Here is a 56,768-nt window from a genome sequence, read left to right on the forward strand (position 1 = left end):
CATGAAACGTTCAATCGTCAGCACACACCTTTGCCCGGGTGCCTGCCGAAACCGGAAATGCCGCGAAAGCATTTCATCTCTTTTCTTGAACATATTTTCGGAAATCTTCGGCACAGGGTTTTACGCAGCGTAACCACGTGCCGAAGACTCCCGAACACATCTCTGCATGTGTACCTTTCCACAGATGACTCCTCCGGGCACAACCACCTGCCGCAGTTTCCGGAAAACTACCACGGAAAAAAGAACTCACTCCTCTTCCCGCGCCTTAATCTCCTCAATATGTCTGCGCACCGCAACCGTATCCGCCGAAAGCGGCAGATCCTCCCACTTCACCAACTCCCCGTCCGTATCACACAACGCCACCGGCGGATCCGACTTCTGCGTCAAAAGCGCAGTCACCAGCATCGCAACACCCCCAAGTGCCCACGGAACAAACGTCTGAATACCAATCCACAAATTATCCTGCGGCTCAATCGCAATCTGACCAAAATAAACCGACTGGGCAATAATACAGAGAATAACCCCCGCAAAACCCACCAGAATCGAAGCAATCGCCGCCGACGCATTACACCGCTTCCAGAACAAACCGCCGACCAGCGCCCAGAACATACAATTGAACAGGATCGTAAACGAAAAGATCATCATCCAGTACAGACTGTCTATCACAAAACTAAAGAACACACAGAAAACGCCTATCACCAGCACAAGCATCCGCGTCATCCGCAGCACCTGCAACGACGTAGTCGCATACTTCGACAACGACCCGTGCAGCATCAGCGTCGAAAGAGCCGCCGACGCCGCAAAAATCGTCGAACTCGACGTAGACATAATCGCCGCAAGCAAAGACCCGATAAAAATCGCCATCAGCGCAACCCCGATAACCCCCATCACACTCGGATCAAACAACCGCTCCGCAAGCACCAGCAGCACATAATTCCCATCCTCCGCCAGAATCTCCCCCATCGGAACACCAGACGGCGTAGTTGCACCCTGCGAAACCATCACAATCGCAATCAGGGCAATCATCATCGAAAAAAATCCCGCAATAGCATACATCCCTGAACCGAGCAACAGACCCTGACGGGCCGCCTTCGTATCACGGGCACACAAAACCCGCTGCGTCAACTCAACCGACGCAAGATACCCGAATCCCATACCCGACAGACCCGCAAGCCACGTAAAGATACCAAGCGGATCCACCGTGAATCCCGTCGCAACAGCCCCCGCCCCATCATTTGGCAGAAGATTCCAGAAATTCTCCGGCGTCGCCGCAGCCAGCGCATCAAACCCGCCGACAAATGCAATACCGGTCGGAATCAGAATGATCAGACCAAGCATAATCATCACCGCCTGAATATTATCCGTATACACCACCGCAAGCATACCTCCGAGATACGTATACAGCACCACAATCAGACCGGCAATAATCGCACAGATCAGCGGATCGAAATCCAGAAACAACTTAAAAATAGTCGTCAGCGCAACAATATTCGCCGCAGTCCACGTAATCATCGACGGAATACACATCAGCGTCGCAACCGTCGCCCCCCGCTTCCCGAACCGGAGCCGGTACATCTCCGAAAGAGACGCAATCTTCAGCTTACGCAAAATCGCACAAAAGAAAACCGCCATCAGCACAAGTGTCAGACACGTAGCCCACGGATCCGCAATCGTGGATACTACGTAGCCGGTATATGCCGTACCGGCAGCTCCGAGCAGCACCCCGCCGCACCAGTTGGTAGAAAAAACCGTACCGCCCACCATAAGAGGTCCTACCCCCTTATTTGCGATCAGGTAATTCTCTGCGCTTTTATCCGCACCCTTACGCTGAACGAAATATCCGATAGCGATCATCATCGCCATATAAATCACAACAATCAACAGAACAAGATTGTTGACAAAGAACTCGCTTATCTGCTCTAAACCCATAGACCACACTCCAATTTTGTACAGGAAAGAAATTTACAGGAATACTCAAATGTCCGACACACTCGTGACACCACACATATTACGTAAAGGTAGTTGCCCCCCCGATTTCTTAAAGCTGTCTCCCCAAAGAAGCAGAAAAGAATCATAATTGGACGGATTTTTAAGGATTAAACAGTAATTCATCCTGCATCAAACCGGCCGGACAGTGTCTCAAATCTTCATCCCCGACCCCACAAAGACTTTATGGAAAAAATAATTCCGCAAAAAAAGAGAACCATTGCAGCAGGACATATCCCCTGCCGCGCATGACTCGTTCCCTACACAATGGTAATCTCAACCGTATCGTAGAGCTCCTGATACGTAAGACCCTCATCAGTCACGGCCAGAATCAGCATCTCATGAATCATCGTCTGCTGATTCGTAAGATTACCCTGATCATACTCACCATCCCCGGTACTCGTCGCATCGCCGATCATCCTCGTATACGTAAGCCGGTCGCCCGCCTTTACCAGACGCTTATCAAGACCCTGTTCCTCACACTGCTCATTCGTCCAGAACCCGGTCTTCTCAGTTCCCTCAGCATAGATAGGAATACGGATCGTATCACCCTTCTCAAGACCCACAATATTTCCGGCAATCACATTGTACTCCCCCTTCAGGAACCAGTACGGACTCTTGTGGGTTTTCGCAGAAATCGTAAGATCATCATTATCCGTAGTAGCCCCCGCCGTAACAACCGGATCCTCAGTCAGAATAAGCGGAACCGGCATCTTCCCGGCCTTCAAAATCTGATCATACTTCGTTTCATTCGACGTCACCATCACCGTATCCCCGATATACATCGTAAACTCAACGGTAACATTGTCTCCCGCCTGTATCGGCCCCGACGGAGTCGTTTCGACACAACCTGCGGCAAACACAAAACCGCCAATCAGGAAAACAGCAAAAACTGCTGCAAGGTATTTCATGCAAGATGTATAGGACACTATACATTAACAACCTTATGGAAAAACAGACTACTCCAAAAATCCCCCACTACAGGAAAAAACATCCGAATAAAAAATCGCATCTCTATTCGGAACTCTTCAGCACATCCGCACTCATCCACTTTCCGGAAAAAGAAATCACACCCGGATTTTTCGAACAACCCCGGAAAAAAAGAAATTATTTGATAGTAGTCGTGAACGCCCACTCCGGCAGATCCATCGTAAACCCGAACGCCCACATCACCAGCGTAAACAGCAGAATCGTAAACACCGCAACGCCCAGCAGATTCAGCGCCCATCCTGCCTTCACCATATCCCTCATCTCAACATACTCCGTACTATAGGCAATAGCATTCGGCGGAGTTGCAACCGGCAGCATAAACGCAAAACTCGAACAAACCGCAGCAGTCATCATCAGAATCCATGGATTAATACCAAGAGACAGCCCCGTCACCGCAAGAATCGGCATCATCACCGACGCAATCGCCGTATTCGACGTAACCTCCGTCAGGAAACAGACCACCAGCGCAATAATAACAACCAGCAGCACAATCGGCACACCGTTCAGCACCGTAAAATAATCAACAATCGACTGTGCCAGACCGCTCTTGATAAACGCAGCAGACAGACACATACCTCCGCCGAACAGAAGCAGAATACCCCATGGAATCCGCACAGCCCACTGCCAGTTCATCGTAAACTCCTGCTTCCTCCAGTTAACCGGAAGCAGAAACAGCAGAAGAGCACCGAAAATTGCAACCGTACAATCATCAATACCTGGAAAGATCATCTCAATACCCGGCAGAGTAAACGTCCCGAAATCCTTGTTCTTCTCAAAAATCCACAAAAATGCCGTCAGAAGAAACACCGCAAGTGTATTCTTCTCACCGCGGGACATCGGACCAAGAGCCGCCACCTCAGTAGCAAGAGCCTCCTTTGCATGATCAAGCGTCTTCGGCATCTTACGATATGCAACCCGGGTCAACCAGGCCCACGTAATCGGAATAAAGATCAGCAGAAGAGGAATACCAAACTTCAGCCAGGTAAAAAAATCAACCGAAGGCGCATCCGGGAAAATCGTCTGCATCTGGGCAACCAGAATACCATTCGCAGGAGTACCGATAAGCGTCGCAATTCCGCCGATACTCGCCGCATACGCAACAGCAAGAACAATACATCCGGCAAATGCCTTATGTTCCGGCGTCATATCCTTATAGACCTTCGTCGGAAGCACCGTCGCAATAATCGCAATCGCAATTGGCACCATCATCATCGCAGTCGCCGTATTCGACATCCACATCGACAAAAACGCCGTTGCAATCATAAACCCGAGAATAAGACGCCGCGGACTGGTCCCCGTAAACTCAATAATCTTCAACGCAATCCGTTTATGCAGGCCCCAGCGCTGCATCGACATCGCAATAATAAACCCGCCGAGGAAGAGGAAAATAACCTTGTCCGCGTACGGCGCACACGCCTCCGCAGGACTCAGAATCCCAAGAAGCGGAAACGCAACAATCGGGATAAGAGCGGTCGCTTCAATGGGGATGGGCTGGGTGATCCAGAAAATAGCCATCAGCACCGTAACAGCCGCAGCATATCGGGCTGCGGTCGGAAGGACCTCAGGATCTATCGGGATTAACAGCAAGGCAATAAATGCCACAATGCCAAGTATTAACCCAATACTCTTGTTCATAACTTACATCTTATGCATGATACAAATTTGAGTGTTCCTTTTTGCATCGAAAGACTGCTACCTCATCATTAATCAGGTTGCCCGACCAATGGTACACCACATTCTATACACGAATAAGAATCTCAGGATTTGCATATACAATGGCAGAGGAAATACCCCAAGCACAAATTGAAAAGGATGAAGCGCGAAAGCGATATGAATTCAAAAAAGCGCTGGAAAAGCTGGAAGAAAAAGAAGGATCCGGTACTGAATTAATCTCACTGTATATCCCACCGGACAAACAGATCTATGACGTAACCGCCCAGCTGCGCGACGAGTACGGACAATGTGCAAACATCAAAAGCAAACAGACGCGGACAAACGTCCAGAGTGCGATCTCCTCAATTCTTGCACGTCTCAAATACTACAAAACACCGCCGGAAAACGGCATGGCAGTCTTCTGCGGTGCGATCAACATCGGCGGAGACAAAACCGACCTTGAATCCATCATTGTCGAACCGCCGGAAACAATCCGCACCTACAGCTACCGATGCAGCTCCAGCTTCGAACTTGAACCACTCAAAGCAATGCTCGACGACAAGTTCGTCTACGGCCTGCTGGTCATCGACCGCCGCGAAGCCTACTGGGGCTTACTGCGCGGAACCCACATCGAACCGATCAACGGTGCAAACTCAACCGTTCCCGGAAAACAGCGGAAAGGTGGCCAGTCGAGTATTCGTTTCGAACGTCTCCGGCTGATTGCAATCCATGAATTCTACAAAAAAGTCGGAGAACGTGCATCCGAAGCGTTCTTAGCAGAGCCGAACTTCTTTGAAAAGTTCAAGGGTCTCCTCATCGGCGGCCCGATGCCGACCAAAGAAGAGTTCGCCGAAGGAGACTTCCTCCATCATGAAGTAAAAAAACGGATCATCGGTCTCTTTGACGCCTCCTACACCAACGAATTCGGCCTCCGTGAACTGGTGGACAACGCACAGGACGCACTCCGCGGCGTCGACATCATGGACGAGAAGAAAGAGATGACGCGATTCTTCAAGGAACTCATCAAAGAAAACGGATGCGCCGCATACGGTGAAGAAAGCGTCCGGGCAAACCTTGAAGCAGGAGCCGTTGACACCCTTCTTCTCTCGGAAAAGCTGCGCAAAGCCCGGTTGACGATCGAATGCGGTAACTGCGGCTATCAGGAAATAAAGACCATGCAGGTTGAAGCAGGAAAGAAATTCAAAGATCTGCCGTTCGGTCACTGCCCGAAATGCCAGTCTCCCCTCTACCTCGCAGACGAGACGGACATTATCGAAGAACTGACCAGCCTTGCGGACATGTCCAACACCCGCGTCGAAATCATCTCCGACGACTTCGAGGAAGGTTCCATGCTCTTCAGTGCATTTGGCGGTATTGCCGCAGTCCTGCGATATCCGACGGGGATGTAACAATCATGTATCGGGAATATATTCAAAAAGTAGAACATCTTCTTCGTGAAATCACGGGAGAAGATGACGTACTGCTCACAGACGGAGGAGACCACGCAGACATAGCATCCACAGTTGCATTTGCACTGGCGAAAAAAGAGCGGAAAAATCCTGCTGTCATTGCATCTGATATCGTTGCAAAGATCACCGCACACCCGGCTGCCGCTGACCTTGAGGTCTCGGCAAAAGGTCCCTACATCAACTTCATCTTCGGCGGAGCATACGTCGCAGACTCCGTTCGTGCCGCCCGGCACCCGGACTACGGCCAGCTTCCGGCCAGAACCGAACGGGTCATTCTGGAACACACCAGCGCCAACCCGAACGGCCCGCTGCACGTAGGTCATATCAGAAACACTGTCATCGGCGACACACTCGTACGGGTATTCCGCAAAGCCGGATACCCGGTTGAAGCACAGTACTACCTCAATGACATGGGGCGCCAGATCGCAATCGTCGCCTGGGGAGTCAAACACCTCCACTACGAACGCCAGCCGGACGAAAAAGGCGACGAGTTCATCGTGCGCCACTATGTTGAAGCAAACAAAATTGCAAAGGACAAACCGGAGATCGAACCCGAGTTCGATGAAATGATGGAAAAGATCGAAGCAGGCGATCCGGAAACGGTCAGACTCTTCCACGACTCTGTGGACATCTGTGCCGAAGGCATCAAAGAAACCCTTGCTGCCATGAACGTCCATCACGACCGGTTCATCCGTGAGACCACCTTCCTCTGGAACGGCGACATGCAGAAAGTTCTCGCACGAGTCGAAGCACTGCCCGAAGCACAGCATGACGGACAGATGATGTACCTCGACCTCTCGGACAAAGGCTTTGGCAACCGCTACGTGCTGCGCAGAAGCAACGGTACCTCCGTCTATGCGGCACGCGACCTCGCATTCCACCTCTGGAAAAACAGTCAGTGTGATCGGAGCATCGACGTCCTTGGTGCTGACCACAAACTGATCGGTGCACAACTCCAGACAACCCTCGCCATGATTGGCGAACGTCCTCCGGAGATCGTACACTTCGAATTCGTTTCCCTGCCGGAAGGATCAATGACCACACGCGGCGGCGTCTTCATCACCGCAGACGAACTGCTGGCTGAAACAAAGAAACGGGCGCTGGAAGAGGTCACCATCCGCCGTCCGGAACTGGGCGAAGCCGAACGCGAGCGGATTGCCTCCGCAGTCGCGGTCGGTGCGGTGCGGTATGACATCGTCAAAGTCTCTGCGGAAAAATCAACAGTCTTTGACTGGAAAGAAGCCCTTGACTTTGAGCGCCAGAGCGCACCCTATATCCAGTATGCACACGCCCGTGCCTGCTCCATCCTTGAAAAAGCAAAAGCCGACGGCGGGTTTGTCGAAAACTACAACTTCTCCGACCCCTATGAAATTGCACTGGCAAAACACATCGCACAGTTCCCGTATCTGATTGAAAAGGTCGTCGTAGAACTGCGGCCTCACCTCCTTGCAACCTATGTCCGTGACCTTGCGGACCTCTTCAACTCCTTCTACCGGTTCGCACCGGTGCTGAAAGCCGAAGGATCAGTCCGCGACGCCCGGATTACACTGGTGGATGCAAGCCGGAACACACTTGCCGCAGCCCTTGACGTACTGGGCATTGAAGCACTGGAATCAATGTAACCGGAATCCCGAACTGGCACTTTTCCAAGTGTCTGACATCCTGCAGTAAAATCACAGAATATCCAAAATACTCCCTTTTTCAATACAAATACTTTCTCCCCGGCATATATTTCCCCGTATATTCCCCATTTCAGACAGAAGATAATCGTTGCGTGTCTGAATTCCTGTTTCCTCACATACCGCGCAGTATTTGGAATCACCCGAAAACCCACACATCATTTTACTAATTGTGAAGGTTAATTAAAACATCATACCTTGCCGGAAAGAGAAGCCTGATAACGTCGAAGAATCACCGGATTCAATAGTCGGGTTATAAATATGCCTCCCTCCAATTTCCAAGTAACACAACTCTGCCCGCTACAGGCGGGAGAGGTGTGAGGTGTGTATTCATGGTAACATTCAGCCCGGCGCAGGTTTGCGTCAAAATTGGAACGGCAGGCAAGTCTAAGTGCTGTCTGCCGGCAGGCAACATGTTCGTCCGTGCCTTCCTTGCGGGTGCCTATATCGCAATGGGTGCGGCGCTCGCAACGGTTGGTTCGACCGGTGTTGCAGACATTCTCGGTGCAGGTATTGCCCAGTTCGTACTCGGAGCCCTGTTCCCGATCGGTTTAATTCTCGTGGTTCTCACGGGTGCAGAGCTGTTCACCGGTGACGCAATGTTCGCCCCGATGGCAATCCTTCAGGGCCATACCGGTCTCAAAGGTCTCATATATCTGTGGGTCGTTGTGTACATCGGTAACCTGGTTGGATCACTCTTCATGGCAGTCCTTGTCAGCTACGGACCTTACACTGTATGGGATGCAGCAGGAGTTGCCACCCTCTCAGCATTCGGAACCCGTGCCATTGCAATTGCAACCGCAAAGGTCTCCTACTTCGGCCCGATGGGCATTCTCTCCGTCTTCTTCAAAGGCATTCTTTGTAACTGGCTCGTGTGCCTTGCTCTGTTCCTCGGCCTTGCGGCCGACGATGTCATCGGCAAGATGGCAGGTGTCTGGTTCCCGATCATGGCTTTCGTTGCCTCCGGATTTGAACACTGTGTTGCAAACATGTACTTCATCCCCGCAGGTATCATCACAAACATGATCGCAGGAGGCCCGGCGAACATCGAGATTCTGAACTGGGGAACCATGTGGACAAACAACATCATCTGGTCCACTCTCGGAAACATTGTAGGTGCAGCAATCTTCATGGCAGTTATCTACTCCTTCTGCTACAAGTCCGAGATCTGCGCACTCTGCGAAGCAAAGTAATACGGCAGATAGAGATTGAAAAGCGGTTAAACCATACGCTTTTCAATCCGCCTCTTTTTGTTTTTTTCTTTTCTCACATCAAAGCATACAAGTATTTATGGGGGCGGAATGCATTTACAGTAAGAATTCCGGCATCCCGGGGGTTTGTATAACTATATGAAAATTCATGGCGTAACAATCGGCATTTCCCCACTGCATATCCTTGTAGTGGTCTTCTTCCTGGTACTGTTTGCCGCATCCTATCTGGCAACATCCGAAATAATGTATCTTCTCTGGGGCATTCCTTTATCACTTGTCCTGCTGATCATCCCGATCTTCAACAGCTACAGCGTAGGATCACAGTACGTCAAGCTCCTTCCCGAATATGAAGAACAGTCCAAACGTGTCCGCATAAAACAGATCAACTTCGCCATGCTCGGAAAACCGGTCCGTGTTGAAGGTGTCGTTCAGGCCGTTAAAGGTGTCTGGCTCTGCCGTCCGGCACTCACCATCTTCGACGGTTCCGCCGCCATTGTCGCAAAAAAATCTGCGCCGCTTGAAGTGGACGTTGCCGTCGGCGACAACGTCGAGATCGTCGGCATGACGGTACGCCGGTTTGCGATCTTCGGTGATGTGATGGTACATGCAATCGGTGTCAAGAAAGTGGAAAATCTCACCCCGCTGGAAGAGGAAGAGTCAGCTCCGGCAGAAGAGATCCGCATCAAAAAATACTGACTCCCTTTTTTCACCTCGACCTGAGGTTATTAATTATCTGCCGTCCAAACGATTTGTACTATGCCCCATGAAGTAATTGTCTACTCCCTGACAGGATGTCCGCACTGCCGGAATCTCAAAGGATTTCTGGATAAGCAGCATGTCTCCTACACCAATTATGATGTAGGTGAGGATGAAGCAGCCGCAAACAAAATGATCGAGTTGACCGGTCAGCGTGGTGTTCCGGTAACAATTATTGATGGTCAGATCGTCATCGGAGACGATCTTATGAAAGTGGCGATGCTGCTGGATGCCCCATCACCTGTCGACGAGACGAAAAATATTCCCGCGGATCATGAACTGATCATCATTGGTTCCGGTGCGGCCGGACTCTCCGCAGCAATGTATGCGGGCCGCAAAGGCCTTGAAACCCTTGTTATTGGGGGTGCAGTCGGCGGCATGGCCACCAAGAGCAGTTCGGTTGAGAACTATCCGGGATTCCCCGATATTCCGGGTGATGACCTGATGCAGAAGTTTGCACAGCATGCCCGTGACGCAGGAGCAGTGCTCATTGAAGATGTCGGAATGGCAATTGCTGTCAAGGATGGCAGATTCAGTATCACGACGCTTTCCGAGAAGGAGTACACCGCAAAGGCGGTCATCGCCGCAACCGGCAGGTCACCGCGCCTTTCCGGAGCACCCGGCGAAGCTGAGTATCTGGGCAAAGGCATTGCCGTCTGTACCACGTGTGACGGGCCGATGTACAAAGGAAAAACGGTTGCAGTTCTCGGCGGCGGTAATACGGCGATGGACATGGCAATTGAGATGGCAGGGATTGCAGCACAGGTGCATGTGATCTCCGCAACCCCGCTGGATGCGGATGCTGTTCTCATCGGACGGCTGACCGAGATGAAGAACGTCACCTTCCACACCGGATTCACCATCACCGAGTTCGGCGGCGGAAAGATGCTTGAATATGTCAGGATGATGCCGGTTGACGCAGAACCGGAACAGAAAAAAGGATTCCTTGGCAACATCCTCAAATCGTCCCCTGAAAAGAAGCTGAAGGTGGACGGTGCATTCCTCGGTGTCGGTCTCGACCCGAACACAGCAATGTTTGAAGGTTTTGTCCCGATGAATGCGGAGAAGGAAATTCTGGTGGATATTGACTGTAAGACTGCTGTTCCCGGATTTTTTGCGGCAGGCGACTCTACGTCGGTTGCCGCAAAACAGATTGCATCCTCCGTTGGCGAAGGCGTAAAGGCACTGCTGTCGGCGTATGACTATCTGAGGAAGTAATCCCCAGAACATTTTTTCTTTTCAATGTTTCTTCGGTTCGAGTGCGGGCCTATGACCTCTGGATTGCACCGGTCCACCGTATGTACAGCTCCTGTAGGAGGTAACGCTCTGTAGCTGGTCCAAGAGAAAACAGACCGTCGAAGAATGCGCCATACGCATCAACAGTGTTTTTGGAGAGGGTGTAGGTGTTACCATTCCGGGATTCCGGCTGGAAACTCACGATTCTCGTACCGGCTTTGAAGGAAAACATATGTTCTGCCTGATTGCCGCCACGATTAAAGGTCCCGTCCCATGTACTGATCTCACCACCGGGACGGTTATACACTACCGACACATCAGGAACCTCGTTTGTCCACGAGAGTCCTGCCGAAGATGAACTGAGGAACCATGTCACCGACTGCCCGCTGCTGGTACCGGTCGGAGTTTCACCAGCGGTAAATACACCGGGAAGATGCGGTGAATTTCCACTGAGACTAGAGTATCCGGGATCGATCGTAAGAGTAAACCGGTGATTTCTGTACGTATTCCCATGTGTTACTTTCCCTGGCATCATTACGATTTTCGACGTTGTGTAGAACTGGTCCTGATCACGATTCTGTTCTACGGAGTCCCAGTTGCACCGTAGAAATCCATCCCAGTTCTGATAATGATGAAAGTCCTGCGGCACGGGAAACAATGGAAGCGCCCGCAACATTCGTCTTTTCGTTTATGGTGTTCATCCATTTGTTCAGTCCTTTCCCGACTGCTGTATAACCCGCATCGTCTGCGTCCGTGGAAACAATATATGCATACATCATGGTTTGCCCGGTGGGCAGGATGCAGAAACCATAGGCCGCGAGTTTTTCCGTATCTGTTGCGAAAACCGGTGAGATGCCGACATAACCTGCGGGTGCCGGGGATGCAGATACCATACTCCCGGATGGTGTCTCCCGCAGGGTCAGAGATTTTTCCGGCAGGCTTGCGTTGGACAAGGCAATGGGTGCCACGGTTTTTCCAAAGAATGAGGTATAGTTGTTCAGGGTGGTATTCGCTGCTTTGGACAGGTCTTCCGGTGAGAAACTGGGTCCGCTTGCTGCAATGGTAAAATCAGCGGGGTTGTACGTGGAGACTTTCTGCAGAGCCAGCGTTGAAAAGTCCGGGATGGTCCATTCTCCGGAGTAGTGAATATCCGTGCCCTCTGCATTCTGTATCCCTGCATCACCGTAGCCGGACTCCTCACGGATGTCGGTGATAGCGGGTGCAGTACACCCTGCCGCTGCGGCCAGTACCAGCAGGATACCTAAGATTACTTTCTTCTTCGTAGGACTGAGTATATTCGCGGCATCCTACTTATGGATATCTCCTGTATTGGCGTGAACCTGCATCCGTTTGCTGACGGTGATGGTTTTCGAAAAAAATCATCGTCAGAAAATATCTCCTGAATCAGAATTTTCAAAAAAAAGAAATTCCGGAAATCTATCCGGGATCTTTACTCGTAGAGCTGGGTCTCGTCGATCTTCTCGTACGAAACAAGTTCTGTTGTGGTAAAGTGAATGCCGATCCCACGTGCTGCTGGACGTGTTGTCTCCTGCTAATGAGAAAAAAGATATTCCAAAAGATTATGAGCTGATCATTATCGGTGCCGATGCCGTTCTCTTTGAGTATCTGAGGGAGTAATTTCTCGTTTCTTCATTTACTGGAACAAGCGTCTGATATACTGTTCCCATTCGCCTGGCTGCATCAACAGATCAACAAAGCGAATTCGAACTTCTACCTTTGTCATGACATCCCCGTATCTCTCTTCGCAACAGTAAGAAGGCAGGCAGATTTCTTGCGAAAACTCATCTGTTGCGGGGTAGAGAAGGGTGACATACTTTGGATGGTATTTTTGGTGATAAACATACATCTGATACATATCCATGGTTGATATTCCATAATTTTGCGTGTATTCCTTACGCAAAAGTTTCCATTTGGTATCCAGTACAAAGGTGTTTTCTCCTGTAGTAACTACGATGTCAGGTCTTAGGGAAAATTGTTTTTGCGGCTGGGTAAACAGGTGATAGGTGGAATCCTGTAGTTTAACCATATCTCCCAGAGCCTGCCGCATCCAGTATGCCACATAGTTTTCGAAAAGGGCATTCATATCAAACAGGAGAGCATAGGCTACTTGAGTACCTGAGACCGATGTGAAACTTTCATTTTTCAAAAACACCCGACACCACTGGACCAGCGAGGTAAACTCCACCATGTTTCTATCCAGAACAATCCGGGAAAAATCAGCATCGTAATTTCGTGAACTTGTTATGGTATCCAGGCATCCAAGCAGAAAACGAATATCTTTTTTATTTTTCCAGTCGTGTGTTCTCAGAAGCAGAAGTTCCAATGTGGCTTTTATCAGCCGGTTTATTGGGCGATTGATACTAAAAAGATCATACTGTATAAAAAATCGTTCATTGTGAGAGAGGTTTTGTTTCAGGTGTTCGGTGATAAGGAGTTTTCCTTTGAAAAAGTATTCATTACTCTGTTGTTCACTATATGCGGATCGGAATCCCTGTTTTTGGAGGCGAAGTACTTCTTCAATGAACATCCGAATAAAAATATCAAAGAGTGTACATTTTCTCACGTCAAGATTTGCGATGCCTGATACTTTGAACGGGGTATCTTTCAGATGGCCAAGCATTTTGATCAAAAGCTTTCGGGTATCTGTTTCTGATGCTGCTGCAAGTTTAGGGAGAATTTCGATTTGTACACCGTTTTTCAGCAGGAGAACTCCCACATAATTTTTTGCCGTGAGAATCTCTCCAACATCGCGCTTCGCCGAGATACCCAGATATTCTACCGGTTCTGAAGTTGTCTCATTTTTTGTTGCAAGAATAAATTGACGGAGAGAATCAAATGTTTCCGGTGGAAGCGCCACACACCCATTTGCCGGGACGCCACGAGTACATGCCTGATACTCGGTGATCGTTATCGTTTTCATTTTTCTGAATTCACAATTTTCTGATATGCCTCAGGAAGAAGGAATGCCGGTTTATTAATGACGTATCGGTATTCAGCCATATCCTCAACAAATTTCCCAAACAATGTTTGGGAGTCTACACGGATACGGTGGATGAATGCAGTTGGATCGGTATCATTGACCTGATTATCCCCTAGGACGAGACGTATTTTTTCGTAATCACAGTAGAAGTATTCCTGCAACAGTGGGATTATCTTTGTAGAAAATATTTCGGCAATATGTTCGAGATTGGGAGAATCTTTAAGAGGCATGAAGTAGGCATGGCCTAATGTATGATCACGATCATACAAAATCTCAATACGCTCATTCATTCTCTTCAGAATATCGGCAATGTTAATTCCTTCAATGATTATATCTCTGAGCTGGTCTGGTTCGGGAAGCATCTCAACGAAGATGAACCTCCGACGTAGGGCAGTATCCAGAAGGGCAAGGGAACGGTCCGCTGTGTTCATGGTACCAATCAGATAGATGTTTGAGGGAACACCAAACTCCTGCTTGGAGTAGGGAAGTTGTACAGTTGTTCCTTCACGTTCGCCCAGACGTTTTGTGGGTTCTATGAGAGTGATGAGTTCTCCGAATATTTTGGAGATGTTGCCACGATTTATCTCATCGATGATGAATACATGCGGTTTGCTGCTTACCGTCCTAAGTTGGGTGACAATCTCTTTTACCGTTTCCAGTGTCATGCTTGGCAGACGATATACTGTCCCGGTTGTGAGTAGTTTATTGTTGTTATATGTGAGAATGTTAACCCGGATATTGGTTGCAACCCAATGAACCGTACGTGACCTTCGATAGATCTCAACATCATCCAGATCCTCTGCAGGCCCGGTAATAATTCCGACGCCGTCAATTTCTTTGTTGCTGTATAGGGAGAGAACAATGTCTCCTACCTTCATTTTGTTCATGAAAGCGTCAAGGATTTTTTTTCTGGAATTATCAAACTCAGAAAATGAGATGCGTATCCGGTTGTTTTCAAAGCAGTCGGTCTTTACTGCACTTTCTCCTGCTCCATAGAGGGAGACTTTCCAGATGGTTGGGGCTGAATTCAGAAGATGGGGCGGGATTTCCAGGACATTGTCCGCTTTGGCACGGTCGCAAAAGGCTTTGAAGGTACCGTTTTCGATTATGTAGGCAAGTGACGGCGTTTCTCCTGTGCCTATGACCGGTTTAATTCCTTCTACAAATTCTTCATAGCTATAGGACTGATGGAAAGTAACAGATGCAATACGCCCCTCTTTTTTGTACTGGATGTATCGTCTAAGCAGGGAATCGTATGGTTCAGCGGTAACATCTTTTTCCTCGAGAATACTTATTGCATGCTGGACTGTGCTATATGTTTTCCCTGTTCCGGGGGGGCCATAGAGAATCTGATTTTGGGGATAGTTCTGTTTGGGTTGCTTCGTCTCAGCTGGAAAGAGATACTTCAGTGCTGCTGCAAGTTCCGGTCGGAGTTTCCAGACATATGTCCCTTTCCTTCCCTTTTCGGCATATCTACCTCGATAGAGTATCGGCCACCACTTGGAGTTCTCATTTTTGTCATCGGGAAGCAGAGGACAATTCGTAGCTTTCCAGATCCGTTTTGCAAGACTGGAGGATCCGGCATTATAGTAGTTTGCTGACTCTCCATATGCATTACTCAACTCTTTACAGGTAGCTTCCCCTCCATAGTCATGCAGTCTTTTCAGAATCTGCAGATAATTATCTGAAATAATGTTGGGATTTTTCAGCAGTTCAATCCATTTCTCAGTGCTGATCTCAGGAGAGTATATCTCAGGAGAGGGAAACCAGTTCTCTGATGAGACGTCAGAATTCTCAGTTACCGTGTCATTCTCTCCACTGGACGATTCTCCTGGCTGCTGTTCCATAAAATGTAATTCTGCGTAAACCCTGTTAAACTTATTGTTTTGCAGAGGGAGAATACGAAATAATAAAAAAGGAATGTTCCGGAAAAATCCGGGTGCTTACTCGTAGAGCTGCGTCTCGTCGATCTTCTCGTACGAAACAAGCTCTGCATCGGTAAAGTGTATGCCAATCTCGCGTGCTGCACTCTCAGGTGCATCAGATGCGTGAATCACATTCTTCCCGATTGAAAGGGCATAGTCACCACGGACAGTGCCGGGTGCTGCCTCTGCCGGGTTGGTTGCGCCGTTCATCTTGCGAACTGTTGCAATAACGTTGTCACCCTCAAGAACAAAACGGAACACGGGGCCGGAGGTAATGTATGCCTTCATGCCCGGGTAGAACGGCTTTGCGAGGTGCTCCTCGTAGTGCTTGTCCACAATTGCTTCCGGAAGCACGCCAAACTTTGCGGCAACGATCTTGAATCCCTTCTTCTCGAAGCGGGAAAGGATCTCACCGATCAGACCACGCTGGACGCCGTCCGGCTTGATCATCACAAAGGTGCGTTCCATGGATTACTCCTTACCGCGTGCCTTGCGTCCGGCTGCCGTCCAGGCAACGCGGCGCGGGATACGGCCGAGTTTGTAGTTGCTCTGACACTTGGAGGAGCAGAAGTAGAAGACTGCGCCGTCCTTTCTGACGAACAGCTTGCCGGTTCCCGGTTCAAGCTGCTTGCCGCAGTAGCTGCAGGTATAGATGTCGACCATTTCTTACTCACCGTCTTGAGAGCTTCTTTGCTTCACGTTCTGTCTCAAGGAGCATCAGGATGTCACCCTCACGGATCGGACCAAAGGTGTTCCGGGTGATAATCCGCCCCTTGTTCGGGCCGTCAAGGACACGGCACTTGATCTGGGATGCCTCTCCGTGCATACCCGTAAGGCCGATGACCTCAATGACTTCTGCTGGCGTTGCATCATCAGGCATGGTATTTATCCTCTGAGTGCCTTAATCTGGCCTGCAAGGTCCTCGATGATTTCCTTGCCTTTGCCGACTTTAACAATTGCAACAGCAGTGCAGCCGACATCAAGGCCGCATGCAGCACCAATGTCTGCCTGCTTGTTAATAAAAACGAACGGAATCTCTTTCTCGTCTGCAAGTCCCGGGATGTGCATGACGATCTCTTCGGGTGCAACATCAGCACCAATCAGGACGAGAGCGGCGGTTCCGCGCTCAACGGCCTTGGTTGCCTCGTTTGCGCCTTTCTTAATCTTTCCGGTGTCACGTGCAAGCTCAAGAGCTTCAAGTGCTTTGTTCTGAAGTTCTTCAGGGACTTCAAACATCTGGTAAATCTTTGCCATAATGACTCACTTCACTCGGGACGGTTCAAAGACCATCCGTCATCGCTCATCAGCGGCTCTACTGGTAAGGTAACAGACCGTTGCTGGCGTAACTCTATATATGGGTGAGAGTCTGGCATAAAGGTTTGGACAGCTTATCCCAAACCGGATCAGATGTCCTTTGGATACCGGCCTGCAATGCGTATCCGCCAGGCAAGCTGCAGTACCGACCAGCCCATGGAAAAGATGTCGCTGGTTCGTACATTTGTTTTTTCACCCTGAGTCCAGGTGATTGGAATCTCCTCGATAGTGTAGCCGCATCGTTGTGCAAGTGCGAGAACCTCGGTGTCCCAGGTCCATCCGCGCGCCTGCACGTACGGCATCAGTTTCACAAGCCGCTCGCGGCGGAACGCCTTGAATCCGCACTGATGATCGCGGATGCTGCTCCCAAGAAGCAGCCGCACCATCCGGTTGAACCCGACACTGGTCGCTTCCCGGTCGCCGGTTCGTGACACCGCGCTTTCATCAAGAAACCGTGATCCTACGACAATGTCTGCACCTGCATGAATTTTTTCAATCAGCGTGTGCAGATCCGAGAGATCCGTCGAGAGGTCCACATCATAAAAACAGAAGATATCCCCCTGCGATACCGCAAGCGCATCAGAAAGGGCACCCCCTTTTCCCCGACGGATATCACTGTGGTTGACCCGGATGCGGTCGTCCGCTGCGGCGAGCGCAACTGCTGCTTCCCGGCTGCCGTCGGTACTTGCATCCTCACAAAGGATCATTTCAAACGGAATCCCAAGACCCTCCAGTACTTCCACCGATGCGGGCACCGCAGCCCGGAGGGCAGCCGCGTCATTATAGACCGGGATTACCACGGTAAGTACGGGATGATCCATTCTGCCTAACACGTTAGTTGCTGCGCTGATAAATACTCACGCCGTCCGCCGCAAAGATCTCGGTCAGCCCTTCGTCCGGCAGACTCACCGTGTACAGCTCCTGCTCCACATCGCCGACAAACAGATACTTCGCGCCGTACTGATCCATCAGGGAAATAGTCCGGGACGGATCCTCATAGATGTTCCGGACATCACTCCACCGCGTTCCCGCATCACCCACTCCGCTCCGCCATCCCGACTCATGTCCGACCCAGCCGACAATCGTCGGAAGACCGGTCATTGCCGAGACACGACCGTTGTACGCATACGAACCGTCCGCCGCTTCCACTACAATATCACCAGGAGATGCTGCGCCGGTCAGAAACGCAATACCAGCCGCATCTGCCGGATGGTGGCTTTCCAGCCAGGCGGAACCGTCCAGTGTACCTCCCGGATACCCGAGCTGAATACCGCAGAATCCGATCAGTGCTGCCAGCACCACAAAAATTACCGCAGCAGCCGCAATAGCGCGGCCTTTGGAAATCTCCGCAAACCGTTTCTCCGCATACCGGCCAATCATCAGAAGCACCGAAGTCCCGAGCATAAACCATGCGCAGAACCCGAACTTGAACACCGTGTTCATCCGGTAGTTCACATCGCCCATGTAATCCTTCAGATAGACAAACTCCATCAGGAACACAATCGCCATGCCGAGAACCCCGAACAGTACCTCCGGGGCTGCACTGCGCTTTCCGGCCAGCAGCAGAATACAAAACAGTGCAACACCCGCACTTGCATATCCGGCGACCGCAAAGATCACCGGTACCGCAATCAGCCACGGATATTTTTTCAGAACCGAAAATCCGTAGATTACAAACACTGCAACAAAGAACAGATACACGCCGAGGAACTCCGGCAGAGCCGTGGGAGTGGTTACCAGGAAAAATCCCTGGACACTGGACCCGCCTCCGGACAGCATCGTGTACAGGAACGGTGCATAGGACGCAAGCGAAAGAACCGGCACCAGTGCAAGCGGCACTGCATCACGGAGGCTGTGTCCGTGCATCAGCCAGATCACCGCAGCAACAACGAGATACACTCCGGCATACACCATCACATCCCACGAGTTCATCGCAGGCATCGTCCCAAGCGACAGCGCAAGCATTACACAAAGCAGATACTTCCCTCCCGCCGGCAGTACTTTCCATCTGACCAGCATCACTGCCAGCAGACACAGGAAGAACAGCTGATTGAAACAGCCGAGCACATGTGCATGCGGGTCGCCCCAGAGAAACGAGAACAGAGGATACTCATTGATCGTGTTCTCGATAACCCGCGTTGACGCCCACCAGATACCGAGAGATCCGCCGCCTGCGATCGTATGCCAGATAAGCGCGGCATTGGGGAGGATCAGAACCAGCATCGGAATCCACTGATGCCGCTTCAGAAGAAGAACACCGATTGCATATGCCGAAACGGCCGCAAGTGCAAACACGGTCGGCAGCATCAGATTAAACACAACTGTCGATACACCTCCGGCAAAAGTGCCGAGCATTCCGCACATCCAGTGACCGAGATAATAATAGATGGACAACTCACCGCCTGCATACCAGGGATCCAGCGGCGTAACAGTCGGGTCCAGCATAATGCTTCCGAGGAACGCCGCATCCATGAACTTCTCGCCGCTCGGAATAATTCCCGGTGTCAGGAACCGCGAGATGAGCATCAGGAGAAATGCGCCGAGGAACACCATATCCCATTTCAGGTTCTGCCGGATCTCCGTTCCATCATACCGCTTTGAGACAGCAGCATACACACCGGCAGCCGCGAACAACAGCAGGGCAAGTTGTACAGGAAGGCCGGCCGCGCCAAGATACCAGGTGACAAAGGTCAGCACCAGAATGGAAAACGGATAAGCAAGACCATACGAAAGACTGCCGACCGCCGGTTTCAGATACGGATAGATGGTCATCTGACAGAATTTCACGACTATCAGCCAGAGAATGACCGTCAGTATCTGCGCTTCAGGAGGAACCATGCTCCTCCTTCAGCTTCTTTGCATCCTCACGGAACAACCGCTTCAACAGCGACACCGCCCAGTCGCCGAAGTAGTAGAGGGACACCACACCTCCGGCAAGCGTAACAAGATTCTTGATCAGATGATCCACCACCGCAATCAGGGTCGCTGTCGCCGCAGGCACGCCGCCAATCTCAAACGTAATCACAAGAGCCAGTTCATACGTCCCGATTCCTCCGGGAGTAATCGGCACTGCCTTCACAAGATTGCCAATCACGATTGCAAGCAGTACCAGCATAAACGGAATCGTAACCCCGAACATCAGCGAGACAAGATAACAGATGGTTACATCCATCATCCAGATAACCGCAGATGAAACCGACAGTGCCGCAAGAGAGCCGGGAGTTGACGAAACCTGCCTGAGCTGATCCAAAACCTCCAGAATTTTTTTGAGGATTTTATTTTCTGCATGCAGTCTGCGCGAGAGAAGAAGGAACAGGAAAAAAACCATTCCTGCACCCAAAACAAAGACGATCATCCAGACGAACCATGCGGGAACAAGGCTGATCAGTATCGGCAGTGCAAAAAGTCCGAGAACCGCGATGATGATGACATCATACACACGCTCTGCAACAACCGAGGTGAACCCGTTTGTATAAGGCGTTCCCTTCTCGTGTTTCAGAATAAACAGCCGGACGAAGTCCCCGAGACGCGCGGGAATGATAAGATTTGCCGTCTGCGAAACGTAGATACAGGCCGTGGAAAAATTGAGACCAATTTTGGTTCCCAGCCTCTCTATAATATACTGATACCGCCACCCGCGCAGATACCATGCCGCAAGACAGATCAGAATCGCCGCAACAAGATAGGCCGGAATCATGTGCTGAACCGCAACCAGCAGATCATCCCAGACTCTGGCGAGCATGAACACAATCAGAGCTGCGGCGATGATGGTCGGAATCAGAACGGCACTAATTTTTTTCCACATGCAGCCGCCACCACATTCTCAGAATATCCATTCCCATCCCGTACACATCCTTGAACCGGACAGTCGTTCCCGGCCCCTGTGTCCATACAACAGGAAATTCGTCCACCCGGAGTCCTGCACGCTGTGCAAGCACCACCGACTCGGTATCCCAGAACCAGTGCGGTGCATGAATTTTTGGAACAAGTTCCCGCAGCACATCGGTCCGATACGCCTTGAACCCGCACTGGTGATCCCGGAGTTTACTGCCAAGAAACAGTCTGACCAGCGTATTATACCCGCGGCTTGCAAACTCCCGGTCGCCGCTCCGGATAATTCTGCTCTCTGGCATCAGACGCGACCCTGTCGCAACCGCAGCCCCGTCCTCAATTCGTGTCAGGAGTTCGGGCAGATGCTTGATGTCGGTTGCAAGATCCACATCATAATAGCAGAATATCTCGCCGTGCGACTCCGCAAGTGCACGGTTCAGCGCACGTCCCCGTCCCTGCCGTTCGTCGCTGTGCAGCAGGCGTACCCGCGGGTCTTTCTCTTCCCACTCCTCCACCAGCTCGCGGCTGCCGTCGGTACTTCCATCCTCGGCAACAATCAGTTCGAAACTTCTGCCGAACTCCGTTAACGCTGCAAGGGACGTCGGGATTGCAGACTTCAGCGCCTCCACATCATTATAGACCGGCAGCACTACGGTGATTTGTACGGGATTCACAAAATATTCTCCTCAAGCAGGGCAGCAGCGCGATGTCCTGCACGAACGGAACCTTCCATGCTCCGTTCGGGATAGTTCTCCGCCGAGTACATGCCGGCGATGAACAGATTGTGTCCGGCATTGGTATCGGGTATAGTATTCCGATAGCCGGTCACATATACGGGACCCGCGAATTTGTCGATGTACAGGTCGGCGTGATGAATTATCTCTTTTCCGATTCCAAACCGGTTGCAGAAATCATTGATCATCTTCTCTTTGAGATTCTCCGCCGGTTCGTCCTTGAAGTACGAGGCAAGATACACCACATGCTCACCGTACCAGTCGTAAGGGACAAAGTTCGTGTGAACGACCACTGCTCCGTAGGGTGCGGGATCGCCCATGTTGGTCCAATAAATTCCGTCCGCCGGATCACGGGCAAGTCCCAGTGTCATGCAGGCCGCCCCCTGATAGGAAAGCTGAGGCAGAGAAAACTGCTCCGCAGTTGCCGCATCCATGAGTGACTCTGTTACCTGAGGCGGCAGTGTGGAGATGACCGCATCAAACTCCTCACTGTTAATACTCCATTTCCCGTCCGAAAGCCGGAGGGCTTCAACCGGTGTGGAAAGCCGAACGTCCACACCGGCTGCTTCAAGCTGCTGCACCATGGCATCGATCAGCCGGTGCCAGCCGCCTTTCAGATAGCCGAGCCGTTCGCCTTCCGCTCCGCGATCGGATCTGATAGCAATTCTGCTCATCAGCCACGCCGCAGATACCTCATCCTTCATCGGACCGAATTTGCTCGCAAGAAGCGGTGCAAAAAAAGCATTATAGATCTCCTCGCCGACTTTATCATAGAGGTACTCCTTTGCAGTGACGGTGTCAAGTGCCGCCATATCTATCCTGCGGGAGCTTAATACAAACATGCCGAGCCGTGCCTTCTGAAAAAAACTGAGGTAGGGATACCGGAGAATCTCCATCGGTGTGGTAAACGGATGCAGTTTTCCGTCCATATAGTAGCCGGTCGAACCTTTCAGCCAGATCAGATCCTCTTTGAGACCGAGGTTTTTCAGAAGGGAAAAGAGTTCGGCATCACCGGAGAAGCAGTGGTGGTACAGGGTTTCCAGCGTATAGTTTCCGTACTTTTTGGAGGAAAGACACCCTCCTGCCATTGCATTCTTCTCAAATACAACGACCTCACCTGCCTTTGCCAGACGTTGTGCAGCAACAAGTCCTGTCAGGCCTGCACCGAGAATACCGATCTTCATTACACTATGTAGTACACCTGCATCATAAGAAAGTTTTTGACCAACGTAGCCGTATAACTAATGCAGTCATATATATCCAAGAAATGACATACATACACTCAACAAAAAGGTGTCAGTGTAAATGCGGGTATTTTTTATAGGATTCGGACAGGCAGGAGGCAAGCTCGTGGATATGTTCCTTGCACAGGACAGAAAGCTAGGTTCTACGAGTTTCCGCGGTATTGTTATCAATACGGCCCGGACCGATCTGATGGGAATTAAGAACATTCCCATGGAAGATCGTCTCCTGATCGGTCAGACAATGGTTAAAGGTCACGGTGTCGGTACCGACAACGTGACCGGTGCAAAAGTAGCAGCAGATGAGATTGACACTATTATTAGTGCAATCGATCGCCGGGGCACCCATGACATCGATGCATTCGTTGTATGTGCAGGTCTTGGTGGTGGAACAGGATCCGGTGGGTCACCGGTTCTTTGTCGTCACTTAAAGCGTATTTACCGCGAGCCGGTGTACGCGGTCGGCGTCATTCCGGCTCCTGAGGAGGGACGTCTCTATTCCTTAAACGCAGCACGCAGTCTTTCAACGCTGGTCAACGAAGCGGACAATGTTATCGTGTTTGACAACAGTGCCTGGAAGAATGACGGCGAAAGTGTGAAAAGCGCATACGAGCGGCTCAATGAGGAAATTGTCCGCCGGTTTGGTGTTTTGTTCCGCGCAGGAGAGGTCAGCAAGTACGGTGTTGGTGAGATGGTTGTTGATTCCAGTGAAATCATCAACACACTCCGCGGCGGAGGAATCTCCTCGGTCGGTTACGCCATCAGCGAGGCGATCCCGATGACAAAGAACGGCGGCAAGTCGTCCTCAAAGAAGGACAACAACAGCGGTCTCCTTTCCGGGATTCTCGGAAAGAAGGAAAAGAAGGTTGAGCCGCATGTGGACATTGCGTCCGGTGAGGACAAGTCCGCAAAGATCATCGGGCTGGTTCGCCGTGCAATGCTCGGCCGCCTGACGCTTCCCTGTGATTATTCGACTGCAGAGCGTGCCCTTGTACTGGTTGCGGGTCCGCCGAGTGAGCTTGACCGGAAAGGCGTTGAGAAGTCGAAGAGCTGGGTTGAGGAAAACATCGCGGGTGTTGAGGTCCGCGGTGGTGACTATCCGGTGGACAGCGGATATGTTGCAGCAGTTGTTCTGCTTGCAACAATCGGCGACGCCCCGCGTATCCGCGAGCTGATGGAGCTTGCAAAAGAGGCAAAGGAAGAGGTTGTCCGCTCCCGCGAACGGTCACATACCGCAATGTTCGAGGATGGCGTCGACCCGCTCTTTGAATGAGGTATAATATGAAGAAAATCACATATTTTTTGATTGCTCTTCTGCTTTGTGCAGCATTTATCGGTACTGCAAGTGCTTGGAACTTTGCATCTGATGCAAATATAAACCCATCTGGAAATCTGATGCCGGGAGATTCAGTTTCAGCAACAATGACCATTAAGTTTCTGGAGAATTCAAATATTTACAGAATTCAGTTAAATTCAGATCTTACGTCACGGGTGTGGACTGGTACGTTGACATATGCCGATGGTACACCAATTACTGAGTTCCCTGCTGGAAAAAATTTCATCGATGGATACCCACTGAGTGGAATAAAAGGTGATACGATTCTGACCATTTATCTTGATGGTAAAGTACCAGAGTCAGCGGCAGGAAAGGAAATTACAGTGATCAAGGTGGAGGAAACAACTAGTTCTAATACTGTAGCATATGAAAAATCCTCTGAAAAGCAGATGGTCTATAATCCGGACGATGTTCCCAAACAGATCGAAGAGATTGAAAAAGCGATCGATGATCTGGATGCCCAGATTACCGAGTTATCCAAACAGGGTGCTGATGTTTCCGCAGCCATCTCCAAACTGGAGACAGCACGAAATGACCTGAGTGCCGCTGACAGTCACAAAAGTGATGTTGCCACCGCAACCAAGGAACTTGTGTCGGCAAGTGCAGCCTTAGTGGAAGCAGAAAAAGAGATGGTCAATGCTGCTCTGGTGAAGACCAAGAGCAATCTTGATGCAATTGAGCAGAATATCGCAAACCTGAATGCGAAAGGATGGAATGACAACAGGGTAATTCTCCTGTCCACCTCAAAACAGACAGCACAAAATCTGTACAACACTGCCAAATCAGCCTATGATGCATCCACCAGCTCTGTATCTGCGGCAACCAGATCCCAGTCGATTGAAGCACTGAACAATTCGGTCAGCACCCTTGAGACATCAAATACTCTCTGGGAAGAAGCACAGAAGTCCCCTCTTGACGCAGTAGGACCATATGCAATGTACATTGTTATCGGTGTTGTTGCAGTTATCGTCATCCTCGGTGTGATTCTGGTAATCCGCCGCCGGAACGATAGTGACTGGGATGAACTTGGATAATCCGTTCAGGATTACTCCCTGACACCTGTTTTTTTAGTAATTAAAAAAAGTATTTTTCGTTTAGTGGAAGAGACTGTCTATGTACTCAACAGACCTGCCTTCCGCCTCCTTCTTGGTGAAAACAGTAATGACATCATCCGGCTGAAAAGTAACGTTTCCTGAAGGGATGATGAGCTTCCCGTTTCTCCGGATGGCGATGTAAAGCATATCTTTTACATCAGAGACTTCACGCACCGTTTTACTGACGCCCTGTGCCCCATCACTGACTTTGATCTCGAAAATGCTGCCACCCTCGATGGATGCGAGCAGCTGGGTATCGGGATTTTCCGACCAGACATACAGACTTCGGGCAACGATTTCGTCCGGATTCTCGCTGATACGGACACCAACCTCTTTGAACAGTTCCGAATGCTCTTTCTGATTGACAATGGAGACAAGAGTCCGCACATTGTATCGTTTTGCAAGCCAGCACGCCATCAGGTTGAGGGCATCATCACTCGTTGTCGCAACAAGGGCGTCGGCCCGATCAACTCCTGCGTCCTCAAGCACCGCTTTGTCGGTGGCGTTCCCGGCGATTGCAAGGAGATCATACTGCGTAAGAATTTCTGCACACCGCTCCTCGTCGCGATCAATGACAACCACACTGTGACCATTCTCGGAGGCGATGCCGGCAAGACTTCTGCCGATGCCGCCAAGACCTACGATGATGAGATACATACTGAATCGTTTGGGATCGTGGGGTATTATACCTATTCCCTGTGATAGATACAGATCAGATGAGCATCTGCGGGGTTGATGAGGCAGGCAAAGGTTCAGTTCTCGGGCCGATGGTGACAGCCGGGGTGCTGGTTGCAGACGCAGCAGAGCTGGAAGGGCTTGGTCTCCGTGATTCAAAACAGCTGACACCGCACCGGCGCGAGGAACTGTACGGGGAGATCACACACCGGTGGAAAACCGCAGCGGTGATACGAACCCCGGCAGAGATAGATTCCCGGACGGGGACAATGAATGCATTTACCGCGTCCTGTCACGCCGCAGTGATCCGATCCCTTACGCCCGACATAGCATATGTGGATGCATGCGATGTGAACGCCGCACGGTTCGGATCCAATGTGCGTGAACTAGCCGGCCTGCCGAAGCTGCAGATCATTTCCGAACATAAGGCGGACGATACATTTCTGATTGTGGGGGCAGCCAGCATCGTGGCAAAAGTTACCCGCGACCGGCTGGTTGATGAACTCTCCAAAGAGTTTGGAAACCTCGGCAGCGGGTATCCGTCCGATCCGGCAACGATCCGGTTTCTGGAAAAATATATCCGTGAACACGGGTATCCCCCTTCCTGTGCCCGCCGGACATGGAAAACGGTGGACGAGATCATTGCCCGTGTTTCTCAGCAGAGTCTCACGGATTTTTTCTGACCTGCGTTGCCGGATTTTTTTGCGGACACAGGAAAAAATACTCCTGAAAGACCAAGAAAATCTTTCCCCTGCACCGTTGTCCCTGCTTATCCTCTACGATCAACTTCTTAGCCTTTCACCGCAGAACAATACAGAACAATGGAGTTCGGATGGATAGTCCCGGTGATCATCTGTGTACTTGTGTACGCGGGTGTGTGCTGGGCAATTAAAAAACACAACTTCCATCCCGAGATCTTTGCATTTATGGGACCATGTCTGATGATCCGGACGTCCCGGACCGGTATCTTTGATATACTGGCACGTTTCCGCAGAACATTTCTGGTGTACGGGACACTGGGGGTTGTGGTCGTTGCGGTCTGCGGCATTCTGATGACGGCGATGATCATTCTCACTGCATACCTGACGATGCTTATCCAGCCCGATCCGTCGCCGATCATTCAGCCCCAGAATTTACTTCTGATTCCGGGCGTGAATGACTTCGTCCCTTCCACCTTCGCAGTGTGGTTTGCCTTGGTGTTCGCGGTGATCATTCATGAATTCGGGCACGGCCTTCTTTCCCGGGTGGAAAATATCCGCGTGAAGTACACCGGAATCCTTGCACTGGTGATTCCAATCGGCGCGTTCGTCGAACCGGACGAAGAGGAGATAGAAAAATCCCCGCTTGCAACAAAGCTCCGCATGTTTGCTGCAGGCATCACCAACAATATGGTGGTGGGAGCAGTGTGCATCGTGATTCTTTCGCTGCTTCTGGGCATGGTTGTGCCCGGAACTGCACCGTTTGTACAGGGTATTTATGAAAACTACCCGGCAGACCTTGCAGGCATGCAGCCCGGAACGGTGATTCTTGCAATCGACGGCATACCTGTTGCAAATACAACGGATGTCTCCGCAATTCTTGCAGGAACCACGCCGGATCAGATGGTTCAGGTACTTGGCGAGTACAAAGGGGATCAGCAGATGTACGATATCACGCTCACTTCAGTCCCCGCTGAAATCGGTAACGCAACATCGGGATTCATGGGAGTTGTGTACGGACAACCGCAGGCTATCGTGGATACCCTGCATGCATGGACGCACCCGGCAACGCCCGGAGAAGCGCTGGTGTCTGCACTGAACTTCCTTGTGCTGCCGTTCTCGTCCATCACCGGCAGCAGTTCCTTTGCCATGCTGGTAACGGACACGCCGGACCCGGCATATCTGTCTGCACCATTTGAAGGGTTCTGGGAAGTTGTCCATGTACTCTACTGGTGCGCCTGGGTAAACATCCTCTTAGGTACATTTAATGCACTGCCGCTCGGTCCGCTGGACGGCGGCCAGATGCTGCGTGAGGGAGTGAAAAGCTTCCTTGCCAAACGCGGCAAAGAACAGTATGCCCTGCCTCTGTGCAGCATGATCACGAATCTGCTGATTGTCGTGATCATCATTCCGATTATCATGCCGTACTTTTTCCGCTGAGTGAAAGAAGAGTGCTTATGAGGATAAAAACCTCATAAGAGTATATTTTATGAACGGCCGCTGGCTTCTGTTTCCCCTGCTGGTTTTTCTTGGAGGTTGCTGCTACGGTCCGTCATCTCCGACGATTAAGATAGCCTATGAAGCAGGCTTTTCGGCAAACGATGTGGTGATGAGTCAGTACTTTTACGGCTGGCTGATTCTGCTGGTTCTTGTCGGAGCAGGATTTCTCCATGGATTTCTGCACCGGCCGGCATCCGCCTCACCGTGGACGATGAAGCGGGTACTGCAGCTGTTTGCAACCGGGGCCGCGATTGCACTGGTGAGCGTCTGTTACTGTTTTTCTCTGCAAAGTGTTCCGGCATCGGTCTCGGTTATTCTGCTGTTCCAGTTTACCTGGATAGGTGTTATCATTGAGGCTCTGGTGGAGCGAAGGATACCGTCACGGCGCACGATGACAGCTGTTGTGATTCTGATTACAGGAACGGTTCTTGCTGCCGGTCTTGTCGGCAGCAGTGTTCAACTGACCGCAGAGGGAGTTGCATTCGGTATGCTGTCGGCGTTGTTCTATGCACTCTACATGTTTCTGCTCGGCCGCACGGAACCTGAGATGCACCCGCTGACCCGGAGCTTTGTGATCATGTCCTGCTCGCTTGCCCTGCTGGTTTGCATCATGTCTCCTGCATATATTGTGAGCGGCACAGCGTTCTCCGGCATCTGGGTTTATGGTGTTATTCTGGGTCTGTTCGGCTGTGCTCTTCCGATGTTTCTGTTTTCGATTGGAACACCGCGTATTTCAACCGGAGCTGCAACAATTCTCAGTTCGTCGGAACTTCCTGCCTCGATTATCTGTGCGGTGATCATTCTTTCCGAAGCGGTGTCCTGGATACAGTGGATTGGTATTGCTCTGATCTTCTTTGGTATCGCCTATCCATATCTTGGAACCGGGGATACGGCCGGCAGGACAGCTGTGATGTCGGGAAAGTAGTTCACGGTTATTGTTTTTTCTGGGAAAAAATCAGTTCAATACCTTCGGTATATCCCCGCCCGCCGAAATATAATAATCCGCCCGCATCCAATATACCTGTAACATGAAGCGGATTGCGGTACTTGCTTCGGGGCGCGGCTCAAACTTTCAGGCGATACTTGATGCCCTTGCCCGCGGAGAGATTAACGGAGCGTGTGTTGCTCTTATTACGGACAACGAGGACGCTTATGCAATTGAGAGGGCAAAAGCTGCAGGTGTTCCGGCGGTAGTGGTCAACTTCCGGAATTATCCGACCAAAGCGGCCTTTGAAGCAGACCTGCTTGCGGCAATGCATGCAGCAGATGCAGATCTGTTTGTCTGTGCCGGATATATGCGCATTATCGGATCAGAAATTATCCGGGCGTTTGCCGGAAAGATGATCAACATCCACCCGGCACTGCTTCCGGCATTCCCCGGTCTGCATGGTCAGCGTCAGGCGCTGGAGTATGGAGTCAAGATTGCAGGATGCACCGTACATTTCGTGGACGAGGGACTGGACTCAGGGCCGATCATTGTGCAGAAGGCTGTCCCGGTTCTGGACGATGACGATGAGGAGGCACTTGACGAACGGATACTTGCACAGGAACACATTGCATTCCCCGAAGCTGTTGCACTGTTCTGTGCCGATCGGCTGGTAGTGTCCGGTCGGCATGTAAAGATTCTGCCGGAGACACCGTAAGTACATGGCACAGCACAGAAAAGGTCCGACCGCAAAAGAGATCGCTCTTGAGCGAATTGAGATTCTCTTCGATCAGGCGTACCGGAACCGGGCGGATCCCGTTCTTGCCAACCGATATGTGGCACTCGCCCGTGAGATTGCGATGCGCAGGCGCCTGCGGATGCCAAGAGTGTACAGCCGATCCTTCTGTCCGGTTTGCCACGCCTACTTTGTTCCGGGGGAAAATGTGCGCGTCCGCATTCAGCATGGAAAGATCATCGCCACCTGCAAAGCCTGCGGTGCGGTGATCCGGTATCCTCTTCGCTGATTTTTTTGTCCGTCGATCTTTTACCAAGATGGCGGGTTATTCATCTTTTGGAATCATTCTCAGAAGAATGTTGATTGTTTTCTGCTGTTCTGCAAGCAAGCTACGCAGCTCGCGTAGTTCTGTTGCATTCTCCCGTTTGATCTCGGTCAAACGATCATTGAATCCTGTTCGGATTTCGGTAAGACTCTGATTGATGCAGTCAATATTTTGATCCAGATTTCCCAGTCTGGCGAGATATTCATGATCCGTGGTGATCTTTCCATCGACAGAAACCCAGTATTTTACCGCCTGTACGATGACAGCAGTTCTGTCCCGTCCTTCTTTTTCTTTGAGTTCGTCAAGCTGCCGGAGCAAATCAACGGGAAGTCGAACACTAACCAATTCTACTTTGGCAGGGGATTTTCCGTTTCTCACCATATTATTGTACTTTGCTGTATGACGTAGATTAGGTTTGGTAAAACGAAACATATATAGGTGATTGTATGAGATAATTTACATATATCTCAAAGATTACCAAAGAATCTTTGGGATGGCGTTCTGACAAAAAACAGGTATAAATGCCATCCGTTTCCCGTCTGGTATGTGTACAAATTGACAGGGGACCAATATTATCAGAAAGATGTGTAAAGAAAATGACATTTCCCAAAGCAGTCACCATTATCATTATTGTCGTTTTGTTTTTGCTGGTGTCCGGATGTGTCCAGAGTCAACAACAGGAGGAAGTGCCTTATCTGTTCCCCATATCAGATGCATCACCCGAGGTAGTAACTGCTCTGGATCATTTTTCTGCAGATCTTGTTGCGCAGGCCAATGCAATTGACCTGGATCTTTCCAATGCTGCCACCGCCCTCAGTGGTGTGCCGGGTTACGAAGAATCTAAAATTGCCGGAGTTCTTTGGGATCTGTACAACATGTATCCTCTTTCGGTTGGCGTTACCCGCGTCGGACCGGATGGAAGAGAGTACAAAACAGTACCGGCCTTTATCTTCACAGATATAACTGCGAGCCCTGAGTTCTGGGAATTTAATGAGACTGCATTTGCCGAAAACAATGAAACCCTTTTACTGGGCCCGATGTATTCCAAGCAAAACGGTGAAGTTCTGCACATTCGGCACCCGGTGTATGATTCTGACGGTGAGTATGACGGATATGTAGGCATTTCATTCATCTATTCCTACATGATCAATCGTTCAGAAGCGTATTTCATGCAAACCAATACCACACATTATTTCCCGGCTCTCTATGATTCTCAGGGTGAAGTTGTTTATCATCCGGATACAGGACTCATTGGGGAAAATGTAATGGAGCTTTCAGAAGAATCGCAATCCATCCTGAAACATACCGAAGCAATTTTTATGCAGCCGGAAGGAATGATGAAGTACCTGTACTATCCGTTCGGTTCGGAGATACTGATTGAACATACCGCCGTCTGGAAGACGATTGATGTTTACGGCAGGGAATTCAGGCCGAATATTGTCAAGTATGAGTTTGATATTTCGGATCACAATGCAGTATTCCGGATGAATCCTGATGATTTGTCAGCCATTGTTGGAAGTATGTTCAGTTTTGCAAAAAGAGAGGGGACAAAAGGAACGCTCTCTGCTATCAACGATCCAAATGGCATCTTTTCCGCGATGACAAACATCACACTCTTTGCCTATGATATCAACGGAACGCTTCTCGCTCATTCATCAACCCCGGAGTTGATTGGCCAGAATCGTATGAATGCACGGGGCAGTTACGGACTCCGGTATATCGGTATGATGAGTGACAGGTGTACCCAGGGAGGAGGGTTTGTGCACTATCACATGCCGGTGAGCGATACAAATGACAATCTTTCGGTACTGATGCTTGCCTATGTCCTCCCGGTGGATGAAAACTGGTTTGTTGGTGCATCATTCCCGATGAAGCTCGTAATTCCCGATATTGAGAAGCGTGACAAACTCACTGAAGATGTGGTGGCTGCCCAGAAGTTTATTTATGAGCATGGAAAAGATGCCGCACTCGCGGAGTTCATGGATCATGATGGAACTCTTCAGCTGAATAAAACCTATATTCTGGCCCTTGACTACAATGGCACGGTTCTTTCCGCCCCGATACGAACAAATCTCGCAGGAACAAATGCACTCGGATTTACCAGTCCGCACGGGGAGTCCAGCATGCGGGAACTGCTCATCCTTGCCAGACAGGGAGGAGGATACCTGTTGCTGGAAACGGAAAATCCTGACGGAACCTATGAGATGCATCTCCTGTATGTGGAACCTGTTGATAATACCTGGTGCATTGCAAGCTGGGTATCACTGGATTCTTTTGAAGAAACAAGAGTTGAAGTTTAGATGAACATACTACGAAAATTTTGTTCTGCGGTCTCTTCCTCGGCGAACGAGAGGAAGAAGGCTCATGCAGTGATTCGGTACTTGTCCGCAATACTGGCGGTTCTGCTGTTTTGTATCCTCTGTTCCGGATGTATCCTCCAACCGGATTCTGATCTTCACGTTCCGGAGTATTCTCCCCTATCCGACGCACCGCCGGAAGTGCTTGCCACACTTGACAATATCTCCCGGACGATCCTCGATCAGTATAACGCCGTAGATGCGGATCTTGCCGATGTGGCACTGCAACTTTCCGGCGTCCCGAAAGATGACGTAGAGGAACTGCACGGCATTCTTCTGGATATGTACAGCAAATATCCGATCAGTTACGGTGTCTGCCGTATCGGGCCGGATGGGGAGGAGTACTCTTCAATACCGTACTTCAGCCTGAGTGGTTTTGCCGATGACAGTGAGTTCTGGAACTTCGACGAAGAATCGTTCGCCACAGACAATGAAACAATCATGCTGCAGCCGGTACATTCTGCCACCTATGGCGTTCTTCTGCATTTCCGCCACCCGGTCTACACTCCCGACGGTAAATATGACGGATACGTGGGAATCTCCTTCCGGCCGCTCTGGCTGTATGACCAGCCTGCACATTTCCTGATGCATGCCAATAACTCCAGCTGGTACCCTGCACTTTTCGGGCATTACGGACTGATTCTGTATCAGCCGAATACCGAGGTTATCGGAGTTAACCTGTTGGACCTGACCAGTCAGGAAGGATCTGATATTTCCAAGGAAATGGCGGACATTATCCAGAAACCATCCGGTATGCTGCAATATCTGAACTACCCGTTAAGCTATCACTGGACTGAGAACCATACCGTCGCCTGGCAGGAAGTTTCTATTGGCGGAAAAAAGGTACGTGCAGCACTCATCAGCTATGAAGCCAGTCCGTTACCAGAAGATCCCGACAATAAAACCGGACTTCAGAGCAGTGATCTCTCGTCTCTGGTATCCCAGATCTATCAGTATGCACATGCAAACAGCATGGATCAAACGATCGCCACCCTCAATGATCCGGACGGACGGTTTGCGATTGATACCAATATCACGCTGTTTGCCTATGACCAGAACGGGACGGTTCTTGCCAACTCTAAAAGTACCAACAGTATCGGGAGAAACATGCTGAATGTACAGGGCGGGTATGGACTGAGATATGTAAGTATGATGATTGACCGATCGAAACAGGGCGGCGGGTTTGTACACCACTATGCCGTAGTCGGGGATCCCGACAGCGGTACGGCGATGTTTACACTCTCCTATCTTCTTCCGGCAGATGGTGAGAACTCGTGGTTTGTCGGTGCTTCTTATCCCATGGAACTCGTCCATCCGGACGTTGCAATCCGCTACCAGCTGGAAGACGAAGTTGTTGCATTCCACCAGTACATTCAGGAGCAGGGAAAGGAGGCTGTCCTTACATCATTGCAGGATCCTGAGATTACTTCCCAGATGACGAACTCGACACTCTTCGCACTGGATTATGAGGGCAATATTCTTGCATCACCGGCAAATGTAACGTGGGTGGGCAGGAATGTTTTCGGATTCACCGATTTACATGGAACATCCAGCATGCGGGAGATGATCATTCTCGCCAAACAGGGTGGCGGCTACATGTTGATTGAAATCGAAAACGAGGATGAAACTCATACCATGAATCTTGCCTATGTCGAGCCCATTGACGATACCTGGTGCATTGCGAGTGTGAAACAGATTGATGGAGATGAGAAATAATGCCGTATATATTGTATGAAAAATATTTGTTGACGAATAATTCCCGGCCGGTTTCCTTCTCTCCGGTCATATGCGTAATCTTAGTGTTCGGTATTGTTGCAGCGCTCGTTGTATCAGGATTTTTTGTGATGGGACAGATCGCCAATGCTTCCATGGATGGAACCGATCTCATTGTACAGCTTTCCGGTAACGATATTTCAGTGACCATTCTTGGGGGAAAAGACGCAACAACGATCAGTTCCCTCTGTGTCTATATTGAAGGCACCCCGGAGAATGATCGAAACGGGATTGTCAGGAATCCACCGGTTGGAAAACCCATTATCTATAAAGATCTTGCCCGCGGAAGGACAGGATCTGCATTTGTCATTTCAGAAGCGACCTTCTCTGACGGCACAAAGAAAATCGTGGATTATTCCCGCGTGCAGTTTGCATAAATTATTTTTTTACTGATGAGGACTTACGCGGTGCAGCCGGTGATGACGATTTCCCTGTTCGGTGTTGCAAAGATTACTGCGTAAGCCCTCTTGAAATTTTGATCTGTGGTCACATTCCGATACTGCATAATTGTTTTTCCCTCATTTATTTGTACTGATACCCCTACGTTAAATTTATCTGCGAACACGTGAATGTAATATCATTTGATAATGATTCGCCGCAGCATATTTTTTGTTGCTCTCATATTTCTGCTTGTGGTATGTGCAGCCTGTGGGGGATGTGTTTTTCTATCCCCGGAAATTAAACAGACGGATGTTCCGCCGGAACTCAATGCCAACTTGTCGGATTTCCGGATATCGGTCGATGCACGCGCCGCCGAAATGGAGGGTGCCCTTCTGACTACCGCAGGCTCTCTCTCCACTATTGCATGCGGGGATCCGGATCTGAACGATGTACTTCGTGACTTGTACACAAAGTTTCCCGCATCAATTGGGGTCTGTTATGTGGATAAGGATATCGGCGCAGGCCGAAGTGTTCCGCTGGGAAGTCTGTATAGTCTGATAAAGGACTCGCACCTCAGGAATATTTCCGCAGACTCATTTTCTGAAAAGAATATGTTGATGCTCGGACCGATCTACACCCCCGAATACGGTGAGATAATTGCCTTTGTTGCCCCGGTCTACTCCCCTGAAGGAAATTATCGCGGTTATATCTGCAATGCTCTGGATCCGTCAGGCATCGTAAACGAAGACCTCTGTCCCGGGACACGATACTACAGTGACTCAGGTTACCTGTTCTGGATTGTCCGTAACGATGGTACAATCATCTATGCTCCTGACAATGACTTCATCGGCCAAAAATTATCTGATGATTCGTTCTACCCTGAACTGTCCCTGAAAGGGGCAGGAGATCACATTCTTTCGGCACCGGAGGGTGCAATGCAGTACCACTCCGCTACCGGAAGGGAAAGGATTATGGTATGGACCACAACATTCGTGGGAGATAAAGAGATCCGGCTTCTTCTTGCCATACCGGAGGGATATGACACAGCTCCCCTCCTCCCGCGAAATCCGAATATTGACGAAATACACGATGCTGCCGTATCGTTATTCCAATACGCGTCGGGGCATGGGCAGAAGCAGACCATTGCCGAACTGCAAAAGAGCAACGGAACATTCTATGGTAAGGATGTCTCTTACTTTGCCTACACCATGGACGGAATCATCATTTATGACAGTGATGAACAGGATACGGCAGCAGGAAGAAATGTCCTCAACACCCGCGATGCCTATGGGCTGCGGCCGGTTGCAACACAGATTCTCCGGTGTATGCAGGGAGGCGGATATGTGTCAGCCTATCGTCTGATCCATCTTCCCGAAGTGGATCAGACTGTGCTGTACCTGTCATATGTGATCCCGGTCAATGAGGAATGGTATGTAGGGGCGCGGATGCCGGTGATGAGTTCACTTGTACCTGTTAACTCAGAAAAGCGCGAGGAAATTCTTCAGATGACGCACAATCTGACAAGTTATACCCTGATTCACGGCAAAGATGCGGCGCTTGCAGAGATCAATCTCCCTGAAGGCAGATTTTTTACGGAAAACATCAGTGTTTCCGCCCTGGGGTATGACGGAATAATTCTTGCCGATTCAGTACATCCGGAGATGACGGGAGAGGACGCTTTCTACTATACAGACGCATCTGGATCATCCAGCATGCGCGAAGTTGTCATGCAGGCGAAACTCGGCGGAGGGTACATGTATTTCGGCATACATGATGCTGAAAAAGAAGAAATCCTCCTGTGCCTGATCTTTATTGAACCAATGGAAGACGACTGGTGTATCTGCAGTGCCATTGCGCTGGATCGCATTCCAATATACAACTCATCCAACATTTTTTGAAAATATTTGAGGGGAACTCTTATCCCCCCAACTGTCTAATATATACGGCACGAGGGAATACCACACGTGCCCAAATCATCCGATACAGAATCTTATATTCAAACACTAAAACCCACGATCTGGGTTGGCAAAAACGGCTGCACCGAGGATCTGGTGGAGGAAACACGCCGTCAGCTGGATGCAAGAAAAGTTATCAAGATCAAATGGCTGCAGAGCTGTGATCTCGACGAAGAAGAAATTCTCGAGCTTGCCAAAAAAACATCGGCAGAGGTGCTGGACTCACGCGGCAGAATGGTTGTTCTCGGAGCAAAGAACCGGGGCAGACTTCCTGCGGCAGCATCGGTGAAAGGAAAGACATCTGTCAAAAAACAATCAGCACGCGACAGAATAAAATCATTTTATCTTGAGAAAAAATAAATCTCCGAACATTTTCCGGCGTCGCATCTTTCTTCATTCATGGGCTGCCCGGAAAAACACTGAACGCATGTCTGAGATCTGTCTGCTCCGTATGAAGATTCTCAACATCACGGAGCAGATAAGAAAATTACGGAAATACATTATTGTAGGATTCCGTGATGTTTTTTCTTCTGTGTATTCAGTGTTTTTCACGGTCTGAACTACGATCAAGGACAGACTATTGACCGGTAATAAACGAATTTAGATATAACATCTTTCTCTCACGAACTTATTTATTGTCTGGACACCAATTGATACAGACTGTTAATGTCATGTGTTGCAGAGAGTATCTCATGCAACCAAATCGTGCCGAAAGGCACGGGCTTACAGTGAGGAAAAGTCTATGACTACAGTATTTGACATCCCTGCCAATGCACTCATCGCAAAGGTTGCTGAGGAACTCAAGAACGAGTCCGAAATCAAGGCACCCGAGTGGTCCGAGTACGTAAAAACGGGAGTACACAAGCAGATGCCGCCGGAAAATCCAGACTGGTGGTACATCCGTTCCGCAGCAGTGCTGCGTCGTATCTATGTTGACGGTCCGATCGGAGTCGAGCGCATGCGCTCGGTCTACGGCGGTATGCAGGACCGCGGCTCCAAGCCGTCCCACTTCAGAAAGGGCAGCGGCAGCATTGCACGAAAAGTAATGCAGCAGCTGGAAGCAGCAGGTTACATCGAAAAAGTCACCGGCGGCCGCAACGTATCCGCAAAAGGCCGCAAGTTCCTTGACAACATCGCCCATTCCTTAAAGGAAGAAGCCGTCAAGGAAGCTCCGGGCCTTGCAAAGTACTAAAGAATATCTGACAAAACAGAATGGTGACCAGAAATGGGAGACGATGAACTCGCAGAAATCCGCCGGCAACGCATGATGCAGCTCCAGCAGCAGCAGATGGCCGAACAGGAACAGGCTCAGCGCCAGCAGCAGATGCAGGCACAGATTCAGTCTGTTCTCATGCAGGCAATGGAACCTGAAGCCCGCGAGCGGCTGAACACTATCAGACTGACCAAGCCTGAGTTTGCCGCCGCAGTCGAGCAGCAGATTGTCGCTCTCGCCCAGTCGGGACGCCTGCGTCAGAAAATTACTGATGACCAACTCAAGCAGCTGCTTTCGCAGATTGTGCCGCAGAAAAAGGAATTCAATATCCGCAGGGTTGGATGAAAGCGGGTGTGCTCTACAGCGGCGGCAAAGACAGTACTCTTGCCGCAGTTCTGCTTGCGCGGGACTATGAGGTGGAGCTGATAACATTCGTGTTCGATCCAAATCACGCAGTCCCTTCCATTGAGGCGGCGGCAAAGGCAACCGGTTTCCCCTGGAAAAAACGCGCCTTTGCGCCAGGTTTCCTTGATGAGGTTGTCAACAGAATTGTTGAGGACGGGCATCCATCAGATGCCATCAATGAAATCCACCGACGGTCTCTCTGTGCACTTGCGCAGGAATATGAGGTGGTCGCCGACGGAACCCGTCGTGATGACCGGGTCCCGATGCGGACAAGTCCCGAAGTACAGAGCCTTGAGATGAAGTACGGGGTCAGCTATGTGCGGCCTCTGCTTGGCATCGGAAAAAAAGAAATTATCCGGTTATGTGAACAATCCTTTGAGATCGCCTACGGCGAAACAGGAACGATTCCAAACGGTGATTTCGAAAGTGAGATCAGAGCAGAAATGGTTCGGCGGGGGATTGACTATGTGCCGCTCTTCCCGAAAAACCATGAACAGTCTTTGATCATTCGAAAAAAGAATGGTGATTAACCATGAGCAAACTTACTAAAGCTCGTAAGATTCGTCTTGCAAAGGCAACCCAGCAGAACCGCCGTGTTCCTGCCTGGGTCATGATCAAAACCAAGCGTAACGTTGTGTCTCACCCGTGCAGACGCAACTGGAGACGCAGCACTCTGAAGGTGTAAAAAAATGGTAGAAGCACAAAAGGAACAGGTATATGTTATTCCGCTCCGTGATGTCAAGCGCGTTCCGTGCTACAAGCGTGCAAACGCTGCAATCAAAGACATCCGCAGCTACCTTGAGCATCACATGAAAAGTGATGACGTTAAGCTCGACAAGAGCATTAACGAAGCAGTCTGGGCACGCGGATCCCAGAAACCGCCAAGACGCATTCGTGTTCGTGCAATGAAGTTCGAAGACGGACAGGTCCAGGCAGAACTTGCTGAGGAATAAATGGACCATACCCTGTCACTGAATGGAGACCCGAACATCGGCGTCTTTGCCCGTGTCTTTGAAGACATTGCCTTTATTCCGATCGACTCTCCGGAGGAGTTCAGAACAAAGATAGCGGAAGCTCTTGATGTAGAGGTTATTCCTACCTTTATCCAGGGCTCGTCCGTGATCGGTCTTCTTCTTACCGGCAACTCACGCGGATTTGTTGTTTCCGGTCTCATTCACGATTCTGAACTTGAACTTCTGCAGGAGTACGGCGATGTCCTGCTCCTCGGGGAAGAGATGAATGCGGCAGGGAACGTTATTCTTACCAATGATTCATTCGCGGTTGTGCATCCGGACATGTCGTCTGAGATGCGCAGAATGGTGGCTGAGTTCCTGAAAGTCGAGACGATCCCGATGTCCTTTGGCGGTGTCGGAACAGTCGGTATGGCGGGAGCCTGCACAAATGCAGGCATTCTGCTGCCGGCCCGAAGCAGCCCTGATGAACTGGATCATCTCGAAAACAGTCTTCCGACAGCGGACGTTTCCGTCGGTACCGGCTCCGTGAACATGGGGTCGGGCCTGATTGGAACCGGTTTGCTCGTGAACAGCAAGGGTTATCTGGCGGGAAACGCTACCACGGGTTTTGAACTCGGTAGAATTGAAGATGTATTTGGATTTCTGTGAGGTGAAAAAATATGCCGAAATTCGAGGTTAAGGGCACGTTCAAAAACGATGGACAGATGAAGCCCTATACAAAGACAGTCGATGCACCAAGCGAGCGTCTTGCAGGAGAGTTTACTCTTGCGACGATTGGCAGCAAGCACCGGCTCGAGCGAAAATATATTACTGTTGATTCTGTAAAGGCTATCAATGGCGAGTAATGCAAATCAGGCAACTCTGGAACAGGAGGTACAGACCCTCCGTTCCTATGCCGCAGAGTATTCCCAGCAGTTTGAACTTCTGTCCCAGCAGCTGCGGTTTATCGAGTCGGCACGCGCAGAGTCGCTTGCCTCTATTGAGGCACTGGAGGCTCTGGCAGCCGCAGACGGAGAGGTTTCCACTCTCTTGGGTCTCGGTGGCGGCGTGTCGGTTCGTGCAACTGTGCAGGATACAAAGAAGATGCTTGTCGGGATTGGCGCAGGTGTTACGGTTGAGAAATCAACCGAAGAGGCAGTCTCTTTCCTGCGTGACCGGATCACCGAAATGGATGCGTCCGGCAAACGGCTCTCCGAGTCTCTCGGAAAGCTGCAGAGTCAGATGGCAGCGGTTGAACAGCGCATGCAGGAGATTTATGCTTCTGCACAGCAGCAGATCCGCTGATATTTCTTTCTCTTTTATTTTAAAAAATTTTCAAAAAGACAGTTCATTTCTTTTTGGGGGACTATCAGCAATGCGAACTCCCGAGATAATGCCTTTCACTGTTGGAGATCTGTGTGTACCGGTTTTGGTGTCATTGTGTTTCAGCCCGGGTTTTGCAAGAGAGAAAACATCACTCAAGATTCTGTGCTACCATGATGTCTGTATCCTGGGTTCAAAGGTATGCTGTTCCGAATTTCTCTCGGAAATAGGGAGTAAAATCAGGGTTTTGTCGCTCTTGAGGTAAAGAGCAGAGGCAATTTATACTCTCAGGAGGAATGAATAAATAATGTTTGAAGGGCTGAAGAAAAAACTCGGCGGCATTACTAAAAAGCTGGGCAAGAGTGTGGAGTCCGCCTCAGTGACAACTGAGGTTGAGACTGACACCCCTCTGCTCGAAACCCCTGCCGCCCCCGATACCCCAGAACCGGTCGAGGTGCCGGAAACGGAAACTGCCGTGCCAACCCCCGTTTCCGTATCTCCCCCGATTTCACCACCATCCCCTGCGGTTGAGGCCACAGTTTCTCTTTCCGCAGAAAATCCGTCGGTGACTGACGCGAAAAAGCCCGGATTTTTTGGCAAGTTAAGGACACTGGTTGTTGAACGGGAGTTCGTCCTCTCGGAAAAAGACATCGACGAAGCTCTGTTTGAGTTACAGATGGTACTTCTTGAATCCGATGTTGCATTCCCGGTTGCAGAGGCGATTACCGATCACATGAAAAAAGAACTGGTCGGAACTCACAGAAAAATCCGTGAGTCGCCCGAAGAGGTTGTCACGAATGCACTCAAGCACGCTATTGAGGATGTGCTCGGTGATGGATTTGATCTGGTCGGCTACATCAGAGCACACGACAAACCGGTGAAGATTCTCTTCACCGGCGTAAACGGAACAGGAAAGACCACCTCGGTTGCAAAAATAGCATATTATCTCCAGAGTCAGGGGTTGTCCGTTGTTGTCGGTGCCGGTGATACGTTCCGTGCCGGAGCGATTGAACAGATCCGTGTTCACTGCGACCGGCTTGGTATCAAACTTATTGCCCATCAGGAAGGAGCAGACCCGTCCGCAGTTCTCTATGATACGGTGGAGTACGCCAAAGCCCACAACATTGATGTGGTCCTGGCCGACTCTGCGGGCCGGTTCCATAACCGTGTGAACCTGATGAATCAGCTGGAGAAGATCAAACGGGTGATGAAGCCCGATCTCGTCTTCTATGTTGACGAGGCGGTTGCCGGAAACGATGCAGTGATCCGTGCCGAAGAGTTTGAAAAGACTGTTTCCACCAATGGTGTGATTCTGACAAAAGTGGATATGGATCCGAAAGGCGGTGCCGCAATCTCTATAGCCTACACCATCGGCAAACCGCTGGTGTTCCTCGGTGTCGGTCAGGAGTACTCGGATATGAAGCCCTTTACCCCTGCATTGATCATTGATGAAATCTTCGGAGATGAGGAATAATGGGACTTGATAATCTTTCCAACTCGCTGAAGGATGCGATGAAGAAACTCGCCGGAAAAACGGTCATTGATCGTGCGGCGGTGGATGAGCTGGTCCGCGATCTTCAGCGGGCGCTGCTCTCGGCGGATGTGAACGTGAAGCTCGTGATGCAGCTGTCGCAGTCGATCAAGTCGCGGGCGCTGGATGAGGATCTTCCCAAAGGGATGAACGTCCGCGAGCATGTGCTGCGGATTGTGTATCAGGAGCTGGTGAACCTCGTCGGCAAAGAGGCAGAGTTTAGTCTGCGTCCCCAGAAAATTCTGATGGCTGGTCTGCAGGGATCCGGTAAGACGACGACGACCGGAAAACTGTGCCGCTATTTCCAGCGAAAAGGGCTGAAGGTCGGGGCAATCGGTGCCGATAACTTCCGGCCCGGTGCCTATGCACAGCTGGAGACTCTGTGCAAAAAGATCAATGTTCCCTGCTACGGCGATCCAAAAGAAAAAGATGCGGTGAAGATTACCCGGGATGGTCTTGCGGCTCTGAAAGATGTGGAGGTTGTCATCGTAGATACGGCTGGCCGCCATGCACTGGAGGACGATCTGATCGAGGAGATTATGCAGATCAATGATCTGCTCAAACCGGATCACCGCTGGCTGGTGATCGATGCGGCACTGGGTCAGGCGGCACGCGATCAGGCGAAACGGTTCCATGAAGCCATCGGTATCGACGGCGTGATCGTCACCAAGATGGATGGTACGGCCAAAGGTGGAGGTGCAATGTCCGCAGTTTCCGAGACAGAGTCCGGCATTGTGTTCATCGGTAACGGTGAGACGATCGAGGATCTGGAACGGTTCGATGCGAACGGATTCATCTCCCGGCTGCTCGGAATGGGCGATCTGAAAGCGCTTGTCGAGAAAGCTGAAGAGGCCATCAAGCCGGAGGATGTGGACGTCAATGCGATGCTGCGCGGCAAGTTCACGCTGAACGATATGTACAAGCAGCTTGAAGCGGTGCAGAAGATGGGGCCGTTAAAGCAGGTGCTCTCAATGCTGCCGCTTGGCGGGATGAATGTGCCGTCAGAAGCACTGGACGGAACAGCAGATCGGATGAAGAAGTTCCGTATCATTATGGACTCGATGACACCGCAGGAGCTGGACGAGCCGTCGCTCATCAACACATCCCGTATGACGCGGGTTGCGAAAGGATCGGGGGCGACGGTTGACGAGGTGCGGGAGCTTATCAAATACTACAAGATGATGCAGAAGACGCTGAAAGGATTCCGCGGAAACCGGATGGCAATGAACAAAATGATGAAGCAGATGAGCAAAGGCGGCGGCGATCTTGGCGGCATGGGCCCGATGTGAAAATAAGTTACAATATTTTTTTGAAGAATTATTTTTCCGTGGTAGTGTCCGGATTGTGGTATGGAGGCTCCGGCTCGGCAATAGTTGTCTCCTCAAGCAGACCGCCTGAGTAATAAGCGTCCGTTTTCGAATATTTTTTCAGCTGCTCAGAGAGGTATCGAATTCTTTTGTCTTTTTCTTCGATGATCTCACGCTGATACGCGATGTATCTTTCCTGAAATGTGCGAAGTTCGTCAATTCTTTCTCGTTGAAGTGCAATGACCTGTTCAGCCAGTTCAAGTTTTTCCCCGATTTTCTCTTCGTTTCCATCCACAGACATCCAGTGCTCCAGAGCAGAACGAATAAACTGGATCTTTGTCTCTGACCGTCCCTTCATGTACTCATTGAACTTCTGAATGAAATCGGCGCCGAGCCGCAAGTTTATCTGATCCGAGGGACGTTTCCGGATACTACCCGCCATTAGATTACAAGTTTCCCAATGGATAGGTATAAGTATATGGATAGTCAATAGATATAATTTGCATAGTCAAAAGATATTTATTTGCTACAACCATCTGTTGCAGAAAACAAAAAATATCCTTCATGAAGAGGTATTACGGAGAAAAACAGATGCATTTCTGTATTTTTCGTTTACTCTCCGGTGACAGAAAAAAGTCTGCCCGAACAGGAAATACATGTATTTCCGCGAACTGGTGAGTATACCAAATGTGTATGTCCCCAGTATCAAACATGATGGGGAGTCATGTTTCAGTCGGACAAATTGGCCAAGAGATTCGTTTTTTCTGTCAGACAGACTTTCTGATATCGCGAGACTATTGTCCAAATTTTGATTTTTTCAGTTCTCCACAGGTTGTACGGATGAGCTGTACCAGAAGTTTTTGATCATCAAACTCAGTGATGAGAAAACATTTGGTTTTGGACCCTTCATACGGAAACGTAATTTCCGTATTCGGCAACAGCTGTTTTCCCCCTTCAGTAATTTTTACAAACAACAGATTATCGCAGATGCAGGCACAGTACACGTCATCACAGTAAATTCCGTACTCACCGAACATTTTCCGGTACCGGATACTGCCTGCCTCATCAATCATATCACAAACATAGCGGACAAACTCTTCTGTTGAGGCCATATCGTTTTTGTTGGTGCCGGCTGCATATAACTCCCGCACCCGCGTACAGGGAAAATGCGTATTGCCCGGTATGCAGGAAAAAGAGTATTATTTTTCAAAAAATCAGACAGAATAAAAAAACATTTGAAACAGGCTGGCAAAGTTCATGATCAAAACCGAACTCCATCAGTCCTCCAGAACAATGAGAATCAGAACCAAAAAAATCTGTCCAGCCGATTTTCCTCAGCACATATTCCTGAGGGACAAAATCAGAAATTTTCTGACCGCATGTCTGGTCCCTCCTCATGTACCGACTGGTATAGTTGGAACAAAAGACTTACGCAGAATGATATCCGTGACATCCCCATCCTTATCCCCGCCGACACTTACTCCCCTTTTCTGCTGATGATCTCGCGGGATGCAAATAGATACTCCTGGGCATATCCGGCATACGCGCCGAAGTGTTCACGGGCATATGCTCCCGCTCTCGCATAGGCGAGTTTCTTTTCCCCGCCGACATATTTGGTACGCAAAATTCGTTCGATCCATACATCGACCGGCACGGCCTCATATTTTTCAAACGCGAACAGCAGTACACAGTCCGCAACCTTCGGCCCGACGCCGTTTAGCTCGCAGAGTTTTTTCTGCGCATCAGGATAGGAAAGACTGCGTACAATATCCTGCCACGCAGGATTCTCTGACGCCATTGCTGCTGCCCCGCAGATGTAGGCATCGCGGTACCCGACCCTGCAGGATCGAATGTCACAGACCGGAGCTGCGGCGATCGTCTCGGGCAAAGGGAACGAATAAAATATTTTGTTGTCACAGAGAATTTTTGTGCCGTACTTTTCCGCGAGGTTTTCGATCCGCATCTGAATGCCCGGAATGTTGGCACAGCTGGAACAGATATAGGAGATGAGACACTCCCATGGATCCTGACGCAGAATCCGCAGTCCCCGGCATCGGATGATCGCGTCGTGAATCAGTGGATCACAGTCGATGTGAGAAAGAATATCGCCAAGATCATGATCCAGCGAAAAGTAGCGGATGAGATCCTCCTCACCCATTCCTTCATACCCGATACCATCAGCGGTCTGCCGTACCTTCCAGACCACAGGATCCCCATAAGGAGACGGGGCATACCATATGTCGCCGTACTTTCTCCATCGAAATGCCTGACCACAGGAAACGCTTAACTCAAGGTTAAACCAGAGATCATCAAGCGGAAACGTCTGCATAAAAAAAGAGGATTATTCTTTGATCATCAGATAGCCGAGAACAATACCGCAAAGACCGGCAACCGCAAGAACAATTCCGATGCCGCCGAGCAGCACCTGAATAAACTGGGGCAGCCAGTACCACATCAGAACAACGCCGACAATTAAAAGAACAATACCAATCAGGAGGGTTGCAAGACCTGTTTTATCCATACACCATATTGCCCGTATATCCTAATAACCTTACTTTCAGAATTTGGTACAATCGATCAAAGCACCCCCTCCCGGCTTATGATAATCCTTATGTTTCCAGAAGACATACATAATAGGATGCTAAGCCCTGGCATGATACATTGTGTCATGGAGTCTCGCGGGGCCTGACTGTACAGGAATTGTAAGGACTGCCTTATGTTTTGGAATGAAAAAATGGAGACCCTGCGTGGAAGAGAACTGCAGGAACTTCAGCTGAAACGGCTGAAGGAAACTGTTGCACGAACGCAGAATATCGGTTTCTATCAGAAGATGTTTGCCGAGGCAGGCATTTGCCCGGAGGACATCAAAACACTTGACGATCTGTCAAAGATCCCTTTTACCAAGAAAGCCGATCTTCGCGGAGGATATCCGTTTGGATTCCTCGCGGTTCCGATGAACCGGATCAACCGGATTCACACAACGTCAGGTACAACCGGTAAACCGACGGTCGTCGCCTATACCAAAAATGATCTGAACAGCTGGTCGGAATTAATTGCCCGCAACCTGACGATGGTCGGACTCCGTGAAGGCGACATGTTCCAGAACGCCTCCAATTATTCACTGTTTACCGGAGGTCTCGGCTTCCATTACGGTGCAGAAAAGATCGGCTGTGCCGTTGTGCCGGCGGGTGTCGGCAATACCAAACGGCAAATTGAGATGATTCAGGACTTTGGTGTAAACGCGATTCACTGCACGCCAAGCTACGCAATGCATCTCACCGAGGTTGCCGAGGACATGCACGCGAACCTTGATTCGCTCAGAATCGGGGTATTCGGTGCTGAGGCATGGTCCGAGAACATGCGCCGTGACCTGGAAAACCGTCTCAACATCAAAGCCTACGATAGTTACGGCATGAGCGAACTGTTCGGCCCGGGGGTTGCGTTCGAGTGTCCCGAACAGGACGGTCTGCACATCTGGCATGACTGCTACATTGTGGAGATCATTGACCCGAAAACCGGTGAGACGCTCGGCCCCGGCGAGAAGGGTGAGATGGTGGTTACGCCGCTCGTCAAAGAAGCAATGCCGCTTCTCCGGTACCGCACCGGGGACATTACGATGCTCATGGAGGATGACTGTCCCTGCGGTCGTGGTCAGAAGATTGCACGGCTGTTCGGCAGAAGCGATGATATGCTGACCGTGCGCGGAATTAATGTATTCCCGTCTCAGATTGAGCATGTACTCAAGAATATTCCCGAGGTTGGCGACCAGTTTATGGTGTACATCGACCGCGTGAATCATCTGGATGAGATGACGATTGAGGTTGAGATCAACAAGCATCTCTTCAGCGGTGAGTTGAGTGATCTCGCCAGACTCCAGAACAAAATCGGTAAAGCCCTGCATGAAACCCTTACCCTTCGTGCCAATGTCCAGCTCGTTGAACCGGGATCCCTCCCCCGGTTTGAGGGCAAGGCAAAACGGGTTGTGGACCGGAGGACAATTTAATTATGCCATACTATAACGAAAAAATTGAAACACTTCCCAAAACAGAGTTGGAAAAACTGCAGTACCAGGAGCTGAAAGTTCTTGTTGAACGTCTCTATGCAAGCTCTGCTTTCTACCATGACAAGATGAAAACGGCGGGTGTGCTTCCGTCCGATATCAAGTCCCTTGCAGACATTGCAAAACTTCCGACGATGAAAAAAACAGATCTCCGCGACAATTACCCGGACAAACTTGTCTGCTGTCCGAAGGAGGAACTCGTCCGCTATCATGTGTCCTCGGGGACGACCGGCAAACCGACAGTGGTTGCCTACACGAAAAATGATGTGGAATTGTGGGCCGAGGCGGTTGCACGATCCCTGGTATCCTGTGGTCTTGGTCGCGGTGATGTATTGCAGGTTGCCTACGGATACGGTCTGTTTACCGGCGGTCTTGGTCTGCACTACGGCGGCGAGAAGCTGGGTGCAACGGTGATTCCGGCATCCACTGGAAACTCTGAACGACAGATTGAGCTGATTCAGGATCTGGAGACGACTGCAATTGCCTGTACACCGTCCTATTTCATCCACTTAATTGATGTGGCAAAGAAGATGGGTGTTGATATCGCGAAGGAAACAAAGCTCCGGACTGCAATTCTTGGTGCTGAACCATGGTCTGAGTCGATGCGGCAGTACATCCATGAGCAGTCCGGTGTTACGGCCCACAACATCTTCGGAACGTCTGAGATCTCAGGGCCGATGTTTACCGACTGCGGCGAGTTGAACGGTATGCACATCTGCGGTGATATTGCCTATACGGAGATTCTGGATCCCGAGACCGGCGAGTCCTTGCCCGCCGGTGAAAAGGGTGAGCTGACAATGACAATTCTGAAGAAGGAGGCAATTCCAATGATTCGCTACCGTATCGGCGATATTACCTCAATTCTTGAGGGCGACTGTCCCTGCGGCAGAACATCTCCGCGCATTGACCGTCTGCAGGGCAGAGTGGATGACATGCTGGTTATCCGCGGCATTAATGTGTTCCCGTCGGCGGTGGAGCACGCACTTCTCCGCGTACCGGAACTGACGAGCCACTTTATGCTGGAGATTACCCGCACTGGCCCGCTGGATGATATGCAGGTGAAGGTGGAGTTAAAGCCGGATGCGATGACGGACAGTATCAACGGTCTGATTGGTCTGCAGTCCCGGGTAGAGCGGACACTGCGCGATGCACTGAATGTTTCCGCTAAGGTTGAGCTGTGCCCGCCGAACTCCCTCCCGCGTTTTGAAGGGAAAGCAAAGCGTGTTATTGATCACCGGGTGTTCTAAATGACGCGAAACAAGTATTTCATCAAACAGCTTTCGATATTTTCGGAAAACAAGTCAGGACGACTTGCAGCAATTGCAAAAGTGTTCGAGGAAAGCAAGGTCAATATTCATGCGTTCAGCATTGCCGAGGCAAACAGTTTCGGTGTAGTCCGGGCGATCGTGGATAAGCCAGAGATTGCATTTGAAGCATTTTCGAAACAGAACTATGCGCTGCAGTACACCGATGTTCTGGGCATCAAGATGAATGATGTCCCGGGTGGTCTGTACCATGTGGCAAACCTTCTGGGCAGTATCGGCATCAACATTGAGTACGCATATGCATTCCGCACGGGAACGTTCGGCACGCTGATTGTGAAGGTATCAAACCCTGAAGATGCGGTGGAAAAGATTCTTTCCGCGGGTCTTGAACTTGTTCCGGCGACGGATTATAATTTTTAATTTCTTTTTTGTATGGACTTTGATGTCTGAAGGCAGCTCATGATAAGCTTTTCCAGAAAAAAATCCAACGAAATCTTTTCTCACAGTGTTCATCATCAAAAACTTAATACACTTTCCCGTGGGAGATAGAGAATAAGAGTGATTTCGTCATGACCAGTGAATATAGTATTAAACAGCTTTCGATCTTTGCTCCCAATACACCCGGAACACTGGCAGAGATCGCGAAAATCTTCTTGGACAGTGAAGTAAACATCTCGGCCTTCTGCATTGCCGAGGCGAATAATTTTGGTGTAGTGCGGGCAGTTGTTGACAAACCCGATCTGGCATTTCAGGCGTTTGAAAAGAAAAATTATCTGCTGAAGTTCACGGATGTTTTTGCAGTGAAAATGTCTGACGTGCCGGGCGGTCTCTATGAGGTTGCATCAAAGTTTGGCGCAGCAGGTCTGAATATTGAGTACGCCTATGCGTCACGGAGCGCAACGACACCAACGCTGGTGGTGTATGTTTCCAATACCGATATTTCGCCGGAGACGGCTGTCGAGAAGATTCTTGCATCAGGTCTTGTTCTGGTACGTGCGGCAGAAATGCGGATCTGATATTTCTTTTTGTTTTTAAAAAAAAAGGTGAAGATATTATGACCGCTCGCCATAGATGCGTTTGATCTCATGTGCCTGAGCGGTCTTGTCTTTTCGCTGGATAATGTTGCCCTTCCGCAGTTTGATGCGGGTAATCCTGAACTGTTTTCCATTGACTGAAGTGATGTGATCAACGGTGTAGACTTTGTCCCCCGGTACCTGTTCATAGAGCGGGATGGTTGTTGCGCCTTTGTTTAGGGATGCGCGGATGATGACTTTGTCCACGAGGCGTGTCCAGAGAACTTCAATCTCTTCTGCCGGAAGTTTGGATCTGCGGGCATTGTCACGCTCAATGGACATGACCTCAACGCCGTAGGATTCGTCACCGACCTCTGCAACCAGAAAATCTCCGACAGAGCAGATATCTCCTTCCATGAGTTCGATGGTTCCGGTGTGGGATTCAGTACCGTAGCTGACGATGGTTTTGATGGTGAAAATTTTCGGCTCCTTCAGCGTGACCCGCATGGTGTGGCCGCATTCGGTACAGCGCACGACTGCTTCCGGCGGTTCTTTGAGGATTTCAAAATCCGTCTCCTCACCGCAGACGGGACAGTCAAGAATTATCATATCGGTATCCATTGTGCTAATCATGTTGCCTTTTGAGATAGTTAATCTACTGCTGACCAAGACTCCGGGACAATCTATTTGTTCACGAAGAACCAGATGTTAGCAAAAGCAATGGAGATCACAGAAACTATCCACTGTCGCGGTCACAAAAACGTTCGGGCACTGCACAAAAGCACCTTTGAGATCACCAAAGAAACCGATCTGTCTCCCAATGGAGACTGCATCATCGCTGTCGGAGCTGATCTCGGTGCCGCCGATCTCTCTCCTGCATTCCGTGATGCCGTCTCCCGCAACGGAATCATCCTCACTACCACACTCTCCTGCGGCGGCGTAACCGCAACCGTTCGATCCGAAGGATGTTCCGGCATCACGCTCACGCACGAAACCGATCTCGTCTGGAGGCGCAGTACTTTCCTCTGCCCCCGCACTATCGCCGTTTACAGCGACCACACCGCACGGCAGCTCCCGCGCGAACTGATCGAAAAGCTACAGAACGAGGAAGAGATGACCGTTACTCTTCGGGCTGAACTTCCGTAATCGTCAGCTCCGCTGCCTGCAAAAATTCCTCGCAGCTGCGGATCAGCGCAAGTCCCCGCTGATGCAGACGCACCGCCTCCTCAATCGGTGTTTCAGGGTCATCAAGCTGCTTTGCAATCGTCTTCAACTCGGCGATCATCGATTCATATGTCTGAACTTCAGGTGTCTCTGTCATACGTAACATTCTCCACGACGGCGATCGCCTCTCCGTCCGAAAGCCGGAGAGACAGGCAGTCGCCTGCACTGATATTTTTTGCCGAACGGATCACGGCCCCTTCCTTCCAGACGAGGGCGTAGCCAAGTTCAAGCGGTTTATACGGATCTCTGCCGAGGATGATCTCCTTCTGGGCAAGGAGTTCCAGACGGGCCGTTACTATCAGCGTCCGCGCTGACTTTGCAACCGTCTCGCCAAGTGATCGGCACTGTTCACGCTCGGACGAAACTCTCCGAAGAAGAGCGGACGTAATCCGCTCCGCAAAGTCCGCCGTCTGCTGATGCATCTGATCCAGCTTCCGCGAAAGCCGTGACGGCTCGACCCGCTCGGCAAGATCCGCAAGTGTACTTCGCTCCGCCGCAAACCGCCCGCTAACCGTATCGCGGATCGTTCTGCGCATCTCCTCAAGCTGATGCAGAAGAACCGACCGGTCGGGAACGACCGTCTCCGCCGCAGCCGACGGTGTCGGCACGCGGCGGTCGGCCGCATAATCAGCAAGCGTCGTGTCCGTTTCATGACCCACCGCACTGATTACCGGAACAGTGGACGCCGCAATTGCCCGAACCACATCCGGATGATTGAACTCGAACAGATCCTCAAAACTCCCGCCGCCCCGGGCGACGATGATCACATCCGCCTTCTTCTGCAAAGACCGGATTGCCGCAGCAATCTGGATGTGCGCACCATCTCCCTGCACTGCGGTGTGTGCAAGCAGAATCGGCAGCGGATAACGGCGCGTGATAACATTCCGGATGTCCTGCAGAACCGAACCTGTCCTCGACGTTACCACGCCCACACAGGTAGGAAAGACCGGCGGTGAGCGGCGGTCGCACTCCGCACGCGGGATCACACCCTCGGCGGTCAGCTGTTTTTTCCACTCCTCTTTCTGAAGATACAGACCGGTTTTTCCGGAAAGAGCGGGTTCAAGCTTCTTAATTACGAACTGCATCTTTCCGTACGGCGGATAGAAGTCCACGTAACCGGTCGCCCGAACCAGCACACCGTCCTTCACCGGAAACGCCACCGTCTTTGCGGCATACTTCCACATAACGCAGGGCATCGTTGCCTTGTCGTCACCGTGTTCGGACAGTGAGAAGTACATATGTCCCGAAGAGTGAGGGCGGTATCCGGTGATCTCACCCTGAACGCAGACATTGGTGAGAAGGGGCGTATCAATAGCATCGCGTATCCGCTCCGCAAGATCAGATACACTCAGAACCGCAGGATCATTCGATGTCTGCGTTTCACTTACCGCAAGCGCCGAGTTCTCCAGAACCGGCGCGATGACATTTGGTGTCATCTCATCAGGTTCTGCATCACCAAACGCCAGCAACATCTGCTGCCCCTTCCCTGCCATTACCCATAGGTTGGTATTCGGATGAAAGAAACCTATCTGATCACCATGATCCGACTTGGCGCATCCAGCATGTTCTTCCACGAGTATCAGCCCGCAGAAATATTCTCCGCAATGGACTGCGCAGGACTGGATCATATTGAATTCTGGATGGAAACACCGGAGTTCTGGATGCAGGGCGCAGACCCCTCGGTACTGCAGGACTTGATGAAACAGCACCCGCACCTTGTACCCATCGCCATGCATGCGCCGGTTTTTGATCTCAATCCCTGCTCGTTTAATCCGGGTGTTGCAAAACTCTCGGCTGACTATACCTGTAAAACCATTGAGATGCTGGATCAGCTCGGCGGCGGTGTGGTTACCATCCATCCGGGAAAGAGGACAGCGAAACGTCCGGTCGGTCCGCTGGATCGCGCGCGTCTTGCCGCCTATCTGGACATCATCTCCAAATGCGCATTTGGTACAGGTGTTACCGTGGCAATTGAAAATATGCCTCCCGCCGTAAACGCCCAGCTGGTCACACCTGATTCGGTTTGCGGAGTTCTGGATGAGTATGCGTGGCTTTCCTTTACCTGGGACTACGCGCATGCACAGGCAACACTGCCGAATGATCCGTTTGCGTTTCTCCGTGACTGCAAAGACCGAATGGTCAATATCCATGCGAGCCTTGGAACGGAAAAGATGATGCACACCCCACTTGCCGGAACTCCTGCGGGAGAGCGGCTCAAAGAAGAACTTGCCACAGCAAAGTATGCAGGACTGCTAACGTTTGAACTGGAAGACCTCAACTTCCGGAAGATTCTCGATTACACAGAAAAAACATCCGTACTTGCTACCGAGACCGCATGGTTTTCGGATCTCCGATCAATTTAAGGACGATAATTCATATATTAAGAAAGAGATTTGCAAATGAATATGATAACGGGTTCAGGGCACCGGAATAGATCTGCCGCACCTGCGGCGTGGAATATATGATAGAATATTCGAATATTGTTATTTTTGTGATCCTGCTGATCTTCTCCGCGTTTTTCTCGGCTTCCGAGGTTGCGCTTGTCGGGATCACCCGTGCGAAGGTTCGCATTCTTTCCGAGGAGGGGGGGGCTGCCGGTAAACGCCTTGAAAAACTGAAGAGTAACCCGGATCATTTTCTGATTACGATTCTTATCGGAAACAACATCGCAAACGTCGGAGCTTCCGCAATTGCTACCGCAGTCGCGTATAGCATCATCGGAGACGCAGGAGTTGCCATTGCGACGGGTGTGGTTACGCTGCTTCTGCTAATATTCGGTGAAATCGGGCCGAAGACGTTTGCAACCCGCAAAACCGAAGCTGTTGCACTGTTTGTCGCAACCCCCATCTACTACATGACCGTTGTCCTCTCGCCTTTCTTCTGGGTGTACGATCGGCTCCGGCGTGCCGGCAAAAACGGCATGGCAGATGTCCCTACCGTAACAGAAGAAGAGATCCGCGAATGGATCGATGTCGGTGAGATGGAAGGGGCTATTGAAGAGGACGAAAAGGAAATGATCTACTCCGTTCTCCGGTTTAATGACACCACCGCACGTGAGATCATGACGCCGCGGCCGGATGTCGCGATAATTGAGGATACCTCCACGCTTGAGGACGCGGTTGCCCACTTTCGTGATACCGGATTCTCACGGGTACCGGTGTACCACGAACATACTGACAACATCGTCGGAACGCTGAACATCAAAGACCTGTTCAATGCCTACACCGCAGGAAACCACCGTGCGCTGGTAAAGACGCTGATGTTTGATGTGTACTGCGTGCCGGAGTCCAAGAAGATTGATGATCTTCTGCGCGAACTGCAGCTGCGCCGGATGCACATGGCAATTGTTCTGGATGAATTCGGCGGGTTTTCCGGCGTGGTGACATTTGAGGATATCCTTGAAGAGCTGGTCGGTGACATCATGGACGAATCAGACACCGACGAGGTTGCTGATATCATTGAGATCGGCGAGGGTCTCTACATGGTGGATGCCCAGGCACGGGTCACCCAGCTCAACGAACGCTTCGGGATCAGCCTGCCCGAGGATCCGGGCAATTATGAAACCATCGGCGGTCTTGTCTTCTCGCGGCTCGGCCACATTCCCCGTCTCGGGGAATCGGTCACCATTGCCGATCAGTACATTACCATCGTTGTAACGAAAATGCGGGGACGCCAGATCCTCAAACTGAAACTGATTCTGCCTCAGCAGGATGCAGATGAGCAGGATATCAGCGGGGAATAATTCTCCATTATCACCCATTCCTCATTTTTGCATTATGTTTCGGTCGGCAACTTTATCTCATCCTGCGCACATTAATATGATAGCGCTTTTCGCCGCGGCAGACATGCATGCGGTCGCGACTCCTGATGGGAGGAGCGGTTCATAGTTTTGCCGTGCGACTGCGATTCCTTCGGGAAGATGCAGAACAAGACATTTCCTTGCGACATCTCCTCCTTTGAGGAGAAGCAGTCAGGGCTGTGCCTTGCGACTTTACTCACAAACTCTCAAGCGTTACCTGTAAATAGCAGTCCCCACAAGGGAAACAGCAGAACAGGTGTCCAAGTACGAGGTCTCCATGTCACAGGAATATCAGGACGTTAAAACGGGAACTACCACTGTCGGTATCGTTTTCCAGGGCGGTGTTGTCCTTGCGACCGAACGGCGTGCCACTATGGGCACCCTCATCGCCAGTAAAAAGGCAAAGAAAGTACACAGTATCACGGATCGCATCGGCATGACGATTGCCGGAGGAGTCGGCGATGCCCAGCAGCTGGTCAGAATCATCAACGTTGAGTGCAACCTCTACCAGATTCGCCGCGGAAAGGAGATCAGTGTCGGTGCGGCAGCAACTATTCTGTCCAATTATCTGAACCAGAACCGGTTTTCTCCCTACTACGTTCAGCTCCTGGTCGGAGGTGTTGATACAAACGGTTCCTTCATCTACTCAGTGGACGCAGCCGGTGGTGCAACACTTGAGGAAGACTTCGTTTCGACCGGCTCCGGTTCCCTCACCGCTTATGGTGTTCTTGAGGACAGATTCAAGCAGGATATGAATGAAGCCGAAGCCGTTGATCTCGCTGTCCGGGCACTTCGTGCAGCAATGCGGCGCGACTCAGCATCCGGCGAGGGATATAACGTAGTGGTCATTACCCGGGACAAATTCGAGTATGTCCCGGAGGCAAAAATAGCAGAGATGCTTCCGGCATCCTCTGTCTTACTCTGATTTTACACTTTTTTGGAAACGATTTCTATGCAGGTTGAAGACAGACTCAGAGAACTGAAAGATACTATAAACCGTAAGGTCCCCCGCGGCGTTACCGTAACCGATGTTGAATATGAAGGCCCGGAGATGGTGATCTACACCGATGATCCGAAACGGTTTGCCGAGGAACAGGATCTGATCCGGACCCTTGCACGCGATCTGCGTAAGAGGATTGTGGTGCGGCCGAACATTCTTGGCGATACGGAACAGGCGTACGATATGATCAAGAGCGTTGTTCCGGAAAGTGCAGGGATTACGGATATTTTCTTTGATACTGACACGGGAGAGGTCCTGATTGAGGCAGAAAAGCCGGGAGTCGTTATCGGTAAGAACGGATCAACGCTTCGCGACATTACGATGAAGGTCGGCTGGACACCGAAGGTTGTGCGGACACCGCCGATTCCGTCGGTGACGATTAAACAGGTACGCCAGTTCCTGCGCGAGACCCGCGATGAACGAAAAGAGTTCCTGCGCAAGTGCGGACGCCGGATTCACCGAGATTCGATGTACTCGGGACGGGACAAGGAACAGTGGCTGCGTCTTACGACACTCGGCTGCTGCCGTCAGGTGGGCCGGGCGGCATTTTTGCTCTCCACACCGGAAAGCAAGGTCTTGATCGACTGCGGAGAGTCTCCGGGTGCTACCGGCAGCGCATCATCACCATTCCTGAACGTCCCGGAAATTTTCCCGTTCACATCCCTTGATGCGGTTGTCTTAACGCACGCCCATCTGGATCACTCCGCATACATCCCCCTGCTGTACCGATACGGCTATGACGGGCCGGTGTACACAACGCCCGCAACACGTGATACGGCGGCAATGCTGCAGCTGGACTACCTTGACGTGAATAACAAAGAGGATAAGGTCCCGCCGTACTCTTCAAATGAAATCCGCGAGTTTGTCAAGCACACGATTGCACTCGGCTACGGC

At 50.6% G+C, this 56,768-nt stretch carries 62 protein-coding genes (1 of these 62 running past the window's edge); 37 read left to right on the forward strand and 25 right to left on the reverse strand.

Annotation, left to right across the window (positions count from 1 at the left end; translation table 11 throughout):
• Positions 1-246: 246 nt before the first annotated feature.
• From O0S10_RS04050 to O0S10_RS04060, 3 genes are all read right to left on the reverse strand, one after another.
• Complete coding sequence (locus O0S10_RS04050) at positions 247-1,929, reverse strand: sodium:solute symporter family transporter (RefSeq protein ID WP_268924621.1); 1,683 nt, start codon at positions 1,927-1,929, stop codon at positions 247-249.
• 317 nt (positions 1,930-2,246) lie between these two features.
• Positions 2,247-2,897 carry a hypothetical protein gene (locus O0S10_RS04055; RefSeq protein WP_268924622.1) on the reverse strand — a complete coding sequence of 217 codons (651 nt, stop codon included), beginning with the start codon at positions 2,895-2,897 and terminating at the stop codon, positions 2,247-2,249.
• A gap of 196 nt (positions 2,898-3,093) precedes the next feature.
• Complete coding sequence (locus tag O0S10_RS04060; protein WP_268924623.1) at positions 3,094-4,611, reverse strand: SLC13 family permease; 1,518 nt, start codon at positions 4,609-4,611, stop codon at positions 3,094-3,096.
• A gap of 140 nt (positions 4,612-4,751) precedes the next feature.
• On the opposite strand from O0S10_RS04060, the gene prf1 reads away from it, so the two are divergent.
• From prf1 to O0S10_RS04085, 5 genes are all read left to right on the forward strand, one after another.
• Entirely contained in the window at positions 4,752-6,038 is a 1,287-nt protein-coding gene (gene prf1, locus O0S10_RS04065; protein WP_268924624.1) for a peptide chain release factor aRF-1, read from the forward strand.
• A 5-nt stretch (positions 6,039-6,043) separates the two neighbouring features.
• Positions 6,044-7,720, forward strand: a complete 1,677-nt coding sequence (gene argS, locus O0S10_RS04070) for an arginine--tRNA ligase (protein WP_268924625.1) — start codon at positions 6,044-6,046, stop codon at positions 7,718-7,720.
• 389 nt (positions 7,721-8,109) lie between these two features.
• Entirely contained in the window at positions 8,110-8,970 is an 861-nt protein-coding gene (locus tag O0S10_RS04075) for a formate/nitrite transporter family protein (RefSeq protein WP_268924626.1), read from the forward strand.
• Between the two features lie 156 nt (positions 8,971-9,126).
• Complete coding sequence (locus O0S10_RS04080) at positions 9,127-9,684, forward strand: hypothetical protein (RefSeq protein WP_268924627.1); 558 nt, start codon at positions 9,127-9,129, stop codon at positions 9,682-9,684.
• Between the two features lie 60 nt (positions 9,685-9,744).
• A complete protein-coding gene (locus O0S10_RS04085; RefSeq protein WP_268924628.1) occupies positions 9,745-10,962 on the forward strand; it encodes an FAD-dependent oxidoreductase in 1,218 nt (405 codons plus the stop codon).
• A gap of 49 nt (positions 10,963-11,011) precedes the next feature.
• On the opposite strand, the gene O0S10_RS04090 is transcribed toward O0S10_RS04085, so the two are convergent.
• A complete protein-coding gene (locus tag O0S10_RS04090) occupies positions 11,012-11,515 on the reverse strand; it encodes a hypothetical protein (RefSeq protein ID WP_268924629.1) in 504 nt (167 codons plus the stop codon).
• 34 nt (positions 11,516-11,549) lie between these two features.
• Entirely contained in the window at positions 11,550-11,948 is a 399-nt protein-coding gene (locus tag O0S10_RS04095) for a hypothetical protein (protein ID WP_268924630.1), read from the reverse strand.
• A gap of 174 nt (positions 11,949-12,122) precedes the next feature.
• On the opposite strand from O0S10_RS04095, the gene O0S10_RS04100 reads away from it, so the two are divergent.
• Positions 12,123-12,245, forward strand: coding sequence for a hypothetical protein (locus tag O0S10_RS04100; protein WP_268924631.1), 123 nt, complete (start codon positions 12,123-12,125; stop codon positions 12,243-12,245).
• 389 nt (positions 12,246-12,634) lie between these two features.
• Here O0S10_RS04100 and O0S10_RS04105 read toward each other — a convergent pair whose 3' ends face one another.
• The 11 genes from O0S10_RS04105 to O0S10_RS04155 all read right to left on the reverse strand — a co-directional run bounded on the left by O0S10_RS04105 (position 12,635) and on the right by O0S10_RS04155 (position 22,969).
• Entirely contained in the window at positions 12,635-13,921 is a 1,287-nt protein-coding gene (locus tag O0S10_RS04105; RefSeq protein ID WP_268924632.1) for an McrC family protein, read from the reverse strand.
• On the reverse strand, positions 13,918-15,828 hold the full coding sequence (locus tag O0S10_RS04110) for an AAA family ATPase (RefSeq protein WP_268924633.1): 1,911 nt from the start codon (positions 15,826-15,828) through the stop codon (positions 13,918-13,920). The genes O0S10_RS04105 and O0S10_RS04110 overlap by 4 nt, the downstream gene beginning before the upstream one ends.
• A 96-nt stretch (positions 15,829-15,924) precedes the next feature.
• Positions 15,925-16,374 carry a nucleoside-diphosphate kinase gene (gene ndk / locus O0S10_RS04115; protein WP_268924634.1) on the reverse strand — a complete coding sequence of 150 codons (450 nt, stop codon included), beginning with the start codon at positions 16,372-16,374 and terminating at the stop codon, positions 15,925-15,927.
• A 3-nt stretch (positions 16,375-16,377) separates the two neighbouring features.
• A complete protein-coding gene (locus O0S10_RS04120) occupies positions 16,378-16,569 on the reverse strand; it encodes a 50S ribosomal protein L24e (RefSeq protein WP_268922262.1) in 192 nt (63 codons plus the stop codon).
• A gap of 7 nt (positions 16,570-16,576) precedes the next feature.
• The gene (locus tag O0S10_RS04125; RefSeq protein ID WP_268922260.1) at positions 16,577-16,786 is read right to left on the reverse strand and encodes a 30S ribosomal protein S28e; all 210 of its coding nucleotides are present in this window, start codon (positions 16,784-16,786) and stop codon (positions 16,577-16,579) included.
• Positions 16,787-16,791: 5 nt separating this feature from the next.
• On the reverse strand, positions 16,792-17,160 hold the full coding sequence (gene rpl7ae, locus O0S10_RS04130) for a 50S ribosomal protein L7Ae (protein WP_268924635.1): 369 nt from the start codon (positions 17,158-17,160) through the stop codon (positions 16,792-16,794).
• Between the two features lie 149 nt (positions 17,161-17,309).
• Entirely contained in the window at positions 17,310-18,041 is a 732-nt protein-coding gene (locus O0S10_RS04135) for a glycosyltransferase (protein ID WP_268924636.1), read from the reverse strand.
• A gap of 13 nt (positions 18,042-18,054) precedes the next feature.
• Positions 18,055-20,058, reverse strand: coding sequence for a DUF2298 domain-containing protein (locus O0S10_RS04140; RefSeq protein WP_268924637.1), 2,004 nt, complete (start codon positions 20,056-20,058; stop codon positions 18,055-18,057).
• Positions 20,045-21,025: a lysylphosphatidylglycerol synthase transmembrane domain-containing protein gene (locus O0S10_RS04145; RefSeq protein WP_268924638.1), complete on the reverse strand. Its 981-nt coding sequence runs from the start codon at positions 21,023-21,025 to the stop codon at positions 20,045-20,047. The genes O0S10_RS04140 and O0S10_RS04145 overlap by 14 nt, the downstream gene beginning before the upstream one ends.
• Complete coding sequence (locus O0S10_RS04150) at positions 21,009-21,725, reverse strand: dolichyl-phosphate beta-glucosyltransferase (protein WP_268924639.1); 717 nt, start codon at positions 21,723-21,725, stop codon at positions 21,009-21,011. Before O0S10_RS04150 ends, O0S10_RS04145 begins: the two co-directional genes overlap by 17 nt.
• Positions 21,722-22,969, reverse strand: coding sequence for an NAD(P)/FAD-dependent oxidoreductase (locus O0S10_RS04155; RefSeq protein WP_268924640.1), 1,248 nt, complete (start codon positions 22,967-22,969; stop codon positions 21,722-21,724). The genes O0S10_RS04150 and O0S10_RS04155 overlap by 4 nt, the downstream gene beginning before the upstream one ends.
• Before the next feature lie 121 nt (positions 22,970-23,090).
• On the opposite strand from O0S10_RS04155, the gene O0S10_RS04160 reads away from it, so the two are divergent.
• Complete coding sequence (locus O0S10_RS04160) at positions 23,091-24,299, forward strand: tubulin/FtsZ family protein (protein WP_268924641.1); 1,209 nt, start codon at positions 23,091-23,093, stop codon at positions 24,297-24,299.
• A 452-nt stretch (positions 24,300-24,751) separates the two neighbouring features.
• A complete protein-coding gene (locus O0S10_RS04165; RefSeq protein WP_268924642.1) occupies positions 24,752-25,396 on the forward strand; it encodes a hypothetical protein in 645 nt (214 codons plus the stop codon).
• A 60-nt stretch (positions 25,397-25,456) separates the two neighbouring features.
• Here O0S10_RS04165 and O0S10_RS04170 read toward each other — a convergent pair whose 3' ends face one another.
• Positions 25,457-26,113 (reverse strand): potassium channel family protein, encoded by a 657-nt coding sequence (locus O0S10_RS04170; RefSeq protein WP_268924643.1) that lies wholly within the window; start codon positions 26,111-26,113, stop codon positions 25,457-25,459.
• A gap of 41 nt (positions 26,114-26,154) precedes the next feature.
• Between O0S10_RS04170 and rnhB the strand changes: the two genes are divergently transcribed.
• From rnhB to O0S10_RS04195, 5 genes are all read left to right on the forward strand, one after another.
• Entirely contained in the window at positions 26,155-26,814 is a 660-nt protein-coding gene (rnhB, locus tag O0S10_RS04175; RefSeq protein WP_338148555.1) for a ribonuclease HII, read from the forward strand.
• A gap of 138 nt (positions 26,815-26,952) precedes the next feature.
• Positions 26,953-28,269 carry a site-2 protease family protein gene (locus O0S10_RS04180; protein ID WP_268924644.1) on the forward strand — a complete coding sequence of 439 codons (1,317 nt, stop codon included), beginning with the start codon at positions 26,953-26,955 and terminating at the stop codon, positions 28,267-28,269.
• Between the two features lie 49 nt (positions 28,270-28,318).
• On the forward strand, positions 28,319-29,254 hold the full coding sequence (locus tag O0S10_RS04185; protein WP_268924645.1) for an EamA family transporter: 936 nt from the start codon (positions 28,319-28,321) through the stop codon (positions 29,252-29,254).
• A gap of 103 nt (positions 29,255-29,357) precedes the next feature.
• A complete protein-coding gene (gene purN, locus O0S10_RS04190; RefSeq protein WP_268924646.1) occupies positions 29,358-29,972 on the forward strand; it encodes a phosphoribosylglycinamide formyltransferase in 615 nt (204 codons plus the stop codon).
• Positions 29,973-29,976: 4 nt separating this feature from the next.
• Positions 29,977-30,279 (forward strand): ribonuclease P protein component 4, encoded by a 303-nt coding sequence (locus O0S10_RS04195; RefSeq protein ID WP_268924647.1) that lies wholly within the window; start codon positions 29,977-29,979, stop codon positions 30,277-30,279.
• 36 nt (positions 30,280-30,315) lie between these two features.
• Here the strand turns inward: O0S10_RS04195 and O0S10_RS04200 are convergent, their stop codons facing one another.
• Positions 30,316-30,747, reverse strand: a complete 432-nt coding sequence (locus tag O0S10_RS04200) for a ribbon-helix-helix protein, CopG family (protein WP_268924648.1) — start codon at positions 30,745-30,747, stop codon at positions 30,316-30,318.
• Positions 30,748-30,911: 164 nt separating this feature from the next.
• Here O0S10_RS04200 and O0S10_RS04205 point away from each other — a divergent pair, with 164 nt between their 5' ends.
• The 15 genes from O0S10_RS04205 to O0S10_RS04275 all read left to right on the forward strand — a co-directional run bounded on the left by O0S10_RS04205 (position 30,912) and on the right by O0S10_RS04275 (position 43,495).
• Complete coding sequence (locus tag O0S10_RS04205; protein WP_268924649.1) at positions 30,912-32,615, forward strand: cache domain-containing protein; 1,704 nt, start codon at positions 30,912-30,914, stop codon at positions 32,613-32,615.
• Between the two features lie 81 nt (positions 32,616-32,696).
• On the forward strand, positions 32,697-34,388 hold the full coding sequence (locus O0S10_RS04210) for a cache domain-containing protein (RefSeq protein WP_268924650.1): 1,692 nt from the start codon (positions 32,697-32,699) through the stop codon (positions 34,386-34,388).
• Positions 34,388-34,822, forward strand: a complete 435-nt coding sequence (locus O0S10_RS04215) for a hypothetical protein (RefSeq protein WP_268924651.1) — start codon at positions 34,388-34,390, stop codon at positions 34,820-34,822. Before O0S10_RS04210 ends, O0S10_RS04215 begins: the two co-directional genes overlap by 1 nt.
• 210 nt (positions 34,823-35,032) lie before the next feature.
• Positions 35,033-36,724 (forward strand): cache domain-containing protein, encoded by a 1,692-nt coding sequence (locus O0S10_RS04220; RefSeq protein WP_268924713.1) that lies wholly within the window; start codon positions 35,033-35,035, stop codon positions 36,722-36,724.
• A gap of 66 nt (positions 36,725-36,790) precedes the next feature.
• The gene (locus O0S10_RS04225) at positions 36,791-37,141 is read left to right on the forward strand and encodes a YhbY family RNA-binding protein (RefSeq protein WP_268924652.1); all 351 of its coding nucleotides are present in this window, start codon (positions 36,791-36,793) and stop codon (positions 37,139-37,141) included.
• A gap of 382 nt (positions 37,142-37,523) precedes the next feature.
• A complete protein-coding gene (locus O0S10_RS04230; protein ID WP_268924653.1) occupies positions 37,524-37,973 on the forward strand; it encodes a 30S ribosomal protein S19e in 450 nt (149 codons plus the stop codon).
• 33 nt (positions 37,974-38,006) lie between these two features.
• A complete protein-coding gene (locus tag O0S10_RS04235) occupies positions 38,007-38,339 on the forward strand; it encodes a DNA-binding protein (protein WP_268924654.1) in 333 nt (110 codons plus the stop codon).
• Positions 38,336-38,929, forward strand: a complete 594-nt coding sequence (locus O0S10_RS04240) for a DUF7411 family protein (RefSeq protein ID WP_268924655.1) — start codon at positions 38,336-38,338, stop codon at positions 38,927-38,929. Before O0S10_RS04235 ends, O0S10_RS04240 begins: the two co-directional genes overlap by 4 nt.
• 2 nt (positions 38,930-38,931) lie before the next feature.
• A complete protein-coding gene (locus tag O0S10_RS04245) occupies positions 38,932-39,084 on the forward strand; it encodes a 50S ribosomal protein L39e (RefSeq protein WP_268924656.1) in 153 nt (50 codons plus the stop codon).
• 4 nt (positions 39,085-39,088) lie between these two features.
• A complete protein-coding gene (locus O0S10_RS04250) occupies positions 39,089-39,352 on the forward strand; it encodes a 50S ribosomal protein L31e (RefSeq protein WP_268922225.1) in 264 nt (87 codons plus the stop codon).
• Entirely contained in the window at positions 39,353-40,021 is a 669-nt protein-coding gene (locus O0S10_RS04255; RefSeq protein WP_268924657.1) for a translation initiation factor IF-6, read from the forward strand.
• A gap of 11 nt (positions 40,022-40,032) precedes the next feature.
• Entirely contained in the window at positions 40,033-40,218 is a 186-nt protein-coding gene (gene rpl18a / locus O0S10_RS04260) for a 50S ribosomal protein L18Ae (RefSeq protein WP_268922222.1), read from the forward strand.
• On the forward strand, positions 40,208-40,657 hold the full coding sequence (gene pfdA / locus O0S10_RS04265; RefSeq protein ID WP_268924658.1) for a prefoldin subunit alpha: 450 nt from the start codon (positions 40,208-40,210) through the stop codon (positions 40,655-40,657). The genes rpl18a and pfdA overlap by 11 nt, the downstream gene beginning before the upstream one ends.
• 325 nt (positions 40,658-40,982) lie before the next feature.
• Positions 40,983-42,149: a signal recognition particle-docking protein FtsY gene (gene ftsY / locus O0S10_RS04270; RefSeq protein WP_268924659.1), complete on the forward strand. Its 1,167-nt coding sequence runs from the start codon at positions 40,983-40,985 to the stop codon at positions 42,147-42,149.
• Positions 42,149-43,495, forward strand: a complete 1,347-nt coding sequence (locus tag O0S10_RS04275) for a signal recognition particle protein Srp54 (RefSeq protein WP_268924660.1) — start codon at positions 42,149-42,151, stop codon at positions 43,493-43,495. The genes ftsY and O0S10_RS04275 overlap by 1 nt, the downstream gene beginning before the upstream one ends.
• 28 nt (positions 43,496-43,523) lie before the next feature.
• On the opposite strand, the gene O0S10_RS04280 is transcribed toward O0S10_RS04275, so the two are convergent.
• The 4 genes from O0S10_RS04280 to O0S10_RS04295 all read right to left on the reverse strand — a co-directional run bounded on the left by O0S10_RS04280 (position 43,524) and on the right by O0S10_RS04295 (position 46,034).
• On the reverse strand, positions 43,524-43,955 hold the full coding sequence (locus tag O0S10_RS04280) for a hypothetical protein (RefSeq protein WP_268924662.1): 432 nt from the start codon (positions 43,953-43,955) through the stop codon (positions 43,524-43,526).
• Between the two features lie 352 nt (positions 43,956-44,307).
• Positions 44,308-44,625 (reverse strand): TfoX/Sxy family protein, encoded by a 318-nt coding sequence (locus O0S10_RS04285; RefSeq protein ID WP_268924663.1) that lies wholly within the window; start codon positions 44,623-44,625, stop codon positions 44,308-44,310.
• A gap of 365 nt (positions 44,626-44,990) precedes the next feature.
• Positions 44,991-45,842, reverse strand: coding sequence for a DNA-3-methyladenine glycosylase family protein (locus O0S10_RS04290; protein ID WP_268924664.1), 852 nt, complete (start codon positions 45,840-45,842; stop codon positions 44,991-44,993).
• A gap of 12 nt (positions 45,843-45,854) precedes the next feature.
• Complete coding sequence (locus O0S10_RS04295; protein WP_268924665.1) at positions 45,855-46,034, reverse strand: hypothetical protein; 180 nt, start codon at positions 46,032-46,034, stop codon at positions 45,855-45,857.
• 195 nt (positions 46,035-46,229) lie between these two features.
• On the opposite strand from O0S10_RS04295, the gene O0S10_RS04300 reads away from it, so the two are divergent.
• The 4 genes from O0S10_RS04300 (at position 46,230) to O0S10_RS04315 (ending at position 49,854) form a co-directional block, all read left to right on the forward strand.
• The gene (locus O0S10_RS04300; protein ID WP_268924666.1) at positions 46,230-47,516 is read left to right on the forward strand and encodes a phenylacetate--CoA ligase family protein; all 1,287 of its coding nucleotides are present in this window, start codon (positions 46,230-46,232) and stop codon (positions 47,514-47,516) included.
• Between the two features lie 2 nt (positions 47,517-47,518).
• Positions 47,519-48,820, forward strand: coding sequence for a phenylacetate--CoA ligase family protein (locus tag O0S10_RS04305; protein ID WP_268924667.1), 1,302 nt, complete (start codon positions 47,519-47,521; stop codon positions 48,818-48,820).
• The gene (locus tag O0S10_RS04310) at positions 48,821-49,258 is read left to right on the forward strand and encodes an acetolactate synthase (protein ID WP_268924668.1); all 438 of its coding nucleotides are present in this window, start codon (positions 48,821-48,823) and stop codon (positions 49,256-49,258) included.
• A 149-nt stretch (positions 49,259-49,407) separates the two neighbouring features.
• On the forward strand, positions 49,408-49,854 hold the full coding sequence (locus O0S10_RS04315; RefSeq protein WP_268924669.1) for an acetolactate synthase: 447 nt from the start codon (positions 49,408-49,410) through the stop codon (positions 49,852-49,854).
• 36 nt (positions 49,855-49,890) lie between these two features.
• Here the strand turns inward: O0S10_RS04315 and O0S10_RS04320 are convergent, their stop codons facing one another.
• A complete protein-coding gene (locus O0S10_RS04320) occupies positions 49,891-50,472 on the reverse strand; it encodes an HVO_0476 family zinc finger protein (RefSeq protein WP_268924670.1) in 582 nt (193 codons plus the stop codon).
• An 84-nt stretch (positions 50,473-50,556) separates the two neighbouring features.
• On the opposite strand from O0S10_RS04320, the gene O0S10_RS04325 reads away from it, so the two are divergent.
• On the forward strand, positions 50,557-50,997 hold the full coding sequence (locus tag O0S10_RS04325; RefSeq protein ID WP_268924671.1) for a DUF371 domain-containing protein: 441 nt from the start codon (positions 50,557-50,559) through the stop codon (positions 50,995-50,997).
• On the opposite strand, the gene xseB is transcribed toward O0S10_RS04325, so the two are convergent.
• Entirely contained in the window at positions 50,972-51,172 is a 201-nt protein-coding gene (xseB, locus tag O0S10_RS04330; protein ID WP_268924672.1) for an exodeoxyribonuclease VII small subunit, read from the reverse strand. The two genes, O0S10_RS04325 and xseB, sit on opposite strands and share 26 nt — an antisense overlap.
• On the reverse strand, positions 51,156-52,568 hold the full coding sequence (gene xseA / locus O0S10_RS04335) for an exodeoxyribonuclease VII large subunit (RefSeq protein ID WP_268924673.1): 1,413 nt from the start codon (positions 52,566-52,568) through the stop codon (positions 51,156-51,158). Before xseA ends, xseB begins: the two co-directional genes overlap by 17 nt.
• Before the next feature lie 21 nt (positions 52,569-52,589).
• Here xseA and O0S10_RS04340 point away from each other — a divergent pair, with 21 nt between their 5' ends.
• From O0S10_RS04340 to O0S10_RS04355, 4 genes are all read left to right on the forward strand, one after another.
• Entirely contained in the window at positions 52,590-53,438 is an 849-nt protein-coding gene (locus O0S10_RS04340) for a sugar phosphate isomerase/epimerase family protein (protein ID WP_268924674.1), read from the forward strand.
• A 98-nt stretch (positions 53,439-53,536) separates the two neighbouring features.
• The gene (locus O0S10_RS04345; RefSeq protein ID WP_268924675.1) at positions 53,537-54,817 is read left to right on the forward strand and encodes a hemolysin family protein; all 1,281 of its coding nucleotides are present in this window, start codon (positions 53,537-53,539) and stop codon (positions 54,815-54,817) included.
• A gap of 334 nt (positions 54,818-55,151) precedes the next feature.
• The gene (gene psmB, locus O0S10_RS04350) at positions 55,152-55,799 is read left to right on the forward strand and encodes an archaeal proteasome endopeptidase complex subunit beta (protein WP_268924676.1); all 648 of its coding nucleotides are present in this window, start codon (positions 55,152-55,154) and stop codon (positions 55,797-55,799) included.
• Between the two features lie 27 nt (positions 55,800-55,826).
• A protein-coding gene (locus O0S10_RS04355) for a beta-CASP ribonuclease aCPSF1 (RefSeq protein WP_268924677.1) crosses the window boundary here: on the forward strand, positions 55,827-56,768 show its 5' end (the start). The gene runs 969 nt beyond the window's last position; the window shows 942 of its 1,911 coding nt (coding positions 1-942); it begins with the start codon at positions 55,827-55,829; its stop codon lies beyond the right edge, outside the window.

This window comes from Methanocorpusculum petauri, from assembly GCF_026891975.1.
Classification (GTDB): Archaea; Halobacteriota; Methanomicrobia; order Methanomicrobiales; family Methanocorpusculaceae; genus Methanocorpusculum; species Methanocorpusculum petauri.

Excerpts from the sequence above, each read along its gene's own strand:
- O0S10_RS04060 (WP_268924623.1), bottom strand. The coding sequence starts at position 4,611 with ATGAACAAGAGTATTGGGTTAATACTTGGCATTGTGGCATTTATTGCC.
- O0S10_RS04240 (WP_268924655.1), top strand. The coding sequence starts at position 38,336 with ATGAAAGCGGGTGTGCTCTACAGCGGCGGCAAAGACAGTACTCTTGCC.
- O0S10_RS04195 (WP_268924647.1), top strand. The coding sequence starts at position 29,977 with ATGGCACAGCACAGAAAAGGTCCGACCGCAAAAGAGATCGCTCTTGAG.
- prf1 (WP_268924624.1), top strand. The coding sequence starts at position 4,752 with ATGGCAGAGGAAATACCCCAAGCACAAATTGAAAAGGATGAAGCGCGA.
- purN (WP_268924646.1), top strand. The coding sequence starts at position 29,358 with ATGAAGCGGATTGCGGTACTTGCTTCGGGGCGCGGCTCAAACTTTCAG.
- rpl18a (WP_268922222.1), top strand. The coding sequence starts at position 40,033 with ATGCCGAAATTCGAGGTTAAGGGCACGTTCAAAAACGATGGACAGATG.
- O0S10_RS04085 (WP_268924628.1), top strand. The coding sequence starts at position 9,745 with ATGCCCCATGAAGTAATTGTCTACTCCCTGACAGGATGTCCGCACTGC.
- psmB (WP_268924676.1), top strand. The coding sequence starts at position 55,152 with ATGTCACAGGAATATCAGGACGTTAAAACGGGAACTACCACTGTCGGT.
- O0S10_RS04145 (WP_268924638.1), bottom strand. The coding sequence starts at position 21,025 with ATGTGGAAAAAAATTAGTGCCGTTCTGATTCCGACCATCATCGCCGCA.
- O0S10_RS04185 (WP_268924645.1), top strand. The coding sequence starts at position 28,319 with ATGAACGGCCGCTGGCTTCTGTTTCCCCTGCTGGTTTTTCTTGGAGGT.
- O0S10_RS04050 (WP_268924621.1), bottom strand. The coding sequence starts at position 1,929 with ATGGGTTTAGAGCAGATAAGCGAGTTCTTTGTCAACAATCTTGTTCTG.
- O0S10_RS04310 (WP_268924668.1), top strand. The coding sequence starts at position 48,821 with ATGACGCGAAACAAGTATTTCATCAAACAGCTTTCGATATTTTCGGAA.
- O0S10_RS04285 (WP_268924663.1), bottom strand. The coding sequence starts at position 44,625 with ATGGCCTCAACAGAAGAGTTTGTCCGCTATGTTTGTGATATGATTGAT.
- O0S10_RS04280 (WP_268924662.1), bottom strand. The coding sequence starts at position 43,955 with ATGGCGGGTAGTATCCGGAAACGTCCCTCGGATCAGATAAACTTGCGG.
- xseA (WP_268924673.1), bottom strand. The coding sequence starts at position 52,568 with ATGGCAGGGAAGGGGCAGCAGATGTTGCTGGCGTTTGGTGATGCAGAA.
- O0S10_RS04345 (WP_268924675.1), top strand. The coding sequence starts at position 53,537 with ATGATAGAATATTCGAATATTGTTATTTTTGTGATCCTGCTGATCTTC.
- O0S10_RS04120 (WP_268922262.1), bottom strand. The coding sequence starts at position 16,569 with ATGGTCGACATCTATACCTGCAGCTACTGCGGCAAGCAGCTTGAACCG.
- O0S10_RS04125 (WP_268922260.1), bottom strand. The coding sequence starts at position 16,786 with ATGCCTGATGATGCAACGCCAGCAGAAGTCATTGAGGTCATCGGCCTT.
- O0S10_RS04305 (WP_268924667.1), top strand. The coding sequence starts at position 47,519 with ATGCCATACTATAACGAAAAAATTGAAACACTTCCCAAAACAGAGTTG.
- pfdA (WP_268924658.1), top strand. The coding sequence starts at position 40,208 with ATGGCGAGTAATGCAAATCAGGCAACTCTGGAACAGGAGGTACAGACC.
- ftsY (WP_268924659.1), top strand. The coding sequence starts at position 40,983 with ATGTTTGAAGGGCTGAAGAAAAAACTCGGCGGCATTACTAAAAAGCTG.
- O0S10_RS04230 (WP_268924653.1), top strand. The coding sequence starts at position 37,524 with ATGACTACAGTATTTGACATCCCTGCCAATGCACTCATCGCAAAGGTT.
- O0S10_RS04165 (WP_268924642.1), top strand. The coding sequence starts at position 24,752 with ATGGTCTATAATCCGGACGATGTTCCCAAACAGATCGAAGAGATTGAA.
- O0S10_RS04275 (WP_268924660.1), top strand. The coding sequence starts at position 42,149 with ATGGGACTTGATAATCTTTCCAACTCGCTGAAGGATGCGATGAAGAAA.
- O0S10_RS04250 (WP_268922225.1), top strand. The coding sequence starts at position 39,089 with ATGGTAGAAGCACAAAAGGAACAGGTATATGTTATTCCGCTCCGTGAT.
- O0S10_RS04105 (WP_268924632.1), bottom strand. The coding sequence starts at position 13,921 with ATGAAAACGATAACGATCACCGAGTATCAGGCATGTACTCGTGGCGTC.
- O0S10_RS04255 (WP_268924657.1), top strand. The coding sequence starts at position 39,353 with ATGGACCATACCCTGTCACTGAATGGAGACCCGAACATCGGCGTCTTT.
- O0S10_RS04140 (WP_268924637.1), bottom strand. The coding sequence starts at position 20,058 with ATGGTTCCTCCTGAAGCGCAGATACTGACGGTCATTCTCTGGCTGATA.
- O0S10_RS04205 (WP_268924649.1), top strand. The coding sequence starts at position 30,912 with ATGACATTTCCCAAAGCAGTCACCATTATCATTATTGTCGTTTTGTTT.
- O0S10_RS04220 (WP_268924713.1), top strand. The coding sequence starts at position 35,033 with ATGATTCGCCGCAGCATATTTTTTGTTGCTCTCATATTTCTGCTTGTG.
- O0S10_RS04055 (WP_268924622.1), bottom strand. The coding sequence starts at position 2,897 with ATGAAATACCTTGCAGCAGTTTTTGCTGTTTTCCTGATTGGCGGTTTT.
- O0S10_RS04245 (WP_268924656.1), top strand. The coding sequence starts at position 38,932 with ATGAGCAAACTTACTAAAGCTCGTAAGATTCGTCTTGCAAAGGCAACC.
- O0S10_RS04090 (WP_268924629.1), bottom strand. The coding sequence starts at position 11,515 with ATGATGCCAGGGAAAGTAACACATGGGAATACGTACAGAAATCACCGG.
- O0S10_RS04315 (WP_268924669.1), top strand. The coding sequence starts at position 49,408 with ATGACCAGTGAATATAGTATTAAACAGCTTTCGATCTTTGCTCCCAAT.
- O0S10_RS04340 (WP_268924674.1), top strand. The coding sequence starts at position 52,590 with ATGAAAGAAACCTATCTGATCACCATGATCCGACTTGGCGCATCCAGC.
- rpl7ae (WP_268924635.1), bottom strand. The coding sequence starts at position 17,160 with ATGGCAAAGATTTACCAGATGTTTGAAGTCCCTGAAGAACTTCAGAAC.
- O0S10_RS04290 (WP_268924664.1), bottom strand. The coding sequence starts at position 45,842 with ATGCAGACGTTTCCGCTTGATGATCTCTGGTTTAACCTTGAGTTAAGC.
- argS (WP_268924625.1), top strand. The coding sequence starts at position 6,044 with ATGTATCGGGAATATATTCAAAAAGTAGAACATCTTCTTCGTGAAATC.
- O0S10_RS04300 (WP_268924666.1), top strand. The coding sequence starts at position 46,230 with ATGTTTTGGAATGAAAAAATGGAGACCCTGCGTGGAAGAGAACTGCAG.
- O0S10_RS04110 (WP_268924633.1), bottom strand. The coding sequence starts at position 15,828 with ATGGAACAGCAGCCAGGAGAATCGTCCAGTGGAGAGAATGACACGGTA.
- xseB (WP_268924672.1), bottom strand. The coding sequence starts at position 51,172 with ATGACAGAGACACCTGAAGTTCAGACATATGAATCGATGATCGCCGAG.
- O0S10_RS04295 (WP_268924665.1), bottom strand. The coding sequence starts at position 46,034 with ATGGATAAAACAGGTCTTGCAACCCTCCTGATTGGTATTGTTCTTTTA.
- O0S10_RS04200 (WP_268924648.1), bottom strand. The coding sequence starts at position 30,747 with ATGTTTCGTTTTACCAAACCTAATCTACGTCATACAGCAAAGTACAAT.
- O0S10_RS04320 (WP_268924670.1), bottom strand. The coding sequence starts at position 50,472 with ATGGATACCGATATGATAATTCTTGACTGTCCCGTCTGCGGTGAGGAG.
- O0S10_RS04160 (WP_268924641.1), top strand. The coding sequence starts at position 23,091 with ATGCGGGTATTTTTTATAGGATTCGGACAGGCAGGAGGCAAGCTCGTG.
- O0S10_RS04325 (WP_268924671.1), top strand. The coding sequence starts at position 50,557 with ATGTTAGCAAAAGCAATGGAGATCACAGAAACTATCCACTGTCGCGGT.
- O0S10_RS04155 (WP_268924640.1), bottom strand. The coding sequence starts at position 22,969 with ATGAAGATCGGTATTCTCGGTGCAGGCCTGACAGGACTTGTTGCTGCA.
- O0S10_RS04075 (WP_268924626.1), top strand. The coding sequence starts at position 8,110 with ATGGTAACATTCAGCCCGGCGCAGGTTTGCGTCAAAATTGGAACGGCA.
- O0S10_RS04235 (WP_268924654.1), top strand. The coding sequence starts at position 38,007 with ATGGGAGACGATGAACTCGCAGAAATCCGCCGGCAACGCATGATGCAG.
- O0S10_RS04135 (WP_268924636.1), bottom strand. The coding sequence starts at position 18,041 with ATGGATCATCCCGTACTTACCGTGGTAATCCCGGTCTATAATGACGCG.
- ndk (WP_268924634.1), bottom strand. The coding sequence starts at position 16,374 with ATGGAACGCACCTTTGTGATGATCAAGCCGGACGGCGTCCAGCGTGGT.
- O0S10_RS04215 (WP_268924651.1), top strand. The coding sequence starts at position 34,388 with ATGCCGTATATATTGTATGAAAAATATTTGTTGACGAATAATTCCCGG.
- O0S10_RS04080 (WP_268924627.1), top strand. The coding sequence starts at position 9,127 with ATGAAAATTCATGGCGTAACAATCGGCATTTCCCCACTGCATATCCTT.
- O0S10_RS04170 (WP_268924643.1), bottom strand. The coding sequence starts at position 26,113 with ATGTATCTCATCATCGTAGGTCTTGGCGGCATCGGCAGAAGTCTTGCC.
- O0S10_RS04180 (WP_268924644.1), top strand. The coding sequence starts at position 26,953 with ATGGAGTTCGGATGGATAGTCCCGGTGATCATCTGTGTACTTGTGTAC.